This window comes from Pseudomonas sp. SDO524_S393, from assembly GCF_054071875.1.
On the sequence record NZ_JBSVVZ010000003.1, the window covers coordinates 1 to 57,220 of the forward strand.

The window sequence follows — 57,220 nt, forward strand, 5'->3', positions numbered from 1 at the left end:
TCTGTTACTGATCCACTGCTATCGCAGGCAAGCCAGCTCCCACAGGTTTAATCGGGTTTCGTCAGGATCATCCGGTCTTCCCCGACTTCTACCGCATACCGCGCCACGACCTTCTGGCACAGCGCCACAATCTCTTCCACCAACTCCACCCCTACACGCCATGACACCACCACCTGCAAGTTCGGCGGGCGTTGTGTCATCGGCAGCATCGTCAGTTCTCCGCGTGCCAGCTCCTCCATGACCAGCACCGGTGGCAGTGCGCCGATACCGAAGCCGTCGCGCAGCAAACGGGTGATCGCCGACACCGAGTTCACACAGTTCATGCGCGGCGCCGCCACGCCGTTGGCCTGCATCAGGCTGATCACGTCCTGGTGCGGATGGGAGTTTTTCGAGTAGGTGATGATGCGCTCCTGCGCCAGGTCGGCGAGGGTGGCGTAGTCGCGGTGGTAGATCGACTGGCTGGCGACGATCCAGGCCATGGGGTGGCTGGCCAGTTCCAGGCTGCGTACGGTTTCGAGGCGCAGCAGGTCGGTTTGCAGGATCAGGTCCAGAAAGCCTTTTTGCAGCTGATCGCTGAGGTTCAACGCGGTATCGGCGACCAATTCGATTTCCACCAACGGGAAATGATCCATCAGTTCCGCCACCAACGGACTGAGCCAAGTGTGGATCACCGTGTCCATGGCACCGATCCGGATCCGTCCGACCTTGCTGCTGGTGGTCTCCAGGGACTGCTTCAGGCCCTGCAGGGTCAGCATCATCTGCTCGGCGTAGTCGAGCACCTTCACGCCTTCCGGGGTCAGGCTCACGCCACGCGAGTCGCGCAGTAACAGCTTCACGCCCAATTCGCTTTCCAGCACCGCAATGCGGCTGGAAATCGAGGCCTGGGTGGTGAACAGCTTCTCGGCGGTCAGACGAAAACTCTTGAGCCTGGCCACCCAGACGAAGGTTTCGAGGAACTTCAGATTCATGGGATCAACTTTTCTTATGCATGGATCGGTTTTTATTAGTTGGACGCCGCGCCGGGCAAACGCCAAAAATCGAACCATTCCACGATAAGCGTCGTTGGGGTGTCAGGACAAGTTGCGAGTTCTGCGTAAAAAATCCCACACTGCAGAAAATAAAATGCCTACAGGAGCAATCACCGTGAGCCGTCTGCTTTTGAACTGCGACATTGGCGAGAGCTTTGGCAACTGGACCCTGGGTCTGGATGCCGAGGTCATGCCGTTCATTGATTGCGCCAACGTGGCTTGTGGCTTCCATGCCGGTGACCCGAGCATCATGCGCAAGACCGTCAGCCTGGCGCTCAAGCATGGCGTACAAGTGGGCGCGCATCCGGCGTACCAGGATCTGCAAGGTTTCGGCCGTCGCTCCATGGCCTACACGCCGCAGGAAATCCAGGACCTGCTGCATTACCAGATCGGCGCCCTTGACGGCATTTGCCGGGCGCAGGGCGCGCGCGTCAGCTACGTCAAACCCCACGGTGCGATGTACAACGACATGATGGCCAATCCTGCGCAGCTGCGTGCCGTGGTCCAGGCGGTGGCGGCCTACGGCGACCTGCCGCTGATGTTGCTGGCCACCCGCGACAACAGCGCCGCCCAGGCCCTGGGTGACGAATACGGTGTGACCCTGTGGTTCGAAGCCTTCGCCGACCGCGCCTACGACAGCAAGGGCCATCTGGTTTCACGCCAGTTGCCCGGTGCCGTGCACCACGATGCCGAGACTATCGTGCAGCAAGCCCTGACCCTTTCCCAAGGCAATGCCCTGACCGCCAGCGACGGCAGTGCCTTGCTCTTGCAGGCCAACACCCTGTGCGTGCATGGCGACAACGCCAGTTCGATCGCCGCCGTACAGCGTATCCGCGAGGCGTTGAAGCCAGCATGAAACCGCGGATAGAAGTGGTGGCCATCGATTGCCTGATGGTGCGTCTGTTTGATGTGATCGCCGAAGCCAACATGCCCTGGATGCTCGCCGCCACGCGGCGGCTGCGCGAAGGGTTTGGCGCGACGCTGGTGGACCTGGTGCCGTCCTATACCACCTTGATGGTGCATTACGACCTCACTGAACTGAGCCCGGCCCGGGCGCGTGAACTGATCGATCAGGCCCTGACCGATCTGCAACCCGAAGCCCAGGGCAGTGGCCAGTGCCATGTGTTGCCGGTGTGGTATGACCTCAGCGTCGGTCCCGAACTGACGCTGCTCAGCCAGCGCAGCGGCCTGAGTGTGGAAGAGGTGATCCGGCGCCACAGCGCCCATGAATATCAGGTGTTCGCCCTGGGTTTCGCTCCTGGTTTTGCCTTTATGGGCCTGGTGGATGAGCAGCTCGCCACGCCACGCCTGAACACCCCGCGCAAACGCGTGGCGGCCGGCAGTGTCGGCATCGCAGAGCGGCAAACCGCTGCTTACCCGGTGGTGTCGCCGGGTGGCTGGAACCTGATCGGTCGCACTCCCGCCCGGTTGTTCGACCGCGAGCGTGACGGCTACAGCCTGATGCAACCTGGCGACACCGTACGTTTCGAAGCGGTGAGCCACGCCGAATTCATCAACCTGGGTGGCGATGACACGCCGTTGGAGGCGCAGGCATGAGCCGCTTGATCATCGAGGCCAGCACGCCGCTGTGCCTGTTGCAGGACGCTGGTCGTTTTGGCGTGCGCCACCTGGGCGTCACCCAGGGCGGGGCGCTGGATTGGGTGTCGATGTCCTGGGCCAACTGGCTGCTGGGCAATGCGCTGGATGCGCCGGTGGTGGAAATCACCCTGGGCGGGTTCACCGTGCAGGCCGAGGCGTATTGCCTGCTGGCATTGGCCGGTGCCGACTTGGGTGCCTATATCGACGAGCGCGCCATCAGCCCCGGGCGCAGTTTCATCCTGCAAAAGGGCGAGCGGCTGCGTTTTACCCAGCCATTCAGCGGCGCACGGGCTTATCTGGCGGCGCCGGGCGGATTCGATGCACCGGCGGTGCTCGGCAGTTGCGCCACCGTCATCCGTGAAGAAATGGGCGGTGTGGACGGTTTTGGCAAGGCGTTGGCCGAGGGAGGGCGCCTGGCGTATTCCGGCGTGGGCGGTGCGATGAAGGTGCTCGATGCGCCGGGCTTGCCGGCCAAGGCGCCCCTGGAGGTGATCGTCGGCGCGCAGATCGGCCAGTTCAGTGGGCAAAGCCTGTTCGATGCGTTCAACACAGAATGGGCCCTGGACAGCCGCGCCGACCGCATGGGCATGCGTTTGCTGGGCAAGCCCTTGCAGTATCAGGGGGCGTCGCTGATTTCCGAAGGCATCCCGCTGGGAGCGATCCAGGTGCCGCCGGACGGGCAGCCGATCGTGTTGCTCAATGATCGGCAGACCATCGGCGGCTACCCGCGCTTGGGGGCGTTGACACCGTTGTCGCTGGCACGGCTGGCGCAGTGCCTGCCGGGGGAGAAGGTGCGGTTGGCGCCGGTGGTGCAGGAGACGGCGCACCGGCAGCACCTCGATTTGCTGCAGCGATTTTTGAACCGCTAAAAGCATCGCAGGCAAGCCAGCTCCCACAAGGGAGTGCATTTCAGCCTTGAAATACATTCCCTTGTGGGAGCTGGCTTGTCGGGTCGCCGCATCGCTGCGATAGCGTCAGTGAGCACACCGCCTATTTGGAAAGAAAGCGCATCCCTTCTTCCAGGCCCCGCAAGGTCAGCGGATACATCTGATCTTCAACCAACTCCCGCACAATCCCCGTCGACGCTGTGTAACCCCAGGTATCTTTCGGGTACGGGTTTATCCAGATCAGCTTCTTGTACTTGGCCATGAAGCGCTGCATCCACACATAGCCCGGCTCTTCGTTCCAGTGTTCGACGCTGCCGCCGGCCTGGGTGATTTCATAGGGCGCCATGGATGCATCGCCGATAAAGATCACTTTGTAGTCCGCGCCGTACTTGTGCAGCAGGTCCTGGGTCGAGGTGCGTTCCGAAGTGCGGCGCTGGTTGTTCTTCCACACCGACTCGTACACGAAGTTGTGGAAGTAGAAGTACTCCAGGTGCTTGAACTCGGTCTTGCACGCCGAGAACAGCTCTTCGCAGATCTTCACATGGGCGTCCATCGAACCGCCGATATCGAACAGCAGCAACAGCTTGATGGTATTGCGCCGCTCGGGGCGCATCTGGATATTCAGCAGGCCGGCATCGCGGGCGGTGTGGTCGATGGTACCGTCGATGTCCAGCTCGTCGGCCGCGCCCTGGCGCGCGAACTTGCGCAGGCGGCGCAGGGCGATCTTGATATTGCGCGTGCCCAGTTCGACTTGATCGTCGAGGTTCTTGTACTCGCGCTGGTCCCACACCTTCACGGCCTTGCCCTGACGCTTGCCGGCGTCACCCACGCGAATGCCTTCGGGGTTGTAGCCGCCGGACCCGAACGGGCTGGTGCCGCCAGTGCCGATCCACTTGTTGCCGCCGGCGTGGCGTTCCTTCTGTTCTTCCAGGCGTTTCTTGAATTCCTCGATCAGCTTGTCGAGGCCGCCGAGGGATTGTATTTGCGCGCGTTCTTCATCGGTCAACGAACGTTCGAACTCCTTGCGCAGCCAGTCTTCGGGGATCAGCGCCTGCAAGTGGTCGTCGAGCTTTTCCAGGCCATTGAAGTAGGCGCCGAATGCGCGGTCGAACTTGTCGAAATGCCGCTCGTCCTTGACCAGGATCGCGCGGGACAAGTAGTAAAACTCGTCCATGTCGGCGAAGGTCACCCGCTGTTTCAGGGCGTTGATCAGGTCGAGCAGCTCGCGCACCGACACCGGCACCTTGGCGGCGCGCATCTCGTTGAACAGGTTGAGCAGCATCAGCGATTACCGCGACGGCTCATGAACGCCAGACGCTCGAGCAACTGCACGTCCTGCTCGTTCTTTACCAGGGCGCCGGCCAGCGGCGGGATCGCCTTGGTCGGGTCGCGTTCGCGCAGCACGGCTTCGCCGATGTTGTCAGCCATCAGCAGCTTGAGCCAGTCGACCAATTCTGAAGTGGACGGTTTTTTCTTCAGGCCCGGCACCTTGCGTACGTCGAAGAACACGTCCAGCGCTTCGCTGACCAGGTCCTTCTTGATGTCGGGGTAGTGCACATCCACGATCTTTTGCAGGGTGCTGCGGTCGGGGAAGGCGATGTAGTGGAAGAAACAGCGGCGCAGGAACGCGTCCGGCAGCTCTTTTTCGTTGTTGGAGGTAATGATGATGATCGGGCGTTTCTTGGCCTTGATGGTCTCGTCGATTTCGTAGACGTAGAACTCCATCTTGTCGAGTTCTTGCAGCAGATCGTTGGGGAATTCGATGTCAGCCTTGTCGATTTCGTCGATCAGCAGGATCACCCGCTCTTCGGACTCGAACGCCTCCCAGAGCTTGCCCTTCTTCAGGTAATTGCGTACGTCGTGCACCTTGTCCACACCCAGTTGCGAGTCGCGCAGGCGGCTGACCGCGTCGTACTCGTACAGGCCCTGGTGGGCCTTGGTGGTGGATTTGATGTGCCAGGTGATCAGCTTGGCGCCGAAGGATTCGGCCAGTTGCTCGGCGAGCATGGTCTTGCCGGTGCCGGGCTCGCCCTTGACCAGCAGTGGCCGCTCCAGGGTGATGGCAGCATTGACGGCCAGTTTCAGGTCATCGGTAGCCACATAGGCCTGGGTGCCTTCGAACTTCATCGGTGTTTCCTCGCATTCGTCAATGCCCGGACTATACCGCGCGGCCCCGGCGACTGTGAACGCAGACGGGTTATTCAGTCTCTGAATGGCCGGTCACGCCACATCCCGGCGGTGCACTGTTTTATGAAACCTGACACACATCCAACTGTGGGAGCTGGCTTGCCTGCGAAGGCGGCGTGTCAGTCGATGCAAGGGCTGGCTGATCCACCGCTTTCGCAGGCAAGCCAGCTCCTGCATTTAATCCGTGCTCGGCTTGGGCTGTTCGTATCGTGCATTGAACGCCTGGATGAATCCGTTGCGCAAAATCGCCAAAAACGCAGAGAACGCGCTGACATCTTGCTGATGCACGCTGCCGCTCAGCTCCACGCGGGTGGCGAACTGGTTCTTGCGCTGGTTCTTCAGCACGTTCTCGCTGGCGCCAACCACAGCCTCCCAGATCGAGCGGAAGATGTTCTTGTCTTTGTTTTCCACGTCCTGCTGCCAGTCGAACACTTCCACGTCGCGCAGCAAAGGCTTGATATAACCCGTCAACTGGCCCTTTTCCGCCTGGGCTTCGATCACCACATCGCCGGTGCCGGCCTTGAAGTCGAATTTGCCGTAGGCCGAGGCGAAGTCGTTCATGCGCTGCAACTGCAAGTCCTTGGCGCGGAAGCGGAATTCGAAGTTTTCGAAATTGCTCAACGGATCGAAGGTGGCGGTGGCTTCCAGGGGCGCCTGACCTTGCAGCAGGGCCTTGCCCTCGAAGCGCGCGTCACGCTTGCCTTTGACATCGACCACGTTGGTCAGGTTGTAGAAGCTCGCGTTGACCTTTGTGGTGTTGATGTTCACCTGCGGTTTGGAGCTGAAATTGTGGAAGGCGATCTTGCCGTCTTCGATGCGCACCTCGTCGAGGGTGATCGGCAGCAGTTTGCCCAGCTGGGCGCGCCAGTCGGTGCCCTTACCGGTTTGGGACGCCTGTTTGTTGGCCCCGCCGTCGACGAAGTTCACTTCGGGGTTGATGAAACGCACCTGGGCCACCACCGCATGATCATTGATCAATGACTGCCAGCTCACCGCCAGGTCGATCAACGGCGCCTTGACGAAAGGGACCGGCACCTTGCCGTCGACCTTGACGATCTGCAGCCCGTTGATCTTGTACGCTCCGCGCCACAGGGCCAGGTCCACGTCGCTGATCTGGCCACGGTAGTCGCCCATGTCGGCCAGTTTGTCATTCAAGTAGTTACGCACCAGGTAGGGCAGGGCGAGGTCCAGGACGACCAGCACCACCACCAGCCCGGCGACCGTTAGAAGCGGCCAGCTGTAGCGACGTTTCATGACAAAGCTCTCCATACCGTTAGGCGATGGACCGCTGCGAGTCGCGCAACGTTCCTCTGACTGGACGCGTTGCAGCCTGAGGCATAACCTTGGGGCCTTCCTGAATACCGCCACCCTAGGACCCGTCATGAGCCGCATCTATGCAGACAACGCGCACTCCATCGGCAACACGCCGCTGGTGCAGATCAACCGCATCGCACCCCGTGGCGTGACCATCCTGGCCAAGATCGAAGGGCGCAACCCGGGCTATTCGGTGAAGTGCCGCATTGGCGCGAACATGGTCTGGGACGCCGAAAGCAGCGGCAAGCTCAAGCCGGGCATGACGATTGTCGAACCCACCTCCGGCAATACCGGTATCGGTCTGGCGTTCGTCGCCGCTGCCCGTGGCTACAAGTTGCTGCTGACCATGCCGGCGTCCATGAGCATCGAGCGGCGCAAGGTGCTCAAGGCCCTCGGCGCCGAGCTGGTACTGACCGAGCCGGCCAAAGGCATGAAAGGTGCCATCGAAAAGGCCGGCGAAATCGTCGCCAGCGACCCGGCCCGGTACTTCATGCCGGGCCAGTTCGAGAACCCGGCCAACCCGGCGATCCACGAGAAAACCACCGGTCCGGAAATCTGGAATGACACCGATGGCGCGGTGGATGTGCTGGTGGCCGGGGTGGGCACTGGGGGCACGATCACGGGGGTGTCGCGGTATATCAAGCATATTGCCGGCAAGCCGATCCTGTCGGTGGCCGTCGAGCCGGTTGCCTCGCCGGTGATCACCCAGGCCCTGGCCGGTGACGAGATCAAGCCCAGTCCGCACAAGATCCAGGGTATCGGCGCCGGTTTCGTGCCAAAGAACCTCGACCTGTCGGTGGTCGACCGCGTGGAGCTGGTGACCGACGACGAATCCAAGGCCATGGCCCTGCGCCTGATGCAGGAGGAAGGGATTCTGTGCGGTATTTCCTGCGGCGCCGCGATGGCCGTGGCGGTGCGCCTGGCGCAGAAGCCGGAAATGCAGGGCAAGACCATTGTGGTCGTGCTGCCGGACTCCGGTGAGCGCTACTTGTCGAGCATGCTGTTCAGCGATTTGTTTACCGAGCAGGAAAACCAGGCCTGATGCTCGAGAGGGTTGATGCAGGTCAGCCGGACAGCCTGGGCCTTCTGCATACTGGCCCAAGTGTTTATCATGGCCGGCTGCTACGTCTGCTGTTGGCCAGGCGCTTATTTTCAGGAGTTGCTGCATGACCTTTTCTTTGGCCGCCAAACTGTCAGTGCTGGCGTTGTTTATCGGCAGCACGCTGTATGTGCACCTGCGCGGCAAGGCGCGTTTGCCGGTGTTGCGCCAGTTCGTCAACCATTCGGCGCTGTTCGCCCCGTATAACGCCTTGATGTACCTGTTCTCGGCGGTGCCGTCCAAACCCTACCTGGACCGCAGCAAGTTCCCCGAGCTGGACGTGCTCAAGGATAACTGGGAAGTGATCCGCGAAGAGGCCATGCACCTGTTCGACGAGGGTTACATCCGCGCTGCCGAGAAGAACAACGACGCCGGTTTCGGTTCGTTCTTCAAGAAGGGCTGGAAGCGTTTCTACCTCAAGTGGTACGACAAACCGCTGCCGTCGGCCGAGGCCTTGTGCCCGAAAACCGTGGCGTTGGTGAGCAGCATCCCCAACGTCAAGGGCGCGATGTTCGCGCTGTTGCCCGGCGGCAGCCACCTGAACCCGCACCGCGATCCATTTGCCGGTTCGCTGCGCTACCACTTGGGCCTGTCCACGCCGAACTCCGACGATTGCCGGATTTTCGTCGACGGTCAGGTCTATGCCTGGCGTGACGGTGAAGACGTGATGTTCGACGAAACCTACGTGCACTGGGTGAAGAACGAAACCGAACAGACCCGCGTGATTCTGTTCTGTGACATTGAACGGCCGCTGAGCAACGGCCTGATGACCCGCGTCAATCGCTGGGTCAGCAAGCAGTTGGGCCGCGCCACGGCGCCGCAGAACCTGGACGATGAACGGGTGGGCGGCATCAACCAGGCCTATGCCTGGAGCAAGACCTTCAGCGACAAGTTCAGTGGCGTGGTCAAGCAGTGGAAGCGCAAGCATCCCAAGGCGTACCGCGTCGCGCGGCCGGTGTTGGCGGTGGTGGTGCTGGTGCTGCTGTGGAAGTGGTTGTTCTGACCGAAACGCGGTCAAAAATGTGGGAGCGGGCTTGCTCGCGAATGCGGTGAATCAGTCAACATTGACGCTGACTGACACTCCGTCTTCGCGGGCAAGCCCGCTCCCACATTTGCTTTGCGGCGTTGCTTAAGACGCGATCAGTTGGCGCAGCACATAGTGCAAAATGCCGCCCGATTTGAAGTATTCCACCTCATTGAGCGTGTCGATCCGGCACAGCACCTCGACTTTCTCCGTGCTGCCGTCCTCCCGGGTAATCACCAGCGTCAGGTTCATGCGCGGCACGATCTCAACGTCTGTCAGCCCAACAATATCGATCTTCTCCTTGCCGCTGAGTTTGAGCGTCTTGCGGTTCTGATCCAGCTTGAACTGCAACGGCAACACGCCCATGCCCACCAGGTTGGAGCGGTGGATACGCTCGAAGCTTTCGGCGATCACCGCCTTGACGCCCAGCAGGTTGGTGCCCTTGGCCGCCCAGTCACGGCTGGAGCCGGTGCCATATTCCTGGCCGGCAACCACCACCAGCGGCACGCCCGAGGCCTGGTATTTCATCGACGCATCGTAGATCGCCATCTTTTCGCCGGTGGGAATGTACAGCGTATTGCCGCCTTCCTCGCCGCCCAGCATTTCGTTGCGGATACGGATATTGGCAAAGGTGCCGCGCATCATCACTTCATGGTTGCCCCGGCGTGAGCCGTAGGAGTTGAAATCGCGCGGTTCCACGCCCTGTTCACGCAGGTAGCGGCCGGCGGGGCTGTCGGCCTTGATGTTGCCGGCGGGGGAAATATGGTCGGTGGTCACCGAATCACCCAGCAGTGCCAGCACATTGGCACCTTTCACGTCCTTGATCACCGGCAAGGGGCCGGCGATGTCGTCGAAGAACGGCGGATGCTGGATATAGGTGGAGTCGCTCTGCCACACGTAAGTCGCGGCCTGCGGCACTTCAATGGCTTGCCACTGCTCGTCGCCGGCAAACACCTCGGCGTATTCCTTGTGGAACATGCCCGTGCTGACCTGCGCCACCGCATCGGCAATCTCTTTGCTGCTCGGCCAGATGTCCTTGAGGTACACCGGCTTGCCGTCCTGGTCTTCACCCAGCGGCTCGCTGCTGATGTCGATGCGCACGGTCCCGGCCAGTGCGTAGGCCACCACCAGCGGTGGCGAGGCCAGCCAGTTGGTTTTTACCAGCGGGTGCACACGGCCTTCGAAGTTGCGGTTGCCGGAGAGCACCGAAGCGACGGTGAGGTCGGCTTTCTGGATGGCTTTTTCGATCGGCTCGGGCAAGGGGCCGGAGTTGCCGATACAGGTGGTGCACCCGTAACCGACGAGGTCGAAGCCGAGCTTGTCCAGGTATTGAGTGAGGCCCGCGGCCTTGTAGTAGTCGGTGACCACTTTGGAGCCGGGCGCCAGGGAGCTTTTGACCCAGGGTTTGCGCGTGAGGCCTTTTTCCACGGCTTTTTTTGCCACCAGGCCGGCGGCCATCATCACGCTGGGGTTGGAGGTGTTGGTGCAAGAGGTGATTGCAGCGATTACCACGGCGCCGTTTTTCAGGCGATACGTGTGGCCATCATCCTCGTAGTCGACCTCACCGACCAGATCGGCATTGCCCACCGCGACACCGCCACCGCCTTCGCTTTCCAGGCGGCCCTCTTCCTTGCTGGCGGGTTTGAATTGCAGGTCGAGAAAGTCGCTGAACGCTTGGCCCACGTTTGGCAGAGCCACGCGGTCCTGCGGGCGTTTCGGCCCGGCGAGGCTGGCTTCGACGCTGCCCATGTCCAGTGCCAGGCTGTCGGTGAACACCGGTTCCTGGCCAGCCTTGCGCCACAAACCCTGGGCCTTGGTGTAGGCCTCCACCAGCTTGACGGTTTCGGCAGGGCGGCCGGACAGGCACAGGTAGTCCAGCGTCACCTCATCCACCGGGAAAAAGCCGCATGTAGCGCCATACTCCGGGGCCATATTGGCAATGGTCGCGCGGTCTGCCAGGGGCAGGTCGGCCAGGCCGTCGCCGTAGAATTCGACGAATTTGCCCACCACGCCTTTCTTGCGCAGCATCTGGGTGACGGTCAGCACCAGGTCGGTGGCGGTGATGCCTTCTTTCAATTTGCCGGTGAGTTTGAAGCCGATCACTTCCGGAATCAGCATCGACACCGGTTGGCCGAGCATCGCCGCTTCCGCTTCGATCCCGCCCACGCCCCAACCGAGCACGCCGAGGCCGTTGATCATGGTGGTGTGGGAATCGGTGCCCACCAGGGTGTCGGGAAAGGCATAGGTGCGGCCGTCTTCGTCCTTGGTCCATACGGTGCGGCCCAGGTATTCGAGGTTGACCTGGTGGCAGATGCCGGTGCCCGGCGGTACCACGCTGAAGTTATCGAAGGCGCTCTGGCCCCAGCGCAGGAAGGCGTAGCGTTCGCCGTTGCGCTGCATCTCGATATCGACGTTCTGCTCGAAGGCGCTGGTGGTGCCGAACTTGTCGACCATCACTGAGTGGTCGATCACCAGGTCCACCGGTGACAGCGGGTTGATACGCTGCGGGTCGCCACCGGCCTTGGCCACGGCGGCGCGCATGGCGGCCAGGTCGACCACGGCGGGGACGCCGGTAAAATCCTGCATCAATACGCGGGCGGGGCGGTACTGGATCTCGCGGTCGGACCTGCGCTCCTTGAGCCAGGCAGCGATGGCCTTGAGGTCGGCGCCGGTGACAGTCTTGTCGTCTTCCCAGCGCAACAGGTTTTCCAGCAGCACTTTGAGCGACATCGGGAGTTTATCCAGGTCACCTAGGCTCCTGGCGGCCTCGGGCAAGCTGAAGTAGTGGTAGGTCTTGTTGTCTATTTCCAGCGTTTTAAGGGTTCTCAGGCTATCAAGCGATGACATGACACGACTCCTTATGGTCCGCACGGCTACGGACCCGACGGGACGAACAGAGCTTTAAAACTAGCCCTGTTTTCATTAGCAGGCTAATAACTGGACTCTATCGCTGAGTCCAAGGTTCCGAACTCGGCTATCATGCGCGCGTTTTCATGACAGACATTGCGATAGCGCAAGGCCGGTCGAGTCACCAGGAGATTGAATGAACACCCTCTTTATGCACTGCCGCCCCGGGTTTGAAGGCGAAGTCTGTTCCGAGATCGCGGAGCATGCCGCGCGCCTGAACGTGTCCGGCTACGCCAAGGCCAAGGCCGGCAGCGCCTGTGCCGAATTCGTCTGCACCGAGGAAGACGGCGCCGAGCGCCTGATGCGCGGCCAGCGGTTCGCCGAGCTGATCTTCCCCCGGCAGTGGGCGCGCGGGATGTTCATCGACCTGCCGGAAACCGACCGTATCAGCGTGATCCTCGCCCACCTGCAAGGCTTTCCGGTGTGCGGCAGCCTGTGGCTGGAGATGGTCGACACCAACGACGGCAAGGAACTCTCCAACTTCTGCAAGAAATTCGAAGTGCACCTGCGCAAAGCCCTGCTCAACGCCGGCAAGCTGGTGGACGATCCCGGCAAGCCACGGCTGTTGCTGACGTTCAAGAGCGGACGTGAGGTGTTCATGGGCCTGGCCGAATCGGACAATTCGGCGATGTGGCCCATGGGCATTCCGCGGCTCAAGTTCCCCCGCGAAGCGCCGAGCCGTTCGACCCTGAAGCTGGAAGAGGCCTGGCACCACTTTATCCCGCGCGACCAGTGGGACGAGCGCCTGCACAGCGACATGACCGGCGTCGACCTGGGCGCCGCTCCCGGTGGCTGGACCTGGCAGTTGGTCAACCGTGGCATGCTGGTCACTGCCATCGACAATGGCCCCATGGCTGAAAGCCTGATGGATACCGGTTTGGTGCAACACTTGATGGCCGACGGCTTCACCTTCGTGCCCAAGCAGCCGGTGGACTGGATGGTCTGCGATATCGTCGAGAAGCCCGCGCGCAATGCCGCACTGCTGGAAACCTGGATCGGCGAGGGGCATTGTCGCGAGGCCGTGGTAAACCTCAAACTGCCGATGAAGCAGCGTTACGCCGAGGTGAAGCGCCTGTTGGAGCGCATCGAAGAAGGTTTCAAGGCGCGGGGGATTCGTGTGGACATCGGCTGCAAGCAGCTGTACCACGACCGAGAGGAAGTGACCTGCCATTTGCGCCGTCTGGAAACTGCAAAGAAACCCAAGGCCCGCTGATCCGAGGCCGAGCACAGCTCAAAATGTGGGAGCTGGCTTGCCTGCGATAGCGGTATAACTGTCGATATCTATGTTGAATGTGCCCCGGTCATCGCGGGCAAGCCCGCTCCCACAGGAGAGCCAGGCCAGTTTCAGGAGTGAGAAATGAGTCAGACTCAGGATTTACCCGTTGATGGCATCTTGGATGCCACCGGCCTCAACTGCCCGGAGCCGGTGATGATGCTGCACCAGCACATCCGCGACCTGCCGCCCGGCGGCTTGCTCAAGGTGATCGCGACCGACCCGTCCACGCGCCGCGATATCCCCAAGTTCTGCGTGTTCCTTGACCACGAGCTGGTGGATCAGCAGGAGCAGGCCGGTACGTACCTGTACTGGATCCGCAAGAAGTCCGCTTAACCCTGTGCCTTGGCGGCACGAATGCGCCGGCGTGCGCTGCGCGCCAGGCGCACCAGCAACATGCCCGCCGCACAGCTCAGGCCGACGATCAGCCCTTGCCACAAGCCGCTGGGGCCGCTCGGCTCGCCCAACCAGTGGGTGAGACCCAGCGCATAGCCCACCGGCAGCCCCACGCCCCAGTAGGCGAACAACGTCAGCACCATGGTCACACGGGTGTCCTGATAGCCACGCAATGCGCCCGCTGCCGTGACCTGGATCGAATCGCTGAACTGAAACAGCGCCGAAAACACGATCAGTGTCGAGGCCAAATGAATCACCACCGGGTCCGGGGTGTAAATGCTCGCGATCGGCTCGCGAAACAGCAGCATCAGACTGCAGGACAGGCAGGCATAAGTCAGCGCTGTGCCCATGCCGACTCCCGCCGCGAAGCGTGCTTCACGCGGCTCGCCACGTCCCAGGGCCTGGCCGACGCGCACGGTGACGGCCATGCTCAGGGAGTAGGGGATCATGAACACCAGCGAGCTGACGTTCAGCGCGATCTGATGGCCCGAAACAACAGTGGCGCCCAGGCTGCCGATCAGCAGGGCGATCACCGCGAAGATGCTCGACTCGGCAAAGATCGCGATTCCGATTGGCAGGCCGATGCTCAGCACCCGTTTGATCACTGCCCATTGCGGCCAGTCGAACCGCTTGAACAGCTCACTGCTCTGGTACGCCGACCCGAAACGCGTCCAGCCGGCGAGGCCGAGCATCATCGCCCACATCGCAATGGCCGTGGCCCAGCCGCAGCCCACGCCGCCCATGGCCGGCACGCCCAGATGACCGTAGATGAAGATGTAGTTCAGCGGAATGTTCAATGCCAAGCCGAACAGGCCCATCACCATGCTGGGGCGTGTGCGACCCAGCCCGTCGCTGAAACAGCGCAGCACGTAGTACAGCGCAATCGCCGGCATACCGGCAGCGATGCCGTGCAGGTAGCCCATGGACGGTTCGATCAGGTCGGCCTCGACCTTCATCGCCTGCAGGATTGGCTCGGCACAGAGCAGTAACAGCGAACCGGTCATACCGACCACCACCGCCAGCCACAGCGACTGACGCACCAGCGGCCCGATCTCGCTGAATTGGCCGGCGCCATAACGTTGGGCGACCTTCGGCGTGGTGGCCAGCAGGGTGCCGGTCATCAGCAGGTACACCGGGATCCAGATCGAGTTGCCCAGGCCCACTGCCGCCAGGTCCTGGGGGCTGACCCGTCCGGCCATCACCGCGTCGACGAAGCTCATGGCGGTGGTTGCCAGTTGGCCGATCATGATGGGCAGCGCAAGCGCCAGCAGGCCGCGCACTTCCCGGCTGACGCGGGCGGGGCGGGTGAGGGGGGCGGTGGCAGTGTTCACGTACGGTGTCCAGTCAAAAAGGGAAATGCAAGGACGGCGGATTCTACGCCTTGACGTATCGGTCAGGAAAAAACCAGTGTTAGGGATTTGTAAGCGGCGGCCTTGATCGCTGTACACTGCGGGTCCGCCAAAGGAGCCTGCCATGTTGATTGTTGCCGACGAAAATATTCCGCTGCTCGATGCCTTCTTCGAAGGGTTCGGCGACATTCGCCGCGTGCCGGGACGCTCCATCGACCGCGCGACGGTCGAACAGGCCGACGTGCTGCTGGTGCGCTCGGTGACTAATGTTAACCGCGCCCTTCTGGAGGGCACCAAGGTGCGTTTCGTTGGTACCTGCACCATTGGCACCGATCATCTGGACCTGGATTATTTCGCGCAGGCCGGTATCCAGTGGTCCAGCGCGCCGGGTTGCAATGCGCGAGGGGTGGTGGATTACGTGCTGGGCAGCCTGCTGACCCTGGCTGAAATCGAAGGCGCCGACCTCAATCAGCGCACCTATGGCGTGGTGGGTGCCGGTGAAGTCGGTGGGCGACTGGTCAAGGTGCTGAAAGGTCTGGGCTGGAAGGTGCTGATGTGTGATCCGCCCCGCCAGATCGCGGAAGACGGTGATTACGTCAGCCTGGAGCAGATCATTGAGCAATGCGATGTGATCAGCCTGCACACGCCGCTGACTCAGTCCGGTAATGGCGCCACCTGGCACTTGCTCGACCGCCGGCGCCTGGAGCAACTCAAGCCCGGCACCTGGCTGATCAATGCCAGCCGTGGCCCGGTGGTGGATAACGCCGCCCTGCGCGAGGTCTTGCTGGTGCGTGAAGACCTGCAAGCGGTATTGGATGTGTGGGAGGGCGAACCGCAGGTGGACGTCGACCTGGCCGACCTGTGCGTATTGGCCACGGCCCATATCGCCGGCTACAGCCTGGACGGCAAGCAGCGCGGCACAGCGCAGATCTATCAGGCGTTCTGCGCGCACCTGGGCCTTGAACCGAGCATTGAGTTGAGCGACCTGTTGCCGCCGCCATGGCTGGCCGAGGTGCACCTGAACGCCTCCACCGACCCGGCCTGGGCCTTGGCGACCCTGTGCCGCAGCGTGTACGACCCGCGCCGGGACGATGCGGATTTCCGCCGTAGTCTGGTAGGAACGGTGGAAGAACAACGCAAGGCATTTGACCTGCTGCGCAAGCGCTACCCTGAGCGTCGTGAAGTTGATGGCTTGAAGGTGCGCATTATTAATGGCGAGTCCACGGCGCTCTTGGCGATTGTCTCCGCCCTCGGCGCCCAGTTGTGCTGATCCAGGCGTAGCACGATCTCTGTGGTGAGCGGGCTTGTCCCGCGCCGGGTTGCGCGGCAGCCCCATTCAGAACACCGCGTCTTTGCAGGCAGAAACACACTGGCTGGTTTCAGGGCCGTTTCGCGCCCCGGCGCAGGACAAGCCTGCTCACCACAAAAAAGCCTGTAAATGATCAGCGGGCCTGGTGAGGTAAATGAATCCATTGTGGTGAGCGGGCTTGTCCCGCGCCGGGCTGCGCGGCAGTCCCATTCAGAACACCGCGTGTTTTCAGACGGAAATGCACTGGCTGGTTTCAGGGCCGCTTCGCGCCCAGGCGCAGGACAAGCCTGCTCACCACAAAAAAGCCCGCTCACCACAGGAATGGGGTCGCCCTTTCAACTGTTCAGGCCGGGCTTGCAGGAATGTGCGCGCTTCAGCCTCGCGTGGCCGGTTTGACCAGTCGCTGTTCCAGTTCGCGGCAGGCTTGCTGGATCATCTCTTCGGTAATCTGCACTTCGCGGCCTTGGGCGTCGATCACGGAACACGGCAATTGCTGCGGCTGGCGGATCACTTCAATTTTGGCATCGCTGCTGTTTTGCAAGGTCATGGCCTGTCTCCTCATCAGGTTGTGTAGCGACTGTAGAACCCCCGCGTGACCGGGCTGTGACAGCGCCTTGCCGGGGCAGTGGGTCGAACGTCCAGTCCATCAGAAACCCCCGTGGATTTCCAGCCGGGCGTTAGACCGATCGCCTCTAGGGGTCAGTATCGACGGGCATAATTAACCTGACTCATTGTTATTTGCCAAAGTTCACCCAATGTTGGAGTGCAGGTTCCTGTCCTTCTTCATCAGGTGATGCCCTCCATGTTCTCGACCCGTCAACGCCGCGCCATTCGTTTGGCCAGCCGCTTCATTGCTCCCTATCGCTGGCAGGCACTGGGGGCCTTGCTGGCGCTGGTGATCACGGCCGGTATCACCTTGTCCATGGGGCAGGGCATCCGCCTGCTGGTGGACCAGGGGTTCATGACCCAGTCGCCGCACCTGCTCAATCAGTCCATCGGTCTGTTCATGGTCCTGGTGCTGGGCCTGGCAGTGGGTACCTTCGCGCGTTTCTATCTGGTGTCGTGGATCGGTGAACGTGTGGTGGCCGATATCCGTCGGCAGGTCTTCAATCACCTGATCTACCTGCACCCCGGTTTCTACGAGAGCAACCGCAGCTCGGAGATCCAGTCGCGGCTGACCACCGATACCACGTTGCTGCAATCGGTGATCGGCTCGTCGCTGTCGCTGTTCCTGCGTAATGCACTGATGGTACTCGGCGGTATCGTGCTGCTGTTTGTCACCAACCCCAAGCTCACCAGTATCGTGGTGGTGGCGCTGCCACTGGTGCTGGCGCCGATCCTGATTTTCGGTCGGCGGGTGCGCAGCCTGTCGCGCCTGAGTCAGGACCGCATTGCCGATGTGGGCAGTTACGTTTCTGAGACCCTTGGCCAGATCAAGACGGTGCAGGCCTACAACCACCAGGTGCAGGACGAACAGCGTTTCGCCGTGACCGTGGAAGAGGCTTTCACCACCGCACGCAAGCGCATCGCCCAGCGTGCCTGGTTGATCACCCTGGTGATCATGCTGGTGCTCGGCGCCGTTGGCGTGATGTTGTGGGTGGGCGGCATGGACGTTATCAGTGGGCGTATTTCCGGCGGCGAACTGGCGGCCTTCGTGTTCTACAGCCTGATCGTCGGCAGCGCGGTCGGTACCCTGAGCGAAGTGCTCGGCGAGCTGCAGCGCGCCGCCGGGGCTGCCGAACGCATCGGCGAATTGTTGCAGTCGAGCAATGAAATCCAGGCGCCAGCCAGCGGTTCCATACGGCTACCGGAACGGGTCAGTGGCCGCATGGAACTGCAAGACCTGCGCTTTTCCTACCCTTCACGGCCAGACAGCTACGCCATCGATGGCTTGAACCTGACGATCAACCCCGGTGAAACCTTGGCGCTGGTCGGTCCGTCCGGTGCAGGCAAGTCGACGATCTTCGACCTGTTGCTGCGTTTCTACGATCCCCAGCAAGGCCGCATCCTGCTCGAAGGCCAGCCGCTCACCGAGCTCGACCCTTTGGACTTGCGTCGCCACTTTGCCCTGGTGTCCCAGAACCCGGCGTTGTTTTTCGGCAGCGTTGAAGAAAACATCCGCTACGGCAACCCGTCCGCCACCCCGGAGCAGGTCGAAGCCGCCGCGCGTATTGCCCACGCCCACGATTTCATCCTGCAAATGCCCGACGGCTACCAGACGCACTTGGGGGATGGCGGCATGGGCCTGTCCGGCGGCCAGCGTCAGCGATTGGCCATTGCCCGTGCGTTGTTGGTGGATGCGCCGATCCTGTTGCTCGACGAAGCCACCAGCGCCCTCGATGCCCAGAGCGAGCACCTGATCCAGCAAGCCCTGCCGCAGTTGATGCAAGGCCGCACCACGCTGGTGATCGCGCACCGGCTGGCGACGGTCAAGCATGCCGACCGGATTGCCGTGATGGATCAGGGCAAACTGGTGGCGGTGGGCACGCATCAACAGTTGATCGCGAGCAACCCGCTGTATGCGCGGTTGGCGGCGTTGCAGTTCAGTGATAGCTCACCGTTGCCTGTGTAGTGAGCGGGCTTGCCCCGCGCTGGGCGGCGAAGCCGCCCCAAACGGTACGCCGCGGTGTTTCAGGGAGACCGAGGTGTCTGGTTTTAGGGCGGCTTCGCCACCCAGCGCGGGCAAGCCCGCTCACTACATGAAGTCAGTGTTATTGATCGTCGAAGTAGCGCTCATGCCAGTCCACCAGGGGTTGTGGCGAGTTGAGCTTCTGGCCGTAGATCACCGAATAAGACAGCACGTTCTGTACGTACTGGCGGGTTTCGTCGAACGGAATGCTTTCCACCCAGACATCGAAGCTCAAGTGGTCGGCACCCCGCAGCCACTGGCGTACACGACCCGGACCGGCGTTGTAGGCGGCAGAGGCAAGCACGCGGTTGCCGTTGAACTGGCTGTGCACCTGGCTCAGGTAGGCGGCGCCGAGCTGGATGTTTTTGTCGGGGTCCAGCACTTGGGCCGGGGAGGCCAGGGGGATGCTGAATTTGCGTGCGGTTTCCTTGGCGGTGCCGGGCATCAGTTGCATCAGGCCGCTGGCGCCGACGCCGGAACGGGCGTCGTCCATGAAGGCGCTTTCCTGGCGGGTAATGGCGAACACCCAGCTTGAATGCAGTCCGCGCACCTTGGCTTCACGCACCAGGGTGTCGCGGTGAGCCATCGGGAAGCGGATGTCCAGGTCGTCCCAGTACTGGGCCTGGCTGATGGTGCGGATGGCCGGGAAGTACCACTTCATGTCATAGGCCAGCCTGGCCTGGGCGACCATTTCATCGCGGTTGAAGTGACGGCTCACGTGGTACCACTCGCGACGGCCATCCACCACCTGGCCACGGGCGTAGAACTCCAGGGCGCGGCGTACGCCTGGGGTGTTGCGCACCTTGTTCATCAACGCCTGGCTCATGAGCAGCGGCTTGTTGGTCAACTGGTACGGCGATTTGGAGCGGTCGGCGGCGAGGAAACCGTAGAAGTCACGCTCCTTGGCTACGTTCTTGTACAACACCAGGGCCTGGGGGTTTTTCGGCTCGGCAAGTTCCAGGCTGCGGGCCTGCCAGTAGCGCCAGCGGTTAGTGGTGGCCAGATCTTGTGGGAGCTTGCGGGTCAACTGGTAGGCATCCTCCCAGCGCGCCAGGCGCAACAGCAGACGCAGACGCCATTCGGACACGGTGTTGTCGCGCAACTCCGGGTCATATTGGGTCATCACGTCCAGGGCGCGGGGGTCATAGCGACGGGCCAGGGTCAGGCCGATCTCCCGGGCGATCGACACTTTTTCGTCACGGGAGAAGTGCATGCTGCTGGCGTAACCATCGAGCAGCGCCATGGCCTTGTCCGGATCCTGGCGCGCCAGGCGGCGCAGGCCCAGGCCAACGGCGTCGGACATCGCCTCGGTGGCCGGCAGGAAGCGTGACGGGTCGCTGAGCATCTCGGGTTTTTGTGCCACATCCACCATCAAGCGGCCCTGAGCGCCCAGGGTGGGCAAGGTCTTGACCAGGCTGTTGGCCAATGCATAGTTGCGCGCTTCGGCGGCAAGCTTGGCACGGTCCCATATCTTCTGTTCGGTGAGCTGGCCGTCGGCGGCCCACAGGCCAAAGGTGGCATCACAGGCGGTCGGTTGGGATTTGCCGGTCATCCACAGCTTTTCGGTGGTCTTGTAGCCTTCGGCCTTCAAGTTGTGAGTGAGCTGGTACTGACCATGCAGGCAGTCCAGTTCGACGAAATTGAGCTTGGCGTCGTAGTACTTTTCAAAGGTCTGCCAGTCTCCCCGGTCGGCCAGCGAGCGCAGCCAGCGCAGTTTCATCCAGTTGGTCTGGGGCAGGTCGCCGTTCTGGGCAAGGAAGCGTTCGATTTCGTCGTTGCTCGCGGTCTTGAGGCGGGCAGTCAGTTCGTCATAGGCCAGGTACGGCGTCAGCGGGTAGTCGGCCAGGGCCTGGCTGTATTGCATGTACGGGCCGGCATCACCTCGGGCGAGGGCGCGTTTGGCTTCATCGTAATATTGGCGTTGTGTGGTGAGGTCCACGGCCTGGGCGGATTGAACGGCGGTGGCGGAAAGAAGCAGGCAAGATAAAAAGTTGAAAAGGCGACTGCGCATGAGACGTCCGTGCAGAGAAATCACGACTAGCGCCGGCACCGCCGACACTGATTGCCCTTAGCTTAGCCTTTTGCTCGGCGCCTGCGAAAGCTTTGCCGGCCGGTTCGTTCAGGTTGCTGGGAAATGTCCTACAGAACATGTCGGTAGCGAAAATGCCGACCGCATCCTGTGCGCAACTCAGGTAGAATACGCGCCCGGTTTTTGGAGAAGCTCATGACCCTGCTCAAATTCAGCGATGTGTCCCTTGCATTCGGCGCTATGCCGTTGTTGGACAAGGTGTCCTGGCAGATCGCCCGTGGTGAGCGGGTGTGCATCATCGGTCGCAACGGGACCGGCAAGTCCAGCATGATGAAGCTGGTGAAGGGCGATCAGAAGCCCGATGACGGCTCCGTGTGGCGCACTCCGGGTCTCAAGATCGGCGAACTGCCCCAGGAATTGCCGGTGGCCGACGGACGGACAGTGTTCGACGTGGTCGCCGAAGGCCTCGACGGGGTCGGTGCGTTGCTGGCCGAGTACCATCACCTGAGCCAGAACATCGTCACCGATGCCGACCTGGACAAACTGATGCACGTTCAGCACGACCTCGAAGCCCGTGACGGTTGGCGCTTGCAGCAATTGGTGGACAGCACCCTGAGCCGCCTGCAATTGCCGGCTGACAAGACCCTCGCCGAGTTGTCCGGCGGCTGGCGTCGTCGTGTGCTGCTGGCCCAGGCGCTGGTGTCGGAGCCGGACCTGCTGCTGCTCGACGAACCGACCAACCACCTGGATATCGGCGCCATCGCCTGGCTTGAAGAAGCCCTCAAGGATTTCCAGGGCGCCGTGCTGTTCATCACGCACGACCGTTCCTTTTTGCAAAACCTGGCAACGCGCATTCTTGAGCTGGACCGTGGCGGCCTGATCGACTGGAACGGCGACTACGCCAGCTTCCTGGTGCACAAAGAAGCTGCACTGGCCGCCGAAGAAACCGCCAACGCGCTGTTCGACAAGAAACTGGCCCAGGAAGAAGTCTGGATCCGCCAGGGCATCAAGGCGCGCCGTACCCGTAACGAAGGCCGTGTACGGGCGTTGAAAGCCCTGCGCGTCGAGCGCAGCGAGCGTCGCGAGCGCACCGGCAAGGCGAATATCCAGCTGGAAACGGCGGAGAAGTCCGGCAAGCAGGTGATGGTGCTGGAAAACGTCAGCTTCCATCACCCGGACGGTCCGTTCCTGATCAAGGACTTTTCCATGGTCTTGCAGCGCGGCGACCGTATCGGTCTGTTGGGTGCCAATGGCACGGGCAAGACTACGCTGCTCAAGCTGATGCTCAGTGGTCTGCAACCCACCAGCGGCAAGGTCGAGGAGGGCACCAAGATCGACGTGGCGTACTTCGACCAGTTGCGCCACCAGTTGGACCTGGAAAAGACCGTGATCGACAACGTGGCCGAAGGCCGCGATTTTATCGACATCGACGGCCAGAGCCGCCATGTGCTCAGCTACCTGGGCGACTTCCTGTTCAGCCCGCAGCGTGCCCGTACGCCGGTGAAAGCCTTGTCCGGTGGTGAGCGCGCGCGCCTGCTGCTGGCCAAGCTGTTCAGCAAGCCGGCCAACCTGCTGGTCCTCGACGAACCGACCAACGACCTCGATGTGGAAACCCTGGAGCTGCTGGAGGAGGTGTTGCTGACCTTCAATGGCACCGTGCTGATGGTCAGCCACGACCGGGCATTTCTCGACAACGTGGTCACCAGCACCCTGGTCTTCGAAGGCGAAGGCAAGGTGCGAGAGTACGTGGGTGGCTATCAGGACTGGATTCGCCAGGGCGGCTCGCCGCGCCTGCTGGGTGTGACCGAGAGCAAGTCCGGCAAGGCCGACCTGAACTCGGCAGTGGTTGCCCCGGTGAAGGCGGCGGCACCCGTACAGGAAGCGGCGCCGGTGGCGAAGAAGAAACTCAGCTACAAACTGCAGCGTGAGCTGGAAGCCCTGCCGGGTGATATCGACGCCAAGGAACAGCAGATTGCCGCGGTAGAAGCGGAAATGGCCGACGCGGGTTTCTACCAGCGTCCTGCGGCGGAAACGGCCAAGGTGATTGCCTCCCTTGAACAGTTGAATGCTGAGCTGGATGCCTTGGTGGAGCGCTGGGCCGAGCTGGATGCCTGAGTGATCCGTCATCAATAAAAAAGCCCGGCGTTCATTCGTTTGAACGTCGGGCTTTTTTACATGAAATGCGATTCAAACTGTGGGAGCTGGCTTGCCTGCGATAGCAGTGTACCAGCCACCCGATCTGTCGACGGACAGACTGCTATCGCAGGCAAGCCAGCTCCCACAGTTGACGCTCTGTATTCTTACGAGGCTTTTACCAGCTTCACGGCCAATACATCGCATGGCGCGCCGTGCAGCACGTCGTTGGCGGTGGAGCCCAGCAGCAATGCCAGGCCATGGCGACCGTGGCTGCCGACCACGATCAGGTCACAGTTCCGCTCCTTGGCCAGATGATGAATCTCCTGGCGCGGCTGGCCGTAAGTGAGGTGGGAATTTTCCTTGGTCACTTCCGGGTATTTGACGATGAGGCGTTCCAGGCGCTCCTTGGCCTGATCGAACTGTTGTTGCTGCAACTGGGACAGGTCCATGGGCACGTCGCCGCCGAAGGCCATGGCCATGGGTTCGACAATGTGCACCAGTGACAGTTTGGCGCCGCTGGCGATGGCGAACGCGCGGGCGCGCTTGATCACTGGATCGCACTCTTCGGTCAGGTCGACAGCGACCAGAATATGTTCGTAGGACATGGGGCGTTCCTCCAGGGGACTGCAATAAGTTCAGTATGGCTGCTTTCAAGCGGATGGGGTTGCGTCAGGTCAAATCCGCTCAACTGTAAATTCGGGAGTACACATATGACGGTCTGGATAGTGGTGTCAATCCTTGCAGTGGTTCTGAGCCCTCTGGCGTGGCTGCGTCCCTCGCGCCACCAGAGCGGGCGCATGGCCCTGCGCATGGAAGCGCGCCGTATCGGGCTGACCATGCAACTGGCGCCCCAGCAGTGGCCGCACTGGTTCCAGCAGGAGCCGCCGAGCCCTTGCGCACAGTATCTGCGGCCACGACGCGGCAGTGCGCCCGCCCTCTGGAGCTACTGGCAGCCGGAGCCGGGCGTCTGGGTCAATCAGTGGCGCGAGGTGTGCGTGGACGAGAAGTTGTTGCCATATTTTTCGACGCTGCCGGCCAATGTCTACAAGATCGAGGCGGACGCGCAAATGATCGCTGTGTACTGGGGCGAAAAAGGCGAGGCGAGCGTGCTCAACGACATCGATGCCTTGTTGAAGGCCCTGGCCTGACCCGTATTTCGTGCGGGCAATAAAAAGCCCGACATCATCATCGGGCTGGAGTTGGCCAGGCAGGCCGGTAAGTCGGTGTACCGCGCCGGGTATTCTGACTGGCGCATTCGGATAGCCGCTAGCCTAGCGGGATATCCCGATCTGTACAGCCTTTTCCCACACCTTTTCCATTATTGATTTCGTGAATATTTGAATATTGACGAGTCTCGGGCCTATGGTGGGGGTTCTGAAATGACTGGAAAGTCGCGTTTTTCCTGCCCTTTCGGGCGATTGACAATTGGCCGGAATTGGATGAAGGTGGCGTACCCAAATCAAACGGGCGTATGAATTGAGCGTTTGTCTGTCGGACGACTCATACAGAAACCCGACTATCGCGTTGGCGGGTGTGCCTGGCGGATTGGCGTGAACATTGAACAAATCATCAATGTCCAACCAGAGGCCAGCGTCCAATGTGTACTGTTCAGCTTCCATATCGTGGAGATCAGTTGATGATTTACGAAGGTAAAGCCATCACGGTTAAGGCTCTTGAAAGTGGCATCGTCGAACTGAAGTTCGATCTCAAGGGCGAGTCCGTCAACAAGTTCAACCGTCTAACCCTGAACGAACTGCGTCAGGCCGTAGACACCATCAAAGCAGATACTTCGGTCAAGGGCGTGATCGTCTCCAGCGGCAAGGACGTGTTTATCGTCGGCGCTGACATCACCGAATTCGTCGATAACTTCAAGCTGCCCGATGCCGAGCTGGTGGCTGGCAACCTCGAAGCCAACAAGATTTTCAGCGATTTCGAAGACCTCAACGTGCCGACCGTTGCCGTCATCAACGGCATCGCCCTGGGCGGCGGCCTGGAAATGTGCCTGGCCGCCGACTTCCGCGTGATGTCCGCGACCGCCAAGATCGGCCTGCCGGAAGTGAAGCTGGGCATCTACCCGGGCTTCGGCGGCACCGTACGTCTGCCGCGCCTGATCGGCGCCGACAACGCTATCGAGTGGATTGCCTCCGGCAAGGAAAACAAGGCTGAAGATGCGCTGAAAGTCGGCGCTGTAGACGCCGTGGTCGCGCCGGAAAAACTCGCTGATGCGGCACTGAACCTGATCAAGGGCGCCATCAGCGGCGAATTTGACTACAAGGCCAAGCGCCAACCGAAGCTTGAAAAACTCAAGCTCAACGCCATCGAGCAAATGATGTCGTTCGAAACCGCCAAAGGGTTCGTGGCAGGTCAGGCCGGCCCGAACTATCCGGCGCCGGTTGAAGCCATCAAGACCATCCAGAAGGCCGCGAACTTCGGTCGCGACAAAGCCCTGGAAGTGGAAGCGGCAGGCTTCGTGAAGCTGGCCAAGACGTCGGTCGCCGAAAGCCTGATCGGCCTGTTCCTGAACGATCAGGAGTTGAAGAAAAAGGCCAAGGCCTACGACGAAATCGCCAAGGACGTGAAACAGGCTGCCGTGCTCGGCGCCGGTATCATGGGCGGCGGTATCGCCTACCAGTCGGCTTCCAAAGGCACGCCGATCCTGATGAAGGACATCAACGAACACGGCATCGAGCAGGGTCTGGCGGAAGCCGCCAAACTGCTGGTGGGCCGCGTTGATAAAGGTCGCATGACCGCCGCGAAGATGGCTGAAGTGCTTAATGGTATTCGTCCTACGCTGTCCTACGGCGATTTCGGTCATGTCGACCTGGTGGTCGAAGCCGTTGTCGAGAACCCGAAGGTCAAGCAAGCGGTACTGGCTGAAGTCGAAGGCCAGGTTAAGGAAGGCACGATCCTGGCCTCCAACACCTCGACCATTTCCATCAGTTTGCTGGCCAAGGCCCTCAAGCACCCGGAAAACTTCGTCGGCATGCACTTCTTCAACCCGGTGCACATGATGCCGCTGGTGGAAGTGATTCGTGGCGAGAAGTCCAGCGAAGAAGCGGTGGCCACCACCGTTGCCTACGCCAAGAAGATGGGCAAGAACCCGATCGTGGTCAACGACTGCCCGGGCTTCCTGGTCAACCGCGTGCTGTTCCCGTACTTCGGCGGTTTCGCCAAGCTGGTCAGTGCCGGCGTGGACTTTGTGCGCATCGATAAAGTCATGGAGAAATTCGGCTGGCCCATGGGCCCGGCCTACCTGATGGACGTGGTCGGTATCGACACCGGTCACCACGGTCGTGACGTGATGGCTGAAGGCTTCCCGGACCGCATGAAAGACGACCGCCGCTCGGCGATCGACGCGCTGTACGAGGCCAAGCGCCTGGGTCAGAAGAACGGCAAGGGCTTCTATGCCTACGAGGCCGACAAGAAGGGCAAGCAGAAGAAGGTGGCCGATCCGTCGGTGCACGAAGTGCTCGCGCCGGTCATCTACGAGCAGCGTGAGGTGTCCGACGAGGACATCATCAACTGGATGATGATCGCCCTGTGCCTGGAAACCGTGCGTTGCCTGGAAGACGGCATCGTCGAAACCGCTGCCGAGGCCGATATGGGTCTGGTCTACGGCATTGGTTTCCCTCCGTTCCGTGGCGGTGCGCTGCGTTACATCGATTCCATCGGTGTCGCCGAATTCGTTGCCCTGGCTGATCAATACGCTGATCTGGGCCCGCTGTACCACCCGACTGCGAAGCTGCGCGAAATGGCCAAGAACGGCCAGCGCTTCTTTGGTTAAGTGCCCAGTCGACTAGAGCGAGAATAGTTATGAGCTTGAATCCAAGAGACGTCGTGATTGTCGACTTCGGTCGTACTCCGATGGGCCGCTCCAAGGGCGGCATGCACCGCAACACCCGCGCCGAGGACATGTCGGCGCACCTGATCAGCAAGTTGCTGGAGCGCAACACCAAGGTCGACCCGAACGAAGTCGAAGACGTGATCTGGGGTTGCGTCAACCAGACCCTGGAGCAGGGCTGGAACATCGCGCGCATGGCGTCGTTGATGACCCAGATCCCGCACACCTCGGCCGGTCAGACCGTGAGCCGCCTGTGCGGTTCGTCGATGAGCGCGCTGCACACGGCTGCCCAGGCAATCATGACCGGTAACGGTGACGTGTTTGTGGTCGGCGGTGTGGAGCATATGGGCCACGTCAGCATGATGCACGGCGTCGACCCTAACCCACACATGTCGCTGTACGCGGCAAAAGCCTCGGGCATGATGGGCCTGACCGCGGAAATGCTTGGCAAGATGCACGGCATCACCCGCGAAGCCCAGGACGCGTTCGGCCTGCGCTCTCACCAGCTCGCCCACAAGGCGACCGTCGAAGGCAAGTTCAAGGATGAAATCATCCCGATGAACGGCTATGACGAAAACGGTTTCCTCAAGCTGTTCGACTACGACGAAACCATTCGTCCGGACACCACCCTGGAAAGCCTGGCGGCCCTGAAGCCTGCCTTCAATCCAAAGGGCGGCACCGTGACTGCCGGTACGTCGTCGCAGATCACCGACGGTGCCTCGTGCATGATCGTGATGTCGGCGCAGCGTGCCCAGGACCTGGGTATCCAGCCGCTGGCCGTGATCCGTTCGATGGCGGTGGCGGGTGTGGACCCCGCAATCATGGGCTATGGTCCAGTACCGGCTACACAAAAAGCCTTGAAGCGCGCGGGCTTGACCATCAACGACATCGACTTCTTCGAGCTCAACGAAGCTTTCGCCGCACAGGCCCTGCCGGTGCTGAAAGATTTGAAAGTACTCGACAAGATGAACGAGAAGGTTAACCTGCACGGCGGTGCGATTGCCCTGGGACATCCATTCGGTTGCTCCGGTGCTCGTATCTCCGGCACTTTGCTTAACGTGATGAAGCAAAATGGCGGCAACCTTGGGGTTGCCACCATGTGCATTGGCCTCGGCCAAGGCATTTCCACCGTCTTCGAACGCGTTTAAGCGTTGGGCTGACGGAAGCCGGGGCCCAGTGCCCCGGTTTTTGTTTTTTGGCGATTTTGTATTTTTTTTTTAACAAATTTTGTAAGAGGGCCAGAGCATGAAAGTCGAACCCGGGCTCTATCAGCATTACAAGGGGCCGCAGTACCGCGTTTTCAATGTGGCGCGGCACTCCGAGACCGAAGAAGAAGTGGTGTTTTATCAAGCGCTGTATGGCGATTACGGCTTTTGGGTACGTCCGTTGAAGATGTTCCTGGAGACCGTCGAAGTTGACGGCAAGCGGGTCCCGCGCTTTGCTTTGGTGCAGGTTGAACCCAGTCTTTTTTCAGGGCAATAACGGCAGGCCGCGCAGAATGCTGCGCTTGACCTCACCCGGTTGCCACTATATATAGCGTTGCCGCGACAGGCGCCAACTGCCTTTCACTTCTCGAATTCAGGAATTTTCCGATCCATGGGCAAATCGCTGGTCATTGTGGAATCCCCGGCCAAGGCCAAGACCATCAACAAGTACTTGGGTAACGAGTACGTGGTGAAGTCGAGTATCGGCCATATCCGCGACTTGCCCACCAGTGGTTCGGCCAGTGCCGCCAAAGAGCCCGCTGCCAAGCGCGGCAAGGCGGCTGCAGGCGAAGCCCCGGCCCTTTCACCCAAAGAGAAAGCGCGCAAGCAGCTGGTCTCGCGCATGGGGGTGGACCCGGACCATGGCTGGAAGGCCAAATACGAGATCCTTCCCGGCAAGGAAAAGGTCATCGAAGAGCTGCGCCGGCTCGCCAAGGATGCCGACACCATCTATCTCGCAACGGACTTGGACCGCGAAGGGGAAGCCATTGCCTGGCACCTGCGGGAAGCCATCGGCGGTGATGACAGCCGCTACAAGCGCGTGGTGTTCAACGAAATCACCAAGAAAGCCATTCAGGAAGCCTTCTCTACGCCCGGCGAGCTGGATATCGACCGCGTCAACGCCCAGCAGGCCCGGCGTTTCCTCGACCGTGTCGTGGGCTACATGGTCTCGCCGCTGTTGTGGGCGAAGATCGCCCGTGGTTTGTCCGCTGGTCGTGTGCAATCGGTAGCGGTCAAGCTGGTGGTGGAGCGTGAGCGCGAGATCCGCGCGTTCAACCCGGAAGAATACTGGGAAGTGCACGCCGACCTCGGCACCGCCAAGGGCGCGAATGTGCGTTTCGAAGTGGCCCGCGAGGAAGGCGAGGCGTTCAAGCCGCTGAATGAAGCCCAGGCCATGGCTGCGCTGGAAAAACTCAAGGCGTCCAGCTACAGCATCATCAAGCGTGAAGACAAACCGACCAGCAGCAAGCCGTCGGCGCCGTTCATCACCTCCACCCTGCAGCAGGCGGCGAGCAACCGCCTGGGCTTCGGTGTGAAGAAAACCATGATGATGGCCCAGCGTCTGTATGAAGCCGGCTACATCACCTACATGCGTACCGACTCCACCAACCTGTCGTTGGACGCGGTGGCGATGGCGCGTACTTATATTGAAAGCGAGTTCGGCAAGAAATACCTGCCGGAAAAGCCAAACGTCTACAGCAGTAAAGAGGGCGCCCAGGAGGCCCACGAAGCGATTCGTCCTTCCGACGCCAACACCACGCCGGCCAAGCTCAGTGGCATGGAGCGCGATGCGGAGCGCCTCTACGAGCTGATCTGGCGCCAGTTCCTGGCGTGCCAGATGCTGCCGGCGCAGTACCTGTCCACTACCGTCAGCGTGGGTGCAGGCGACTTCGAGCTGCGTGCCAAGGGCCGTATCCTCAAGTTCGACGGTTACACCCGTGTGCTGCCGCAAATCACCAAGCCTGGCGATGACGACGTGCTGCCGGACATGGCTCAGGGCGACAACCTGAAACTGATCAAGCTCGACCCGTCCCAGCATTTCACCAAGCCGCCGGCCCGTTATTCGGAAGCCAGCCTGGTGAAAGAGATGGAGAAGCGCGGTATTGGTCGTCCTTCGACCTACGCGGCGATCATTTCCACCATCCAGGACCGTGGTTACGTCGCGTTGCACAACCGTCGTTTCTATTCCGAAAAAATGGGCGACATCGTGACCGAGCGCCTGTCCGAGAGTTTCTCCAACCTGATGGACTACGGCTTCACCGCCGGCATGGAAGAGAACCTCGATGACGTGGCCCAGGGCGAACGCGACTGGAAGAACGTGCTCGATGAGTTCTACGGCGACTTCAAGAAGAAACTTGAAGTGGCTGAAAGCCCTGACAGCGGCATGCGCGCCAACCAGCCGGTGATGACCGACATCCCGTGCCAGACCTGCGGTCGCCCCATGCAGATCCGTACGGCGTCCACTGGCGTGTTCCTCGGTTGTTCGGGTTATAGCCTGCCGCCGAAAGAGCGCTGCAAGGCCACCGTCAACCTGGTGCCTGGTGATGAAATCGCTGCCGATGACGAGGGTGAGTCCGAGTCGTTGGTGCTGCGTGGCAAGCACCGGTGCCCGATCTGCAGCACGGCGATGGACGCCTATCTGCTGGACGAAAAGCACAAGCTGCATATCTGCGGTAACAACCCGGATTGCAACGGCTACGAGATCGAAGAGGGCACCTACCGCATCAAGGGCTACGAAGGCCCGAGCCTGGAGTGCGATAAATGCGGCAGCGAGATGCAGCTCAAGACCGGTCGTTTCGGCAAGTTCTTCGGCTGTACCAACCCGACCTGCAAGAACACCCGCAAGCTGCTGAAAAGCGGTGATGCGGCGCCGCCGAAGATGGATCCGGTGAAGATGCCGGAACTCAAGTGCGAGAAGGTCGACGACACCTACATCCTGCGTGACGGCGCTTCGGGCCTGTTCCTGGCGGCCAGCCAGTTCCCGAAAAACCGCGAGACGCGCGCGCCGTTGGTGCTGGAAATTGTGCCGCACAAAGATGAGATCGATCCGAAATACCACTTCCTGTGCGAAGCGCCGAAGAAAGACCCTGATGGTCGTCCGGCCGTGATCCGCTACAGCCGCAAGACCAAGGAGCAGTACGTGCAATCCGAAGTCGATGGTAAGCCTACCGGCTGGAAAGCGTTCTACGAGGGTGGCAAGTGGAAGGTGGAGGACAAGCGCCAGGGCGCTTGATCGACTAATCTGCCAAATAGGAAGGCCGCCTGAATAGGCGGCCTTTTTTTGCGCTTGCGGTGTGCTCGGCTGATCCGTGACACTGTTGAGCCAGTATCTCGCTTTTTCGTTGTGGAGACTGCCGTCATGGCCAACGAACTCTATACCCGTACCAATCAGAAAATTTACTTTGCGGGTTTGTCCCTGGAAGCTCTTGGCCGTGCTGAAGAAGGGAAGGAGATGAATGCCATCGCGTTGGTTCAGGCGGGGCGTGAGGCGGCGTTATTCCACCTATACGGCGCCTTGCTGGGCCTTTGCCATGAAATCGCCGGGTTCTACCGCTTGCCTCAGGCGGGGTCGCCCCGGGCGGAAATGATCATGACCCGTGAAGTGCTGGAGACCATGGCCATTCCCGAGCTGGCCGAGCTGGTGGAAATGGCCCAGAGCCCGGATAGCTGGGTTGCGCGCCTGCTCAAGGCGCACGCGGACATGTTCCAGCCGCCACGCATTCCTCATGTGCCCAAGGGCGATGTGACGCAACCGTTGATCGTGGCCGTGGCTCTGGAAGAAGATGAACCGAAACCCTTGAGCCGCGAAGAGCTCGAGAGCTGGCGCCAGGAGCTGAAAAAGATGGCGCTGCGTTTCCGTGAAGGTCTGAACGAGTGCTGAGGGCGTAGGCGTCGGTTTGCCGACGAATAAACAGGCACCGTTCATCAAGCCGTAAAGAAACCTCTTCAGATCCTCTGCGGGGCCGGGTGTATGACTGATATAATCCCGGCCTTTCGTGGAGAACAGACTTTTATGCCGACGTCCTTTCTTGAAATTGTTGAGTTGCCTGACGGCCGAATCGAGCTGCGTCGGGCTGAGGACGAAGGTTCTCTGGTCATTCTGGATTTTTCCGAGGACGCCAAGGCATTCCTGCAAGGCCAGCACGTGGAAGTGGCAAAAGCCATGTTGAGCGTGGGCGTTCAGATGGCTGGCCGCCTGGCGGAAGGTGAGCCGGAGAAGGAAGACGGCCCGCGGGTGCTTCACTGAGTTCAGTGAAGTAGTCCAAGAAAGCCCGGACACCACGGGTAATTTCTGTGTTTTCAGCCCAGTCGAATATTCAAACTCTGTGCATCACCTGTGCGAGCGGCGCTGATCAACTGCTGTTTGGCGCTGGCATTCAGCGGGTTCAGCCAGCTCACCACCGTATGGCTGCGGCCCAGACGCAGGGCTTCGCAGGTCAGTTGCTGGGCGCTTTGGGTGCCGCGGGGATGTAGCAGAAGGATGCGTTCTCGGTTGAGGCCGGCGTCCCGCAACCAGGCCTGGGTGAGGCTGGCGGGCGGGGCGATCAGCGTCAGCCAGCGAGCATCCTGTTCCTCACTCAGCTCTCGAAGCACTGGCGCCAGCAGGCTCAGGCAGCTCACGGCCGTACCGCGCAACGACAATTCACTGAATGCCTCAGGTTCGGCACTCCAGGGCGCCTCGACCGTTTCCTTGAGGATAGGCGCAAGTGGTTGGGCCAAAAAGGCCTCGAACAGCGACAGTTGTGTGTGTTGCGGGGTGTGCACGAGCTGCATGATGCCTCCGTTAGCGGCGAATGACGCCGACGCTCAAGCCTTCGATCACCAGGTCCTGATCTTTCAGGTTCACTTCGATCGGGGCGAACTCAGGGTTCTCGGCCAGCAGCCAGACCTTGCTGCCTTCGCGCTTGAAGCGCTTGACGGTGACTTCATCACCGATCCGGGCGACGACGATCTGGCCATTACGGGCTTCGCGGGTGGTATGGACGGCCAGCAGGTCGCCATCGAAGATGCCTACGTCCTTCATGCTCATGCCGTGTACCCGCAGCAGGTAGTCGGCGCGAGGGTGGAAGAAGGTCGGGTTGATGTTGCAGGACTCCTCGACGTGCTGCTGCGCCAGGATCGGCGCACCGGCGGCTACGCGGCCGATGATCGGCAGGGTCGATTCATCCGCCTTGGCTTCAAAGCCTGGGATGCGAATGCCGCGTGAAGCACCGGGGGTCATCTCGATCGCACCTTTGCGCGCGAGGGCCTTGAGGTGTTCTTCAGCGGCATTTGGGGATTTGAACCCCAGTTCCAGCGCAATTTCAGCTCGTGTGGGCGGATAGCCGTTGTCATCGAGGCAGCGCTTGATAAAAGCCAGAATCTCAGCTTGGCGTGGCGTCAGTTTTAGCATGTTGATCGCTCTGTCTTTTTATACAGTGACTGGGATTATATACAGTGAACTGCACTTGGCAATCCTCCTTTTCAGGCACTCCGCTGGACGGTCATCCGTCAGCCTTCCGACAAGCCATGGATAGCGCTGCCTACAGACCTTGCGGGATGTGATTAAATACGCATGAAATAGATGACTGCCTGGCCGGAAAACGGCCTCGCAGGCTTGACAAGACACACCCTGAAACGTATGTTTCAAACAAGTGTTTGTCAGGCGGAGTAGCCATGGCCCAGTCGGAAACCGTTGAACGCATTCTCGATGCTGCCGAGCAATTGTTCGCGGAAAAAGGATTTGCTGAAACTTCATTGCGCCTGATCACCAGCAAGGCCGGGGTGAACCTGGCGGCGGTGAACTATCATTTCGGTTCGAAAAAAGCCCTGATCCAGGCAGTGTTCTCGCGCTTCCTGGGGCCATTCTGCGCGAGTCTCGACCGTGAGCTCGAGCGCCGTCAGACCAAGCCTGAGCACAAGCCGAGCCTGGAAGAACTGCTGGAAATCCTGGTCGAGCAGGCGCTGGTGGTTCAACCGCGCAGTGGCAACGACCTGTCGATCTTCATGCGCCTGCTGGGCCTGGCCTTCAGCCAGAGCCAGGGCCACCTGCGGCGTTATCTGGAAGACATGTACGGCAAGGTATTCCGCCGCTATATGTTGCTGGTCAACGACGCTGCGCCACGCATCCCGCCCATCGAACTGTTCTGGCGCGTGCACTTCATGCTCGGCGCCGCGGCGTTCAGCATGTCCGGTATCAAGGCGTTGCGTGCCATCGCCGAGACTGACTTCGGCGTCAACACCTCGATTGAGCAGGTCATGCGCCTGATGGTGCCCTTCCTGGCTGCCGGTATGCGTGCCGACACGGGGGTTACCGACCCTGCCATGATCGCGGCCCAATTGCGTCCGCGCAGCAAGTCCTCGGTGTCTCCCTCCAAGGTTTGACCGCTCGGGTGGGCGCAGCCTTTTGCTTGCGCTAAGCTAGCCGCCATGCCGATTTCAGCCATTGATTCATGACCCAGTGTGCTCACCGCGTGTACCGCGTCGTGAGCATACTGGGTTGTGTGCGTTATTTAAGGAAGGTTTATGAGTGCTGCCCTGCAAGGTTCTTTGATGGTCGACGTTGCCGGCACCTGGCTGACGGCTGAAGATCGCCACCTGTTGCGCCAACCTGAAGTGGGCGGCCTGATCATTTTTGCGCGCAATATCGAGCATCCACGCCAGGTTCGTGAGTTGAGCGCGGCCATCCGTGCGGTGCGTCCGGATCTGCTGCTGGCGGTCGACCAGGAAGGCGGTCGCGTACAGCGTCTGCGTCAGGGGTTTGTGCGCTTGCCGGCCATGCGTGCGCTGGCGGACAACCCCAATGCCGAGTACCTGGCCGAGCAATGCGGCTGGATCATGGCCACCGAGGTTCTGGCGGTTGGCCTCGACCTGAGTTTTGCCCCGGTACTGGACCTGGACTATCAACGCAGCGCCGTGGTCGGCACCCGTTCCTTCGAAGGCGACCCCGAGCGCGCAGCGCTGCTGGCCGGTGCTTTTATCCGCGGGATGAACAGCGCGGGCATGGCCGCCACGGGTAAACACTTCCCCGGCCACGGTTGGGCCGAGGCCGATTCCCATGTGGCGATCCCCAACGACGAGCGCAGCCTGGAGCAGATTCGCGCCCATGACCTGGTGCCGTTCGCCCGTCTGAGCCGGCAGTTGGCGGCCGTGATGCCGGCCCATGTCATCTACCCGCAGGTCGATGCCCAGCCGGCCGGCTTCTCGCGCCGCTGGTTGCAGGACATTCTGCGCGGTGAGTTGCAGTTCGATGGGGTGATTTTCAGCGATGACCTGTCCATGGCCGGAGCGCATGTGGTGGGTGATGCCGCCAGCCGCATCGAAGCGGCACTGACGGCAGGTTGCGACATGGGGCTGGTGTGCAATGATCGTGCGGCGGCTGAACTGGCGCTGAGTGCGGCCCAGCGGCTGGGGGTCAAGCCTTCGGCACGTATTGCGCGCATGCGCGGCCAGGCGATTGCGTCGACGGACTACAAGCAGGATCCGCGCTGGCTGGCGGCGCTGACTGCATTGCGGGATGCTCAGTTGATTGACTGAAGACTGCGTTGCGCCCGAATGCGGTGTAACGGTCAGCGCTTCTCTTGTTTGTTGGGCAGCGGCGCAAACAGCGCTTCGATATCCTCGTTGCCCAGCTGCCAATCTCCCGTTGTGCGCCCATCCAGCACACCCGCCGCCAGATCGGATTTTTCCTTCTGTAGGTGCTGGATTTTCTCTTCCACCGTGCCCCGGGCAATCATCTTGTAGACGAACACCGGCTTCTCTTGACCGATGCGGTAGGCGCGGTCGGTAGCCTGGTTTTCCGTGGCCGGGTTCCACCATGGATCGTAGTGGATCACGGTGTCGGCTTCGGTGAGGTTCAATCCGACGCCGCCGGCTTTCAGGCTGATCAGAAAAATCTGCAGCTTGCCGCTCTGGAAGTCTTTCACGGGTGTACGCCGGTCGCGGGTCTGGCCGGTGAGCAGCGCGTAGGCCACATTGCGTTTTTTCAGCTCGATCTCGATCAGGCCGAGCATCGAGGTGAACTGGGAAAACAGCAGAATGCGTCGGCCTTCGGCGAACAGTTCTTCGAGCATCTCCATCAGGCTGTCGAGCTTGCCCGAACTGCTGCCACGGGCGGGCAGGGTGGCTTCGTTGACCAGGCGCAAGTCGCAGCACACCTGACGCAACTTGAGCAGTGCCTCGAGGATGATGATCTGGCTGCGCGCCACGCCTTTGCGGGTGATCTCGTCGCGCACTTTTTTATCCATGGCCAGGCGCATGGTTTCGTACACGTCACGCTGGGCCTCATTGAGGTCGACCCAGTGGATGATCTCGGTCTTGGGCGGCAGCTCGGTCGCCACTTGTTCTTTGGTGCGGCGCAGCAGGAAGGGTTTGATCCGACCGTTCAGGTGCTGCAATCGCACATCACTGGCGCGCTTTTCGATGGGCACCCGGTAGTCGCGATTGAAGCTTTTCACGTCGCCGAGCCAGCCCGGCAACAGGAAGTGGAACAGCGACCACAGCTCGCCCAAGTGATTCTCCAGTGGTGTGCCGCTCAGGCACAGGCGCTGTCGCGCATTCAGCTCGCGGGCCGCCTGGGCCGCCTTGCTGGTGGGGTTCTTGATGTACTGGGCTTCGTCGAGGATCAGCACATGCAAGGGCAGTTTGGCCAGGTGTTCGATGTCCTTGGGCAGCAGAGCGTAGGTGGTCAGCAGCAGGTCGTAGTCCGAAAGCCCCAGGCCTTTGGAGGACGTGAAGTGCTTCTTGCGCCCCGCGCCGTACAGGGCCAGGACCTTGAGTTGCGGGGTGAAGTGCGCAGCTTCGTCCAGCCAGTTGGGGATCAGGCTGGTGGGCATCACCACCATGCACGGTCGGTCCAGACGTCCGGCAATTTTTTCGCTGAGAATGTGCGCCAGGGTCTGCAAGGTTTTACCCAGGCCCATGTCATCCGCGAGAATCCCGCCCACCTCGAGTTGGCGCAGCGACTGCATCCAGCTCAAACCTTCCAGCTGGTACGGGCGCAAGGTGGCGTTCAAGCCTTCGGGCGCTACGCAGGTGAAGTCGCGGATATCACGCAAGCGCTGGGCAAAGTTGCGGATTTTTTCGCCACCTTCCCATTGCAGTGGCATGTCTTCCAGCGGGTTCAGCCGAATCGCGTCGGCCTTGGCCAGGCGCAGTGCGGTGGTGCCGGTGTCCTGCAGGTAAAACTCGCCGAGGGTCGCCAGCACCGGTTTCAAGCGGCCGTAGGGCAACGCGACTTGTATCGGGCCGTGGCCATTGGGCAGGCCGGGGATATTCACTAGGATCAACTCGTCATCGCGGCGCCGCGCGAGTTTCTCCGGGTTGAGGATCTCGGTGTGCGAGCGCATCAGGTTCAGCAGGATCGGCAGCAGGCTCAGCCGCTGACCATTGACGATGATCCCCAGCTCCAGGTCGAACCAGTCACGCTCGGGGCCTTCGTCGACCGTGGCGTACCAGTCGTCGACGGCGCTCAGGTCGAAGCCGAAATCATCATCGATCAACAGTTCCCAGCCCTCGGCCCGCAAGGTCGGTGTGGCATTGAGGGTGAAGGTCAGCCAGGCGCTGTCGTTGACCATCTCGAACAGCTCGCCGGCGCTCTCCGGCAGGGCTTTGCTCTGGCGCGTGGCGACCTTGAACCCCAGCAGGCGCAATTGTTCGCGGTAGCGCTGTTCCTGTTCGGGGTGGCGCTTGATGCGCAGGGTCTGGGTTTCCTGGCGCACGATGATGTCCGCGTTTTTCTGCCCGCTGACGTAATGGTCCAGGTAGTTGAATGCCAGCGCCGCGCGGTGCTGGATATAGCGTTGCATCTTGCCGTTGCGCGGCTCGAACGCACTGAACTCGACGCTGGCCATCCACAGGCGCGGCACGGGCTGCACGTCTTCCATTACCACCTGTGGCAACACCACGCGGTTATCCAGCACCGCCTGGAGTTTTTCCAGTAGCTCGGCATCCTGGGCGGCGGCGGGGTAGGCCAGGGTTTCCTGGACCTTGAGCAAGACCGCCGCGATATGTTTGCAATTGGTGTGCACCGGGCAGGTACAACGGCTGTCCACCAGGATCAGCGTGCCCTTGGCCGATTCGCGCAGGGCAATGGTCTGTCGGTAGACGTTGCCGCCCGAGCCTTCGCAACTGGCGACGATAGTGCTGTCGCCGGACTCCACGATCCGTACGCGGTTCTCCAGGGCATAACGCCGCCCACGCTCCAGGCTTTGCTCCTTGAAACGGTTGGCCCACGATGGGGCCAGGGGTTTGGTCAACGACGGCGTCACGGACATGGCGCGGGATCAGTCCTGAATATCGGGCGGTGGTGCGCTGGGGGGCTTGGCGGTCAGCGAGGTGATTTTGATCAGCAGCGCCAGGTGGCCGCCATCCAGGTAGTTGAGTTGGTTGTTCTTGGTGCGCACATCTTTCTGCGCCAAGTGTTCACTGGCGACCACGCTGCCGTTGCCGTCGAACTGGTTGATCCAGAAGTCCGCGTCGATATCGGTGAAGCGACCCAGTTGCAGATTGAGCACGCCTTCGATGGGGAACTGGCCGAACTGCTCCTGGCCGTCGGTGATCGCGATCTTGACCGGTTGTTCGCCGAGGTTCTGCTCCCAGGCTTTGTGCGCGAGCACGGTGTAGCTGTTGTCGGCCTTGAGCTTGTCGACGATGTTGTTCAGGCGTGGCGGGCTCAGTGTGTCGCTGCCCAGGCGCGTGGCGCCGGCATCCCAGTTTTCCGGCGCGGCGCGGCTGTTGATCACTGGCTCCGCGTTCTGGCGCACCAGGATCATTTCCACCTGGTAAGGGCTGTCGGCGAACGCCGCAGGTGCCACTACCACCATCAACAGGCTCAGCATGCGGAACAGGCGCATTGGGGGCGTCCTTCAAGCAGATTTCGGGATGAGGCGCTCGAACAGCGCCTCCAATGTATTAAAGCGTTCTTCGGCGCGTTCCATCGGCACCATGAACTTGAACAGCGTAGCCCCTTCGAACTTGTAGCGATTGGGCTGGCCCTGAATCAGCTTGATCAGCACCAACGGGTCCACCGGCGTCTGCGCTTCGAACTCGATACGCCCACCTTGCGGGCCGGCGTCGACTTTCTTGATGCCCAGTTGTTCGGCCTGCAATTTGAGCAGGGTCAGGCGCACCAGGTTCTTGGTCGGCTCGGGCAGCAGGCCGAAACGGTCGATCATCTCGACTTGCAGGTCCTTGAGGCCTTCCTCGTCGGTGGCCGACGCGATGCGCTTGTAGAGGATCAGCCGTGCATGGACGTCCGGCAGATAGTCCTCGGGGATCAGCGCCGGCAGGCGCAAGTTGATTTCCGGGCCGCCCCCCAGGGGCTGGTCAAGGTTGGGTTGCTCGCCCTTGCGAATGGCTTTTACCGCGCGTTCGAGCATCTCCATGTACAGGGTGAAACCCACGGCCTGGATCTGCCCGCTCTGGCCATCGCCCAGCAGTTCGCCGGCGCCACGGATTTCCAGGTCGTTGGTGGCCAGCACAAAACCGGCGCCCAGGTCCTGGGTGTTGGCGATGGCCTCCAGGCGCTTCTCGGCATCGCCAGTGACTTGCTGGCGCGGCGGCGTCAGCAGGTAGGCATAGGCCTGGTGGTGGCTGCGCCCGACGCGCCCGCGCAACTGGTGCAGTTGCGCCAGGCCGAACTTGTCGGCGCGCTCGATGATGATGGTGTTGGCGCTCGGCACGTCGATGCCGGTTTCGATGATGGTCGAGGCGATCAGCACGTTGAAGCGCTTGTGGTAGAAGTCACTCATGACCTGTTCGAGTTCGCGCTCGCGCATCTGCCCGTGGCCGATGCCGATGCGCGCTTCGGGCACCAGTTCGGCGAGGTCGGCGGCGCATTTCTCGATGGTCTTCACGTCGTTGTGCAGGTAATACACCTGGCCACCGCGCAGCAATTCACGCAGCAGTGCTTCCTTGACCGTGCTTTTGTTCTGCTCCATGACGAAGGTGCGCACCGACAACCGGCGCGCCGGCGGCGTGGCGATGATCGACAGGTCGCGCATGCCCGACACCGCCATGTTCAGCGTGCGCGGAATCGGCGTGGCGGTGAGGGTGAGAATGTCGACTTCACTGCGCAGGGCCTTGAGCTGTTCCTTCTGGCGCACGCCAAAACGGTGCTCTTCGTCGATGATCACCAGGCCCAGGTTCTTGATCTTCACATCGTCCGACAGCAGCTTGTGGGTGCCGATCACAATGTCGATCTTGCCTTCGGCGAGGTCGGCCACGGCCGCGTTCACTTCCTTGGCCGATTTGAAGCGGCTCATCACTTCCACGGTCACCGGCCAGTCGGCAAAACGATCGCGGAAGCTGTTGTAGTGCTGCTGGGCGAGCAGGGTGGTCGGCACCAGGATCGCCACTTGGCGGCCACCGTGCACGGCAATGAAGGCCGCGCGCATGGCCACCTCGGTTTTGCCGAAGCCCACGTCGCCGCACACCAGGCGGTCCATCGGCTTGGGCGCGAGCATGTCGGCGCGCACTGCATCGATGGCGGTTTGCTGGTCCGGGGTTTCCTCGAATGCGAAGCCTGCGCTGAACGTGGCGTAGTCGGCTTTCGGGTCGGTGAACGCGTAACCCTCGCGGGCGGCGCGGCGGGCGTAGATGTCGAGCAATTCGGCGGCCACGTCGCGCACCTGCTCGGCGGCCTTGCGCTTGGCTTTTTGCCAGGTCTCGGAACCCAGGCGATGCAAAGGCGCCAGCGCGTCGTCACTGCCGGTATAGCGGGCGATCAGGTGCAGGTTGGCTACCGGCACGTAGAGCTTGGCGCCTTCGGCATATTCCAGGGTGAGGAATTCGGCGGCCTGGTTTTCGATTTCCAGCGTCTGCAGGCCCAGGTAGCGCCCCACGCCATGGTCGATGTGCACCACCGGTGCGCCTTCGCGCAGTTCGGTGAGGTTTTTGATGACCGCGTCATTGTTGGCGTCGGCGCGTTTTTCGCGCCGCCGGCGTTGCATCACGCGTTGGCCGAACAACGGGCTCTCCGCGACCAGCGCCAGTGCCGGGTCATCCAGTTGCAGGCCTTCGTCGAGCGGTGCGATGGTGATCGCCAGACGGTCCTTGCTCGCGACGAAATCAGGCCAGCTGTCCACGGTTTTCGGGCGCAGCTTGAGACGTTCCAGCAATTCCAGCAGCACTTCGCGACGCCCTGCGGACTCGGCGGTGAACAGCACGCGACCGGGGAAATCCGCGAGGAAGTTCGACAGCGCCTCCAGCGGCTGGCTGGCCTTGGCTTCAATCGCCAGGTTCGGCAGCGCCTGTGCCGGGAAGCGCGAGCGGCCGGCGCCGGTGTCCACGTCCTGTTGGCTGGCGACGATACGTGGCCAGTCTTTCAGGCGGGCAAAGCAGTCTTCCACCGGCAGGAACAGCTCCGCCGGCGGCAACAACGGCCGGGACGGGTCGATGCGGCGTTCTTCGTAACGGTTGCGCACATCGTTCCAGAAGTTTTCCGCGGCCTGTTCGATACCCGGCAGCGAAAACACCTGGGTGTCCTGGGGCAGGTAATCGAACAGCGTCGAGGTTTCGTCGAAGAACAGGGGCAGGTAGTACTCGATACCGGCGGGGGTGATTCCGCTGCTCAAGTCCTGAAAGATCGGGCAGCGGCGGAAGTCCACGTCGAAACGCTCGCGAAAACGTGCCTTGAAGCGGGTGACGGCGTCTTTTTGCAGCGGGAATTCCTTGGCCGGCAGCAGCTTGACCGACTCGACTTTGTCGATGGAGCGCTGGTTTTCCGGGTCGAAGGTACGCAGGGTTTCGATTTCGTCATCGAACAGGTCGATGCGATACGGCAGTTTGCTGCCCATCGGGAACAGGTCGAGCAGGGCGCCGCGGACGGCGAATTCGCCATGCTCGTACACCGTATCGACGCAGCGATAGCCGCTCGCTTCCAGGCGCGTGCGCATCTGGTCCACGTCCAGCTTCTGGCCGACATCCAGCACCAGGCTGCTGCCCAGCAGGAACTTGGTCGGGGCCAGGCGGTGCAGCGCCGTGGTGATCGGCACCACCAGCACGCCGTGGTCCAGTTCCGGCAGGCGGTACAGGCTGGCGATGCGCTGGGAAACGATGTCCTGGTGCGGCGAGAACAGGTCGTAGGGCAGGGTTTCCCAGTCAGGGAAATGCAACACCGGCAAATCGGGGGCGAAGAAGCTCAGCTCCTGCTCCAGCCGCTCGGCGCTTTGGCTGTCGGCGGTGAGCAGCAGGGTAAAGCGCTTGGCTGCGCTGGCAGCCTCGGCAATGGCCAGGCTCAGGGCGGCACCGGGCAGATTGCCCCAGTGCTGTTTACCTGCCGCGGCAGGGAGTAGCGGTAGACGCAGAACGGGCACGGAAGGTTGAGCTCCAAGCGTTGCGACAAAGTCGGTAATTGTAACGGCCTGAGGTGCCGCCTGTCAGTTTCTCACTGAGCCTATTACGGATCCGGGGAAATGTAGTGGCTATGACAAAAAATGCTGTCTTTCGACTCATTATGTAGTGCGAAAGTTGACGTATATTTCGGAGGGTTACGGACAAGTCGGCCCGTTCGTTATTTTGAGGTTGGCCTGAAACCCGCGTATTTACAGGGCTCTAGCGGGGTGATCGGTTTTTTGCAAGGGCTTTAGTTGCGGCTCGCGCATTGCTCAGGGCTTGTGTGGGCGGCATAATGTAGCCCCTTTTTTAAGCCCCTACATGTGGAAGGTTCCCGTGACTCAGAAGCCCGACCAGTGTCTTGGTGAATGGATTGATCGTGAAGCCCTCGCGGAAGCGATGATTCCGCTGATCGGTCAGCTGTACCGCAATAACAATGTGGTGAGCTCGATCCATGGCCGCAGCCTGATCAACCAATCGGTCATCGCGATTCTCAAGGCGCACCGTTTTGCGCGTCACCGTTCCCTTGACGAAAGCGAACTCTCCGTCCACGAAACATTCCCACTGCTCAAGGCCATGAGCGAGCTCAAGCTCGGCGCGGCCTCGGTGGACCTGGGCAAGCTGGCGAACAAATTCAAGGCCGAAGGCAATGGCCGCACCGCCGATCAGTTCGTACGCGAAGAACTGGCCGACGTGGTCGGTCAGCAAAACGCTGCGGCCCGCAAAGGCACAGACGTGGTCCTGTACGGTTTCGGTCGTATCGGCCGCCTGCTGGCGCGCATCCTGATCGAAAAAACCGGCGGCGGCGACGGCCTGCGCCTGCGTGCGATCGTCGTGCGCAAAGGCGCCGAGAACGACCTGACCAAGCGCGCAAGCCTGCTGCGTCGCGACTCGGTACACGGTCCGTTCAACGGCACCATCGTCATCGACGAAGAAAACAACACCATCACCGCCAACGGTAACCTGATCCAGGTGATCTACGCGAAGAGCCCGACCGAGGTGGATTACACCCAGTACGGCATCCAGAACGCGCTGCTGGTGGACAACACCGGTGTATGGCGTGACGCCGACGGCCTGGGCCAGCACCTGGCCTGCCCGGGTGTCGACCGCGTTGTGTTGACCGCGCCTGGCAAGGGCAAGCTGAAGAACATCGTTCACGGCATCAACCACGCTGAAATCACCGCTGACGACAAGATCGTCTCCGCCGCTTCGTGCACCACCAACGCCATCGTGCCGGTGCTCAAGGCTGTGAATGACAAGTTCGGCATCGTCAACGGCCACGTCGAAACCGTTCACTCGTACACCAACGACCAGAACCTGATCGACAACTTCCACAAGGGCGATCGCCGTGGTCGCAGCGCCGCGCTGAACATGGTGATCACCGAGACCGGTGCCGCCACCGCTGCCGCAAAGGCCTTGCCTGAGCTGGCCGGCAAGCTGACCGGCAACGCAATCCGCGTTCCGACGCCAAACGTGTCGATGGCCATTCTCAACCTGAACCTCGAGAAAGCCGCTACCCGTGAAGAGATGAACGAGTACCTGCGCTACATGGCGCTGCACTCCGAGCTGCACAAGCAGATCGACTTCGTCAATTCGCAGGAAGTGGTGTCCACCGACTTCGTGGGCTCGCGCCACGCCGGTGTGGTAGACGCCGAAGCGACTATCACCCAGGACAACCGTGTCGTGCTGTACGTGTGGTACGACAACGAGTTCGGCTACAGCTGCCAGGTGGTTCGCGTGATGGAAGACATGGCCGGGGTCAACCCGCCAGCGTTCCCGCGCTAAGCCTGTGCCATAAATGAAAACGCCCTGACTTGTCGGGGCGTTTTTGTATCCGCCCGGGGTGACTCTGGCGGTTATTTGCAGCAGGATGTCCTGTAGTGCAGGCAATACTGGCCTACGACGCGACCAAGGGTTAATGTGCGCGGCGTTGAGCCTTATATAGACTGTGCCCCGGTTCACACACTTGAGCCAAATTGTCCTTCATGACCGCTGGCCGCGGCATGATTTAGCCCGGCGTCCAACCGTACGCCTGGCCTGTTCTGAGGAGTACGCATGGCTGTCTACAACTACGACGTGGTGGTACTGGGTTCCGGCCCGGCTGGAGAAGGTGCGGCGATGAATGCCGCCAAAGCTGGGCGCAAGGTGGCGATGGTCGATAGCCGTCGCCAGGTCGGCGGTAACTGCACCCACCTGGGTACCATCCCGTCCAAGGCTTTGCGTCACTCGGTACGTCAGATCATGCAGTTCAACACCAACCCGATGTTCCGGGCCATTGGTGAGCCGCGCTGGTTTTCGTTCCCGGACGTGCTCAAGAGCGCCGAGAAAGTCATCTCCAAACAAGTCGCCTCGCGCACCGGTTACTACGCGCGCAACCGTGTCGACCTGTTCTTCGGCACCGGCAGCTTCGCCGACGAGCAAACCGTCGAAGTGGTCTGCCCCAACGGTGTCGTCGAAAAGCTGGTGGCCAAGCACATCATCATCGCCACCGGTTCGCGCCCGTATCGCCCGGCCGATATCGATTTCCACCACCCGCGTATCTACGATAGCGACACCATCCTGAGCCTGGGCCACACCCCGCGCAAACTGATCATCTACGGTGCTGGTGTGATCGGCTGTGAATATGCCTCGATCTTCAGTGGCCTGGGTGTGCTGGTGGAGTTGGTGGACAACCGTGACCAGTTGCTGAGCTTCCTCGACTCGGAAATCTCCCAGGCGTTGAGCTACCACTTCAGCAACAACAACATCACCGTGCGCCACAACGAAGAGTACGAGCGGGTCGAAGGCCTGGACAACGGGGTGATCCTGCACCTCAAGTCCGGCAAGAAGATCAAGGCCGACGCCTTGCTGTGGTGCAACGGCCGTACCGGCAACACCGACAAGCTGGGCATGGAAAACATCGGGGTCAAGGTCAACAGCCGTGGCCAGATCGAGGTGGACGAGAACTACCGCACCTGTGTGCCGAACATCTATGGCGCCGGTGACGTGATCGGCTGGCCAAGCCTGGCCAGTGCCGCCCACGACCAGGGCCGTTCGGCCGCCGGCAGCATCGTCGACAATGGCAGCTGGCGTTATGTGAACGACGTGCCGACGGGGATCTACACCATTCCCGAGATCAGCTCGATCGGCAAGAACGAGAGTGAGCTGACCAAGGCCAAGGTGCCTTACGAAGTGGGCAAGGCGTTCTTCAAGAGCATGGCGCGAGCGCAGATCGCCGGCGAGCCGCAAGGCATGCTGAAAATCCTGTTCCACCGTGAAACCCTGGAAGTCCTGGGCGTGCACTGCTTCGGCTATCAGGCCTCGGAGATCGTGCACATCGGCCAGGCGATCATGAACCAGCCGGGTGAACTGAATACGCTCAAGTATTTCGTCAACACCACGTTCAACTACCCGACCATGGCCGAAGCCTATCGGGTAGCGGCCTACGACGGCCTCAACCGGCTTTTTTGAGCGGCTCCGGCCGGTGGCCTGAGCCGGCCGGGGAGACCGATTTCAGTAATTCCCGAGGGTGGCAGTGGCCAAACCGGGAAAGTCTGTAATCAGGCTATCTACGCCGAAGTCGGCGAGCCTGCGCATCAGCGCGGGTTCGTTGACTGTCCATACGGACACGTGCAAACCCTGGCGCTGGGCTTTTTCCAGGCGTTCAGGGGTGCACAGCGTCCAGTTCAACGCCAGAATCTCGCAGCCGTAGTTCTGCGCCACCTTCAGCGGATCGAGCCAGGCGTATTCGGCCACCAGGCCGCGTGACAGGTCGGGGGTGAGTTCAACTGCGGCTTTCAACACTTCCCGCGAGCTCGAGGTCACAGTGACCTTGTCCATGATGCCGAAGCGTACGGCCATTTCACGGATCGCCAGCACGGTGGTCGCCGCGCGAGTGCGCGAAGCGCTTTTGACTTCCAGTTGCCAGTGATCGAAGTCGCATTGCTCGAACAGTTCTTCCAGGCGCGGGATCGGACACGGCTTGACCCAGCCCGGGCCGCCTTTGCGCGCGTCCATCTTCACCAGGTCCGCCGCCGAATACTCGACGACCTTGCCGCGCCGGTCGGTGGTGCGCTTGAGGGTCGGATCGTGGATGATCATCAGTTCGCCGTCCATGGACAGGTGCAAGTCCAGCTCGCAGCGGCGTACGCCGTGCTTGAGGCATTCCTGAAAGCTGGTCAGGGTGTTTTCCGGTGCTTCGCCTTTGGCGCCGCGATGGCCGTAAATCAGGGTCACAGTTGCTCCTTTACGCCAGGTGTACCGGCGGGATGAATACGTATTCAGGTGTCTTGGGCGTCGCTCTGTTCCCGCGCCAGGCGTCGTTCCTGGGCTTGTTTCTGCAGGATATAGCGCGCCAGCAGTTGGCGTTGGGCATCGGTCATGGACTCGAATTCCGTGCCTACGTCAAAGCCTGTGCCCTTGGGGTCGCAATGGGTGACGCGGGCGCGCAGCAGCAGGCCCAGTGCCTGGGGCATCAGCACCAGCTTGACCGCCAGGTGCGCGCCGGTCGGCAGGGGAGTGGGGTGTTGGAAGTCGAGGCCGCCTTCGGAAATGATCACCGGTTGGGGGGCGCCGACCTCATCCAGCAGGCCGCGCGCCATGATCTGGCTGAGCAGGTCCAGGCGTTTGTTCTGCACGCGCAGGAAGGCGGCGAGGGTGCGATCCTTTTCGCTGAGCTGGCGTAACAAGTGTTGGGATTCGAATTCGCTCAGGTGCAATTCGCTGAGCAGATTGAACAGTGGTGAATCATCCAGCAACACTTCCTTGCTCGCTGCTTCGGGGGCCGACAAGCTTTTGATTTGAAGTGCGATCATGTCGTCGATACGGTAGTATTCGCGGCGTTCTTCTTCATCTAATGTCGACATGGCGAACCCCAGGTAACGGTAATGGTCAGAGTGTAAAGCTGCTTACCAGACCCCGCCACCGGGACGTCTTCTTTTCCTCCGAACAAGCCCCGACATGTTCAGACCTCTCTTCGTATTTATCGGCACGCGTTATACCCGTGCAAAGCGTCGCAATCATTTTGTGTCGTTCATTTCCTTGACCTCGATGATCGGGCTCGCTTTGGGCGTGATCGTGATGATCGTGGTGCTCTCGGTGATGAACGGCTTCGATCATGAGATGCGCACCCGCGTGCTGGGCATGGTGCCCCACGCGACCATCGAGGGCGATGCGCCCATCGGTGACTGGCAAAGCCTGGCTGACAAGGTCAAGCAGAACCCCAAGGTGTTGGCTGTTGCGCCGTTCACCCAGATGCAGGGGCTGCTGACCAATGACGGCAAGGTGCAGAAGATCCTCCTCAACGGTATCGACCCGGCCCAGGAGCGCAACGTCTCGATCATCGACAAGTTCATGTTGTCGGGCAAACTCGATGACCTGGCGCCCGGCGAGTTCGGTATCGTGATCGGCGACAAGGCGGCGGCCAAGCTCGGCGTGGGCCTGGGCGACAAGCTGACCTTCGTCGCGCCGGAAGTCACCGTAACCCCGGCGGGCATGTTTCCGCGCATGAAGCGCTTCACCGTGGTCGGTACCTTCCATGTGGGCGCCGGCGAAATCGACGGCTACATCGGCCTGACCAACCTCACCGACCTGGCACGCCTGCACCGCTGGCAGCCAGACCAGGTGCAGGGCCTGCGCCTGAAGTTCAACGACCTGTTCGACGCGCCGCGTACCTCGTGGGAGATCGCCCAGCACCTGGGTGACAGCCAGTATTACGCCCGCGACTGGACCCGTACCCACGGCAACCTCTACCAGGCCATCCGCATGGAGAAAGCCATGATCGGCCTGCTGTTGCTGCTGATCGTCGCCGTGGCAGCCTTCAACATCATTTCCACGCTGGTGATGGTGGTGAACGACAAGAAGGGCGATATCGCGATTCTGCGCACCCTGGGCGCCACGCCGGGGCAGATCATGGCGATCTTCATGGTGCAGGGAACCGTGATCGGCGTGGTCGGCACCTTGATCGGTACCGCCGTCGGCATTCTGGCCGCGCTGAATGTGAGTGCCGCCATTGCAGGCCTCGAAACCCTGATCGGCCACAAGTTTCTCAACGCCGACGTCTACTTCATCGACTACTTGCCGTCCCAGGTGCAGGCCCCGGACGTGTTGATGGTGGGCGGCGCTGCGTTGGTCCTGAGCTTCCTTGCCACCCTGTATCCAGCCTGGCGCGCGGCTCGTACCCAGCCCGCACAGGCCTTACGTTATGAGTGAATCGGGCATGAGTGAAAAAGCAATCCTGAGCTGCCGCAACCTGGGCAAATCCTACGAGGAAGGCCCGGAGTCGGTGGTCGTGCTGTCGAACCTGCAACTTGAACTGCACCCTGGCGAGCGCGTGGCGATCGTCGGCAGTTCCGGCTCCGGCAAAAGTACCTTGCTGAACCTGTTGGGCGGCCTCGATACGCCGTCCCAGGGCAGCGTATGGCTGGCCGGTGAAGAGCTATCGGCATTGGGTGAAAAGGCCCGTGGCCAACTGCGTAACCGTTCTCTTGGGTTCGTGTATCAGTTCCACCACCTGCTGCCGGAATTCACTGCCCTGGAAAACGTGTGCATGCCGCTGTTGATCGGCAAGACCGCGATCCCTGAAGCGCGCCAGCGTGCCAAGGCGCTGCTGGAGCGCGTCGGCCTGGGCCATCGGCTGGAACACAAGCCGGCGGAACTGTCCGGTGGCGAGCGTCAGCGTGTGGCGATTGCCCGTGCGCTGGTGAACAACCCGGGCCTGGTGATGCTCGACGAGCCTACCGGCAACCTCGACTCCCACACTGCCCAAGGCATCAAGGACTTGATGCTGGAACTGAGTACCCAGATGCGCACGGCGTTCCTGGTGGTGACCCATGACATGGGCATGGCCCATCAGATGGACCGGGTGCTGCACCTGCAGGAAGGTCATCTGGTCGCCATCTGACCTGTTTCAAGCCCGGTGCATGACACCGGGTTTTCTATTTTTCCAACGGTGCCCGCGAATGTTCAGACCGTTATCGATTTTCATCGGCACGCGCTATACCCGCGCCAAGCGCCGCAACCGTTTTGTTTCGTTCATCTCCATGACCTCGATGATCGGCCTCGCCCTGGGCGTGCTGGCGATGATCGTGGTGCTTTCGGTGATGAACGGCTTCCAGCGCGAAATGAGCTCGCGCATCCTCGGCATGGTGCCCCACGCGACCATCGTCGGCGTGAACCCGATCGACAACTGGCAGCCGGTGGCGGAGGCTGCGCTGAAGAATCCGGAGGTGACCGCCGCGGTGCCTTTCACGCAAATGGACGGCATGTTTTCCTATAAAGGCGCCATGCAGCCGATCGAGATCAGCGGCGTCGACCCGGCCCAGGAGGGCAAGGTTTCCATCGTGGCGCAGCATATCGTGCGGGGCAAACTGGAAGACCTGAAACCCGGTGAGTTCGGCGTGGTAGTCGGCGATATCACCGCGCGGCGTTTTCGCTTGAACGTCGGGGACAAACTGACCCTGATCGTGCCGGAAGTCAGCAGTGCCCCCGGCGGCATCACTCCGCGGATGCAGCGCCTGAACGTGGTGGGTATCTTCAAGGTCGGTGCCGAGCTGGATGGTTCCATGGCCCTGATCCACATGGCCGATGCCGCAGAAATCCAGCATTGGCAGCCCAACCAGGTACAAAGCGTGCGCCTGGCGGTGAAAGACTTGTACGCAGCGCCCAAGGTCTCGTCGGACATCGCCGGTGGCCTGGGCGCATCCTACAAACCGGATGACTGGACCCACACCCAGGGCAGTCTGTTCAGCGCGATGAAGATGGAAAAGACCATGATCGGCCTGCTGTTGCTGATGATCGTCGCCGTGGCCGCATTCAACATCATCGCTACGCTGATCATGGTGGTGAACGACAAGGGGGCGGACATTGCGATCTTGCGCACCATCGGCGCCACGCCGCGGCAGATCATGGCGATCTTCATGGTGCAGGGCACGGTGATCGGTATCGTCGGCACCTTGATTGGCGGCGTGTTGGGCGTGATTGCGGCGTTGAACGTGAGCGAGCTGGTGGGCTGGGTGGAGCGTGTGACCGGGCAGCATATCTTCAGTTCGGACGTGTATTTCGTCAGCAACCTGCCTTCTGAACTGCAGGGTGGTGACGTGTTGCTGATTTGCACGGCGGGGTTCGTATTGAGCTTTTTGGCGACGCTGTATCCGGCGTATCGGGCGGCGAAGATCGAGCCGGCGCACGCCCTCAGATATTCGTAAGCCTTCAGGCCGCCATCGCAGGCAAGCCAGCTCCCACATTTGAATGTATTCACAGCTCAAAATGTGGGAGCTGGCAACTCAATCACAAACCTGGTCCAACCCTTGCCCGCTTCACAGTAAATCCTCCCCCCATGCGCTCGCACAATCGATTGGGTAATCGCCAACCCCAGCCCCGCATGCTCGCTGCTGCCCTCGTGGCGCGCCGGGTCCGCGCGGTAGAACCGATCGAACAATCTCGGCAGCAGCTCTGCTGGAACACCTTCCCCGGTGTTTTCCACCGATAGCCTCACCCCGGTTTCCATGTGCACACGCACTTCGCCACCGGGCGGGGTAAACCGTAGCGCGTTATCCAGCAGATTCGACAATGCCCGGCGCAACATGCCGCGATCCCCCGTCGTGTGCGCAGTGCCCTCGCGCACCAGGCTGACCTGCGCGTCCTCCGCCAGCAGTGCGAAGAACTCCAGCAAGGCGTCCACTTCATCGGCCAAGGCCAGAGGTTCGCGCCTGGGCACCAGCAAACCGTGATCTGCCTTGGCCAGGTACAACATGTCGTTGACCAGTTGCGCCATCCATTGCAGTTCTTCCAGATTGCTATGCAGCGCCTCGCGATAATCCTCCAGTGGGCGCGGCTGGGTGAGGATGACCTGGGTCTGGGTCAGCAGGTTCGACAACGGCGTGCGCAGTTCATGGGCGATATCGGCGGAGAACGCCGAAAGGCGCTGAAAGGCGTCATCCAGGCGCCCCAGCATGGCGTTGAACGTTTGGGCGAGTTCCGCCAGTTCCGCTGGCATGTGCTGGTGGGGCAGGCGTTGGGTGAGGGAGTGGGCCGAGACGTTGGCAGCCACTTCCCCCATGCGCCGCAGCGGACGCAGGCCGCTGCGCGCTGCCCAGGCGCCAAGCAGCGCGGTGGCCAGGGCCGAGAGGCCGACGGTGAACCAGATCAAGCGTTGCATGCGTTGCAGAAAGTGTTGGTGATGGGTGATGTCGAGCATCAGCGTCAGTTGGGGGGTGTTCGGCTGGTTCGGCAGCAAAGGGGCGTTATACACCCGGTAATCCGTGCCGGCGTTTTGCAGGCGGTGCAGGCCGCTCGCCTCGGGCAAGGTGACACCAGGGGCGGTGTCATACCAGCGCTGGCCATCGGCGCTGATGCGCAACGCAAGGTCGGGCTGGCGATTGAGTTCGGCCTGCAGTTGCGCCTCCCGCTGGGCGAACGACTGGAGCGTGTCGACGCCTTGCAGCGTGATGCGCAGCGCCGCGAGCTTGCTATCGAGCAACTGTTGGTCCAGCTCGACGAAGTGCGCCTCGCTGGCCCGGTTGAACAGCACCCCCGCCAGTAAGGACACCACGGCAGTGCAGGCGGCAAACAGCAGCGCCAGGCGGCTGGCCAGGGACAGGCGCTTGATCAATCGCACCGCTCCTCCAGGACATACCCCATGCCGCGTACGGTGTGGATCAGTTTGTCGGGGAAACCATCGTCGACTTTGATGCGCAGACGGCGGACCGCCACTTCGATGATGTTGGTGTCGCTGTCGAAGTTCATGTCCCAGACCTGGGAGGCGATCAGCGACTTAGGCAGCACCTCGCCCTGACGGCGCAACAGCAGCTCCAGCAAAGAGAACTCCTTGGCGGTGAGGTCGATGCGTTGGCCGCTTCGTTCGACGCGGCGGCGAATCAGGTCCAGGCGCAGGTCGGCCAGTTGCAGGGCGGTTTCCTGGGGGGCGCTACTGCCACGGCGCAACAGGCTGCGCACGCGAGCCAGCAATTCGGAAAACGCGAAAGGTTTGACCAGGTAATCGTCGGCACCCAACTCCAGGCCGTGCACGCGGTCTTCGACGGCGTCCCGTGCGGTGAGGAACAACACCGGAATTTCCAGACCGGCGCCACGCACGGCCTGAAGAATCTGCCAGCCGTCGCGGCCCGGCAGCATGACGTCGAGGATCAGCAGGTCATAGTCACCGGTCAACGCCAGGTGCTGGCCACTGGTGCCATCGGCCACCAGTTCGGTGGTAAAACCCGCCTCGGCCAAGCCCTGGCGCAGGTAATGGCCGGTTTTGGGTTGGTCTTCGACGATCAGCAGTTTCATGGGCAACTCTTGGCAACAGGTAACGACAGGCTTTATACCGTGGGCATCGGGACGGAAGTGCAACCTGACAAAGTTGTAATCTAGCAGTCAGCTCGCTGGCAGCCGGGCAATCTTAGAGTGCTGCCCAGGCGAATCCCACATTTCTGGAGAAAGAACGATGGCGTTGCGTACACCCGGGTTGCTGGCTGCTTGCCTGCTGGCGCTGAGTTTCGATGCGGTCGCCGATGCGACTCACACCTTCGCGTTCGGCCAGCCGGCGCCGGCGAGCCAGGCCACGCGCACGGTGGAAGTGACGCTGCAGGACATTGCCTTCTCGCCCAAGTCCCTGGAGGTCAAGGCCGGCGAGACGGTGCGTTTTGTGCTGGTGAATAAAGGGCAGTTGCTTCACGAATTCAATCTGGGTGATGCGGCCATGCATGCCGAACACCAGAAAGAAATGCTGAAAATGCAGGCCAGCGGCATGCTTACCGCTACCGGCATGGGCAAGATGGACCACAGCGCCATGGGGCACGGCGATATGGGCGGCATGAAACACGACGATCCCAACAGTGTGCTGGTGGAACCCGGCAAAACCGCCGAGCTGACCTGGACGTTCGCCAAGGCCACAGGCCTGGAGTTTGCCTGCAACCTTCCCGGGCATTATCAGGCGGGGATGGTCGGCAAGCTCAGCGTCGATTGATCCAGTGGCGTTTAGGCGCGGGGGCAAAGGCTGGTAGACTGCCGGGGTTTATTTAGCCAGGTTTCCGCCATGCATCCCGCAGCCGAACATTCGCCGCTGGGCAAGTCCAGTGAATACATCTCCACGTACACCCCGTCGTTGCTATTCCCGATCCCTCGCGCGGCCAAGTGGGCCGAACTGGGCCTGAGCGCCGAGACGCTGCCATACAAGGGCGTGGATTTCTGGAACTGCTTCGAGTTGTCCTGGCTGTTGCCTTCGGGTAAACCGGTGGTGGCCATTGGCGAATTCAGCATCCCGGCAGATTCGCCGAATATCATCGAATCCAAGTCCTTCAAGCTGTACCTCAACTCGTTGAACCAGACTGCGTTTGCCGATACGGCCAGCCTGGAAACGACCCTGCGTACAGACCTCAGTGCCGCCGCCGGCAAGGCCGTGACCGTGCGTATTCGTACATTGGCCGAGATCGAGGCTGAGGGCGTGATGGCTTTGCCGGGCGTATGCATCGATGGCCTGGATATCAACGTCAGTAGTTATGAGCATCCGCGCCCGGAACTGCTGCGTTGTGATCAGTCGCGTGTTGTGGAGGAGAGCGTGCACAGCCACCTGCTCAAATCCAACTGCCCGGTGACCAGCCAGCCGGATTGGGGCAGCGTGGTGGTGGAGTACCGTGGCCCTGCGCTGGATCACGCCAGCCTGCTCGAATACATCGTGAGCTTTCGCCAGCACTCGGATTTCCATGAGCAGTGCGTGGAGCGGATCTTTCTCGACCTGCAGCGGTTGCTCAAGCCCGAAAAGCTGACGGTGTATGCGCGGTATGTGCGCCGGGGCGGGCTGGACATCAACCCGTACCGCAGCACTGAGGATGTGGCGTTCCAGAATGTGCGCCTGGCTCGCCAGTAACTATCACACAAATCAAATGTGGGAGCTGGCTTGCCTGCGATGTCGGTGTGTCAGTCATCAAATGGGTGACTGAATGATCGCTATCGCAGGCAAGCCAACTCCCACATTGGGTCGTGCATTTGGTCTGGGATTTAGATCAGATCCCGATGTTGCCCAAGGTGATCAGAATGTTGCGCAATGTCCCGGAAATCACCGGGTGGTCAGTGTCGAACTCGATGGCGGCTTGATTCACATCATCGGAAATACTCGGTGTTTGAGTAGCCGGCTCAAGTTCAAGCTGCAATTCAAATTTGGCAATCAAGGCTTCCAGTGCTTTACGTTTTTCTTCTGGCAGCGGCGGTTCCTGTTCCAACTGCCCGCGCAGGATCTCGACCTGTTCTTCCAACTTTTTGCGATCAGGCATGGCGTATTTCCTTTTATCGATAGGCACTGGCATAGACCACGGCGCGCCGTGAAAGGTCTACGGGCTGACCTGTAGATTAATCCACCGGCGCCGACTGTGCATGACCTCGATCAGGGCTTCTCGCCTTTGAGCCGGCGCAGACTGATGTCAGCCAGGCAGGTGTCGAGCTCGCCGAGGTGGTCGATCACCGAGTGCACGCCCAACCCATAGAGCGCCACGGTGGCTTTCGCGCGTTTGTGCTCGCGTTGCTGCTCGGTGAGTGCCTGCCAGGCTTCGGGCGCCATGCCGCACAACGAACCGCAGGACGCGAGCCCGATGGTCCACAGCCCGGCGTTGAGTCCGGATTGCAGCAAGCGCGGCTCTCCACTGATCAGCACGCAGCCTTCCAGGCGTTCGATGTTGAGTTCCATCAAGGCCTGCCAACATGCATGGGGCGCCGGCCAGCGGATCGGGGAGGGTTGTGTGGCGTTCACCCAGGTCGGCAGGGCGGCGGACAAAGGCGTGGTGACGGCGGGGGGCAGCTCATCCAGCCAGGCGCAGGGCACGCCGCGCTCCTTGAGGCTGCGCAGAATCTTCAGCGCGCCCGGCGTGGCCAGGGAACTGGAAGCGGGCGTGTCGCTACGGGCCTGGGAACCGAAATCCACGAGGCAGCCACTCAGGCCAAACAACACGGCAGTCAAGGCGGGGGGGCTGGCGATGGCAATCTCGGCGTGAGGCATTAGGACATCCCTGAAATAGCTGTGACGCTATCGATGTGGGATGACAAGCGGATGACATTGCTGATCAAATTGTAGGAATTTTGTGCATTTGGCGTGTGACGTTTCCTGCTTGCTGCCTAAATGGACACTTCCGTCATATACTGACGGCCTTATTCAGGGCATAGCGCCCATGACAGATTATTCAAGGAGCCAAAGCTATGCGCTGGAGCCAATATTTCGCTCAGCTGTCGGTGTGCGCCACTATCCTCATGGCGCCGTTCGCCGCTCAGGCTGCGTCGGAAGATGACCCGTGGGAAAGCGTCAACCGGCCGATCTTCACCTTCAACGACACCGTTGATACCTACGCGCTCAAGCCGCTGGCCCAGGGTTATCAGTTCGTGACCCCGCAGTTCATGCAGGATGGCGTGCATAACTTCTTCCGCAATATCGGTGACGTAGGCAACCTGGCCAACGACCTGCTGCAACTCAAGCCGCACGCGGCGGGCGTCGATACCGCGCGCTTGCTGATGAACACCACCTTCGGTGTGTTGGGTTTCATTGATGTCGGCACCAAAATGGGGCTGGTGCGCAACGACGAAGATTTCGGCCAGACCCTCGGCTACTGGGGCGTAGGCAGTGGCCCTTACGTGATGCTGCCGCTGCTGGGCCCAAGCACCCTGCGTGACGCGCCGTCCAAGTACGTGGACAGCTACACCCAGCCCTACCGTTACATGAACGATATCGGCTGGCGCAACAGTACGTTCGGGCTGAACATCGTTGATACCCGTGCCAGCCTGCTCGACAGCGAGAAGCTGATCACTGGCGACAAATACACCTTCATCCGCAACGCTTACCTGCAGAATCGCGAGTTCAAGGTCAAGGACGGCAAGGTGGTCGACGACTTTTAAGTCGTGATGTTTTGAAATGAAAAAAGGCGATCCGATTGTGACCGCCTTTTTTATGCGTGGTTTTCAACGCATTTTCAGTATCTTGAGGCCCAGGTGCTGGTCATCCCCAACGGTTTTGGTCCACACCACTTCAGTGTCGGCCTCCAGACCCTTGAGCGCCGCGTGTTCCGAATCGATGCGCACGACCAGACGGTCGCCGACGTTGAACTGGCGAGGCGCCTGCACCTGCATGCCGGAGCTGGAAAGGTCCAGGCACACCCCGGCAATCTCTTGCCCGGCATGGATCAAGGACACATCGGCATCCACGCGCATGCGGATGAAATCGCGTTTTTCAGCGTAGTCGCGCTCACGTTCGCTCACAGGTTCCATCCTTACTTTGTGTTGTGGTGGTGGTTGTTCTTATAACTCTCGGTGATTTGCGGTGTAAAGACGCTCGGCGACCATCGGCATGAGCTTGAAACCCCTGGCGGATGGGAGTACCGTCTGCGCCTTAGAAGGGCACCTCTGCTTTACGGTTGTGCATGGGTAAGATCCCAATGCTTTGTAGGACAGAGAGGCTAGAAAGCGAATCCAGTAGTGCGAGCCCGGCCATTGTCGAGCTGCCTACGCCAACCTAATTCTGGCGCCGTTTGCCCACATGCAAAAAACCAGTGCCACGCTGCTGATAATCGATGACGACGAAGTAGTGCGCGCGAGCCTCGCGGCCTATTTGGAAGACAGTGGCTTCAGCGTCCTGCAGGCCAGTAATGGCCAGTTGGGTCTCCAAGTGTTCGAGCGCGACCAGCCCGATCTCGTGATCTGCGATCTGCGCATGCCCCAGATGGGCGGCCTTGAGCTGATTCGCCAGGTGACCGATCTTGCCCCGCAGACGCCGGTGATTGTTGTCTCCGGTGCCGGGGTGATGAACGATGCGGTCGAGGCCCTGCGCCTGGGCGCCGCCGATTACCTGATCAAACCCCTGGAAGACCTGGCAGTGCTGGAGCACTCGGTGCGCCGAGCGTTGGACCGTGCGCGCCTGCTGGTGGAGAACCAGCGCTACCGCGAAAAGCTCGAAACCGCC

General features: G+C 61.1%; 49 protein-coding genes (1 of these 49 cut by a window edge). 28 read left to right on the top strand and 21 right to left on the bottom strand.

Annotation, left to right across the window (positions count from 1 at the left end):
- Positions 1-47 precede the first annotated feature (47 nt).
- Positions 48-968, bottom strand: coding sequence for a LysR family transcriptional regulator (locus tag ACW9IB_RS02375; RefSeq protein WP_457412115.1), 921 nt, complete (start codon positions 966-968; stop codon positions 48-50).
- A 175-nt stretch (positions 969-1,143) separates the two neighbouring features.
- Here ACW9IB_RS02375 and ACW9IB_RS02380 point away from each other — a divergent pair, with 175 nt between their 5' ends.
- The 3 genes from ACW9IB_RS02380 to ACW9IB_RS02390 are packed head-to-tail and all read left to right on the top strand — an operon-like array spanning position 1,144 to position 3,496.
- A complete protein-coding gene (locus ACW9IB_RS02380; RefSeq protein WP_457364625.1) occupies positions 1,144-1,884 on the top strand; it encodes a 5-oxoprolinase subunit PxpA in 741 nt (246 codons plus the stop codon).
- Positions 1,881-2,585, top strand: a complete 705-nt coding sequence (pxpB, locus tag ACW9IB_RS02385) for a 5-oxoprolinase subunit PxpB (protein WP_457412116.1) — start codon at positions 1,881-1,883, stop codon at positions 2,583-2,585. The genes ACW9IB_RS02380 and pxpB overlap by 4 nt, the downstream gene beginning before the upstream one ends.
- The gene (locus tag ACW9IB_RS02390) at positions 2,582-3,496 is read left to right on the top strand and encodes a 5-oxoprolinase subunit C family protein (RefSeq protein WP_457412118.1); all 915 of its coding nucleotides are present in this window, start codon (positions 2,582-2,584) and stop codon (positions 3,494-3,496) included. The genes pxpB and ACW9IB_RS02390 overlap by 4 nt, the downstream gene beginning before the upstream one ends.
- Before the next feature lie 121 nt (positions 3,497-3,617).
- Here ACW9IB_RS02390 and ACW9IB_RS02395 read toward each other — a convergent pair whose 3' ends face one another.
- The 3 genes from ACW9IB_RS02395 to ACW9IB_RS02405 form a co-directional block, all read right to left on the bottom strand.
- Entirely contained in the window at positions 3,618-4,796 is a 1,179-nt protein-coding gene (locus ACW9IB_RS02395; protein ID WP_457412120.1) for a vWA domain-containing protein, read from the bottom strand.
- On the bottom strand, positions 4,796-5,641 hold the full coding sequence (locus ACW9IB_RS02400; RefSeq protein WP_058411046.1) for an AAA family ATPase: 846 nt from the start codon (positions 5,639-5,641) through the stop codon (positions 4,796-4,798). Before ACW9IB_RS02400 ends, ACW9IB_RS02395 begins: the two co-directional genes overlap by 1 nt.
- Before the next feature lie 237 nt (positions 5,642-5,878).
- A complete protein-coding gene (locus ACW9IB_RS02405) occupies positions 5,879-6,955 on the bottom strand; it encodes a DUF748 domain-containing protein (protein ID WP_457364621.1) in 1,077 nt (358 codons plus the stop codon).
- Positions 6,956-7,082: 127 nt separating this feature from the next.
- On the opposite strand from ACW9IB_RS02405, the gene cysK reads away from it, so the two are divergent.
- Positions 7,083-8,057, top strand: coding sequence for a cysteine synthase A (cysK, locus tag ACW9IB_RS02410; RefSeq protein WP_457364620.1), 975 nt, complete (start codon positions 7,083-7,085; stop codon positions 8,055-8,057).
- Positions 8,058-8,181: 124 nt separating this feature from the next.
- Entirely contained in the window at positions 8,182-9,117 is a 936-nt protein-coding gene (locus ACW9IB_RS02415) for an aspartyl/asparaginyl beta-hydroxylase domain-containing protein (protein WP_457412121.1), read from the top strand.
- Positions 9,118-9,243: 126 nt separating this feature from the next.
- Here ACW9IB_RS02415 and acnA read toward each other — a convergent pair whose 3' ends face one another.
- Entirely contained in the window at positions 9,244-11,985 is a 2,742-nt protein-coding gene (acnA, locus tag ACW9IB_RS02420) for an aconitate hydratase AcnA (protein ID WP_457412122.1), read from the bottom strand.
- Positions 11,986-12,181: 196 nt separating this feature from the next.
- Here acnA and rlmM point away from each other — a divergent pair, with 196 nt between their 5' ends.
- Together rlmM and tusA are read left to right on the top strand one after the other, a co-directional pair.
- The gene (gene rlmM / locus ACW9IB_RS02425; RefSeq protein WP_457412123.1) at positions 12,182-13,258 is read left to right on the top strand and encodes a 23S rRNA (cytidine(2498)-2'-O)-methyltransferase RlmM; all 1,077 of its coding nucleotides are present in this window, start codon (positions 12,182-12,184) and stop codon (positions 13,256-13,258) included.
- A gap of 144 nt (positions 13,259-13,402) precedes the next feature.
- Positions 13,403-13,654 carry a sulfurtransferase TusA gene (gene tusA / locus ACW9IB_RS02430; protein ID WP_457364616.1) on the top strand — a complete coding sequence of 84 codons (252 nt, stop codon included), beginning with the start codon at positions 13,403-13,405 and terminating at the stop codon, positions 13,652-13,654.
- Here the strand turns inward: tusA and ACW9IB_RS02435 are convergent.
- Positions 13,651-15,045 (bottom strand): MATE family efflux transporter, encoded by a 1,395-nt coding sequence (locus tag ACW9IB_RS02435; RefSeq protein ID WP_457412125.1) that lies wholly within the window; start codon positions 15,043-15,045, stop codon positions 13,651-13,653. The genes tusA and ACW9IB_RS02435 overlap by 4 nt on opposite strands.
- A 142-nt stretch (positions 15,046-15,187) precedes the next feature.
- On the opposite strand from ACW9IB_RS02435, the gene pdxB reads away from it, so the two are divergent.
- A complete protein-coding gene (gene pdxB / locus ACW9IB_RS02440; protein ID WP_457412126.1) occupies positions 15,188-16,333 on the top strand; it encodes a 4-phosphoerythronate dehydrogenase PdxB in 1,146 nt (381 codons plus the stop codon).
- Between the two features lie 412 nt (positions 16,334-16,745).
- Here pdxB and ACW9IB_RS02445 read toward each other — a convergent pair whose 3' ends face one another.
- Positions 16,746-16,919, bottom strand: a complete 174-nt coding sequence (locus ACW9IB_RS02445; protein ID WP_457412128.1) for a PA1571 family protein — start codon at positions 16,917-16,919, stop codon at positions 16,746-16,748.
- Between the two features lie 246 nt (positions 16,920-17,165).
- Between ACW9IB_RS02445 and ACW9IB_RS02450 the strand changes: the two genes are divergently transcribed.
- Positions 17,166-18,944 carry an ABC transporter transmembrane domain-containing protein gene (locus tag ACW9IB_RS02450; protein ID WP_457412130.1) on the top strand — a complete coding sequence of 593 codons (1,779 nt, stop codon included), beginning with the start codon at positions 17,166-17,168 and terminating at the stop codon, positions 18,942-18,944.
- Positions 18,945-19,083: 139 nt separating this feature from the next.
- Here the strand turns inward: ACW9IB_RS02450 and ACW9IB_RS02455 are convergent, their stop codons facing one another.
- A complete protein-coding gene (locus ACW9IB_RS02455) occupies positions 19,084-21,012 on the bottom strand; it encodes a transglycosylase SLT domain-containing protein (protein ID WP_457412131.1) in 1,929 nt (642 codons plus the stop codon).
- A 213-nt stretch (positions 21,013-21,225) separates the two neighbouring features.
- On the opposite strand from ACW9IB_RS02455, the gene ACW9IB_RS02460 reads away from it, so the two are divergent.
- Entirely contained in the window at positions 21,226-23,145 is a 1,920-nt protein-coding gene (locus ACW9IB_RS02460; RefSeq protein ID WP_457364610.1) for an ATP-binding cassette domain-containing protein, read from the top strand.
- Positions 23,146-23,330: 185 nt separating this feature from the next.
- Here ACW9IB_RS02460 and ACW9IB_RS02465 read toward each other — a convergent pair whose 3' ends face one another.
- On the bottom strand, positions 23,331-23,771 hold the full coding sequence (locus ACW9IB_RS02465) for a universal stress protein (RefSeq protein WP_457412134.1): 441 nt from the start codon (positions 23,769-23,771) through the stop codon (positions 23,331-23,333).
- Between the two features lie 105 nt (positions 23,772-23,876).
- Between ACW9IB_RS02465 and ACW9IB_RS02470 the strand changes: the two genes are divergently transcribed.
- The 7 genes from ACW9IB_RS02470 to ACW9IB_RS02500 all read left to right on the top strand — a co-directional run bounded on the left by ACW9IB_RS02470 (position 23,877) and on the right by ACW9IB_RS02500 (position 32,239).
- On the top strand, positions 23,877-24,314 hold the full coding sequence (locus tag ACW9IB_RS02470; protein ID WP_457412137.1) for a hypothetical protein: 438 nt from the start codon (positions 23,877-23,879) through the stop codon (positions 24,312-24,314).
- 488 nt (positions 24,315-24,802) lie between these two features.
- A complete protein-coding gene (fadB, locus tag ACW9IB_RS02475; protein ID WP_457364607.1) occupies positions 24,803-26,950 on the top strand; it encodes a fatty acid oxidation complex subunit alpha FadB in 2,148 nt (715 codons plus the stop codon).
- Positions 26,951-26,979: 29 nt separating this feature from the next.
- Entirely contained in the window at positions 26,980-28,155 is a 1,176-nt protein-coding gene (gene fadA, locus ACW9IB_RS02480) for an acetyl-CoA C-acyltransferase FadA (protein ID WP_457364606.1), read from the top strand.
- A 97-nt stretch (positions 28,156-28,252) separates the two neighbouring features.
- The gene (locus tag ACW9IB_RS02485) at positions 28,253-28,489 is read left to right on the top strand and encodes a DUF1653 domain-containing protein (protein WP_457364605.1); all 237 of its coding nucleotides are present in this window, start codon (positions 28,253-28,255) and stop codon (positions 28,487-28,489) included.
- 114 nt (positions 28,490-28,603) lie between these two features.
- Positions 28,604-31,225 (top strand): type I DNA topoisomerase, encoded by a 2,622-nt coding sequence (gene topA, locus ACW9IB_RS02490; protein ID WP_457412139.1) that lies wholly within the window; start codon positions 28,604-28,606, stop codon positions 31,223-31,225.
- A gap of 126 nt (positions 31,226-31,351) precedes the next feature.
- The gene (locus tag ACW9IB_RS02495; protein WP_457364603.1) at positions 31,352-31,873 is read left to right on the top strand and encodes a DUF6586 family protein; all 522 of its coding nucleotides are present in this window, start codon (positions 31,352-31,354) and stop codon (positions 31,871-31,873) included.
- A 132-nt stretch (positions 31,874-32,005) separates the two neighbouring features.
- Positions 32,006-32,239, top strand: coding sequence for a hypothetical protein (locus ACW9IB_RS02500; protein WP_017254451.1), 234 nt, complete (start codon positions 32,006-32,008; stop codon positions 32,237-32,239).
- Positions 32,240-32,292: 53 nt separating this feature from the next.
- On the opposite strand, the gene sulA is transcribed toward ACW9IB_RS02500, so the two are convergent.
- Together sulA and lexA are read right to left on the bottom strand one after the other, a co-directional pair.
- Positions 32,293-32,766 carry an SOS-induced cell division inhibitor SulA gene (gene sulA / locus ACW9IB_RS02505; protein WP_457412141.1) on the bottom strand — a complete coding sequence of 158 codons (474 nt, stop codon included), beginning with the start codon at positions 32,764-32,766 and terminating at the stop codon, positions 32,293-32,295.
- Positions 32,767-32,776: 10 nt separating this feature from the next.
- The gene (gene lexA, locus ACW9IB_RS02510; RefSeq protein WP_003172575.1) at positions 32,777-33,385 is read right to left on the bottom strand and encodes a transcriptional repressor LexA; all 609 of its coding nucleotides are present in this window, start codon (positions 33,383-33,385) and stop codon (positions 32,777-32,779) included.
- Positions 33,386-33,648: 263 nt separating this feature from the next.
- Here lexA and psrA point away from each other — a divergent pair, with 263 nt between their 5' ends.
- Both psrA and nagZ read left to right on the top strand, forming a co-directional pair.
- On the top strand, positions 33,649-34,356 hold the full coding sequence (psrA, locus tag ACW9IB_RS02515) for a transcriptional regulator PsrA (RefSeq protein WP_457412143.1): 708 nt from the start codon (positions 33,649-33,651) through the stop codon (positions 34,354-34,356).
- Positions 34,357-34,497: 141 nt separating this feature from the next.
- The gene (nagZ, locus tag ACW9IB_RS02520; protein ID WP_457364600.1) at positions 34,498-35,508 is read left to right on the top strand and encodes a beta-N-acetylhexosaminidase; all 1,011 of its coding nucleotides are present in this window, start codon (positions 34,498-34,500) and stop codon (positions 35,506-35,508) included.
- 32 nt (positions 35,509-35,540) lie between these two features.
- Here the strand turns inward: nagZ and ACW9IB_RS02525 are convergent, their stop codons facing one another.
- From ACW9IB_RS02525 to mfd, 3 genes are read right to left on the bottom strand one after another with little or no spacing between them, the layout of a single operon-like run.
- Positions 35,541-38,246, bottom strand: coding sequence for a DEAD/DEAH box helicase (locus ACW9IB_RS02525; RefSeq protein ID WP_457364599.1), 2,706 nt, complete (start codon positions 38,244-38,246; stop codon positions 35,541-35,543).
- A gap of 9 nt (positions 38,247-38,255) precedes the next feature.
- A complete protein-coding gene (locus tag ACW9IB_RS02530) occupies positions 38,256-38,825 on the bottom strand; it encodes a CsiV family protein (protein ID WP_457412145.1) in 570 nt (189 codons plus the stop codon).
- A 12-nt stretch (positions 38,826-38,837) separates the two neighbouring features.
- Positions 38,838-42,287: a transcription-repair coupling factor gene (mfd, locus tag ACW9IB_RS02535; RefSeq protein ID WP_457412148.1), complete on the bottom strand. Its 3,450-nt coding sequence runs from the start codon at positions 42,285-42,287 to the stop codon at positions 38,838-38,840.
- Positions 42,288-42,627: 340 nt separating this feature from the next.
- On the opposite strand from mfd, the gene ACW9IB_RS02540 reads away from it, so the two are divergent.
- Together ACW9IB_RS02540 and sthA are read left to right on the top strand one after the other, a co-directional pair.
- Positions 42,628-44,091: a glyceraldehyde-3-phosphate dehydrogenase gene (locus ACW9IB_RS02540; RefSeq protein ID WP_457364596.1), complete on the top strand. Its 1,464-nt coding sequence runs from the start codon at positions 42,628-42,630 to the stop codon at positions 44,089-44,091.
- Positions 44,092-44,361: 270 nt separating this feature from the next.
- Complete coding sequence (gene sthA / locus ACW9IB_RS02545; protein ID WP_457364595.1) at positions 44,362-45,756, top strand: Si-specific NAD(P)(+) transhydrogenase; 1,395 nt, start codon at positions 44,362-44,364, stop codon at positions 45,754-45,756.
- A 42-nt stretch (positions 45,757-45,798) separates the two neighbouring features.
- Here the strand turns inward: sthA and ACW9IB_RS02550 are convergent, their stop codons facing one another.
- Complete coding sequence (locus ACW9IB_RS02550) at positions 45,799-46,521, bottom strand: glycerophosphodiester phosphodiesterase (protein ID WP_457412149.1); 723 nt, start codon at positions 46,519-46,521, stop codon at positions 45,799-45,801.
- Between the two features lie 44 nt (positions 46,522-46,565).
- Positions 46,566-47,150, bottom strand: a complete 585-nt coding sequence (locus ACW9IB_RS02555; protein WP_457364593.1) for a PilZ domain-containing protein — start codon at positions 47,148-47,150, stop codon at positions 46,566-46,568.
- Between the two features lie 94 nt (positions 47,151-47,244).
- Between ACW9IB_RS02555 and ACW9IB_RS02560 the strand changes: the two genes are divergently transcribed.
- The 3 genes from ACW9IB_RS02560 to ACW9IB_RS02570 are packed head-to-tail and all read left to right on the top strand — an operon-like array spanning position 47,245 to position 50,489.
- Positions 47,245-48,495, top strand: coding sequence for a lipoprotein-releasing ABC transporter permease subunit (locus ACW9IB_RS02560; protein ID WP_457364592.1), 1,251 nt, complete (start codon positions 47,245-47,247; stop codon positions 48,493-48,495).
- Between the two features lie 7 nt (positions 48,496-48,502).
- Entirely contained in the window at positions 48,503-49,186 is a 684-nt protein-coding gene (gene lolD, locus ACW9IB_RS02565) for a lipoprotein-releasing ABC transporter ATP-binding protein LolD (protein ID WP_457364591.1), read from the top strand.
- Between the two features lie 58 nt (positions 49,187-49,244).
- Positions 49,245-50,489, top strand: coding sequence for a lipoprotein-releasing ABC transporter permease subunit (locus ACW9IB_RS02570; RefSeq protein WP_457364590.1), 1,245 nt, complete (start codon positions 49,245-49,247; stop codon positions 50,487-50,489).
- A 56-nt stretch (positions 50,490-50,545) separates the two neighbouring features.
- Here the strand turns inward: ACW9IB_RS02570 and ACW9IB_RS02575 are convergent, their stop codons facing one another.
- Together ACW9IB_RS02575 and ACW9IB_RS02580 are read right to left on the bottom strand one after the other, a co-directional pair.
- The gene (locus tag ACW9IB_RS02575; protein ID WP_457412152.1) at positions 50,546-51,895 is read right to left on the bottom strand and encodes a heavy metal sensor histidine kinase; all 1,350 of its coding nucleotides are present in this window, start codon (positions 51,893-51,895) and stop codon (positions 50,546-50,548) included.
- Positions 51,892-52,572, bottom strand: a complete 681-nt coding sequence (locus ACW9IB_RS02580) for a heavy metal response regulator transcription factor (protein ID WP_457364588.1) — start codon at positions 52,570-52,572, stop codon at positions 51,892-51,894. Before ACW9IB_RS02580 ends, ACW9IB_RS02575 begins: the two co-directional genes overlap by 4 nt.
- 157 nt (positions 52,573-52,729) lie before the next feature.
- Here ACW9IB_RS02580 and copI point away from each other — a divergent pair, with 157 nt between their 5' ends.
- Positions 52,730-53,251 (top strand): copper-resistant cuproprotein CopI, encoded by a 522-nt coding sequence (gene copI / locus ACW9IB_RS02585; RefSeq protein WP_457364587.1) that lies wholly within the window; start codon positions 52,730-52,732, stop codon positions 53,249-53,251.
- Positions 53,252-53,320: 69 nt separating this feature from the next.
- Positions 53,321-54,151, top strand: coding sequence for an NADPH-dependent 7-cyano-7-deazaguanine reductase QueF (gene queF / locus ACW9IB_RS02590; RefSeq protein ID WP_457412155.1), 831 nt, complete (start codon positions 53,321-53,323; stop codon positions 54,149-54,151).
- A gap of 136 nt (positions 54,152-54,287) precedes the next feature.
- Here the strand turns inward: queF and ACW9IB_RS02595 are convergent, their stop codons facing one another.
- Both ACW9IB_RS02595 and ACW9IB_RS02600 read right to left on the bottom strand, forming a co-directional pair.
- Positions 54,288-54,554, bottom strand: coding sequence for a DUF4404 family protein (locus ACW9IB_RS02595; protein ID WP_457412156.1), 267 nt, complete (start codon positions 54,552-54,554; stop codon positions 54,288-54,290).
- A 110-nt stretch (positions 54,555-54,664) separates the two neighbouring features.
- Positions 54,665-55,273: an HAD family phosphatase gene (locus tag ACW9IB_RS02600; protein WP_457412158.1), complete on the bottom strand. Its 609-nt coding sequence runs from the start codon at positions 55,271-55,273 to the stop codon at positions 54,665-54,667.
- A 248-nt stretch (positions 55,274-55,521) separates the two neighbouring features.
- On the opposite strand from ACW9IB_RS02600, the gene ACW9IB_RS02605 reads away from it, so the two are divergent.
- Complete coding sequence (locus ACW9IB_RS02605) at positions 55,522-56,160, top strand: MlaA family lipoprotein (RefSeq protein WP_457364746.1); 639 nt, start codon at positions 55,522-55,524, stop codon at positions 56,158-56,160.
- A 63-nt stretch (positions 56,161-56,223) separates the two neighbouring features.
- On the opposite strand, the gene ACW9IB_RS02610 is transcribed toward ACW9IB_RS02605, so the two are convergent.
- Complete coding sequence (locus ACW9IB_RS02610; protein ID WP_457412160.1) at positions 56,224-56,520, bottom strand: PilZ domain-containing protein; 297 nt, start codon at positions 56,518-56,520, stop codon at positions 56,224-56,226.
- A 277-nt stretch (positions 56,521-56,797) separates the two neighbouring features.
- On the opposite strand from ACW9IB_RS02610, the gene rssB reads away from it, so the two are divergent.
- Positions 56,798-57,220, top strand: the start of a protein-coding gene (gene rssB / locus ACW9IB_RS02615) for a two-component system response regulator RssB (protein WP_457364582.1). Its footprint extends 759 nt past the window's final position; only the first 423 of its 1,182 coding nucleotides appear in the window; its start codon is at positions 56,798-56,800; the stop codon falls past the right edge of the window.

Excerpts from the sequence above, each read along its gene's own strand:
- ACW9IB_RS02375 (WP_457412115.1), bottom strand. The coding sequence starts at position 968 with ATGAATCTGAAGTTCCTCGAAACCTTCGTCTGGGTGGCCAGGCTCAAG.
- pxpB (WP_457412116.1), top strand. The coding sequence starts at position 1,881 with ATGAAACCGCGGATAGAAGTGGTGGCCATCGATTGCCTGATGGTGCGT.
- ACW9IB_RS02390 (WP_457412118.1), top strand. The coding sequence starts at position 2,582 with ATGAGCCGCTTGATCATCGAGGCCAGCACGCCGCTGTGCCTGTTGCAG.
- ACW9IB_RS02395 (WP_457412120.1), bottom strand. The coding sequence starts at position 4,796 with ATGCTGCTCAACCTGTTCAACGAGATGCGCGCCGCCAAGGTGCCGGTG.
- ACW9IB_RS02400 (WP_058411046.1), bottom strand. The coding sequence starts at position 5,641 with ATGAAGTTCGAAGGCACCCAGGCCTATGTGGCTACCGATGACCTGAAA.
- ACW9IB_RS02405 (WP_457364621.1), bottom strand. The coding sequence starts at position 6,955 with ATGAAACGTCGCTACAGCTGGCCGCTTCTAACGGTCGCCGGGCTGGTG.
- cysK (WP_457364620.1), top strand. The coding sequence starts at position 7,083 with ATGAGCCGCATCTATGCAGACAACGCGCACTCCATCGGCAACACGCCG.
- ACW9IB_RS02415 (WP_457412121.1), top strand. The coding sequence starts at position 8,182 with ATGACCTTTTCTTTGGCCGCCAAACTGTCAGTGCTGGCGTTGTTTATC.
- acnA (WP_457412122.1), bottom strand. The coding sequence starts at position 11,985 with ATGTCATCGCTTGATAGCCTGAGAACCCTTAAAACGCTGGAAATAGAC.
- rlmM (WP_457412123.1), top strand. The coding sequence starts at position 12,182 with ATGAACACCCTCTTTATGCACTGCCGCCCCGGGTTTGAAGGCGAAGTC.
- tusA (WP_457364616.1), top strand. The coding sequence starts at position 13,403 with ATGAGTCAGACTCAGGATTTACCCGTTGATGGCATCTTGGATGCCACC.
- pdxB (WP_457412126.1), top strand. The coding sequence starts at position 15,188 with ATGTTGATTGTTGCCGACGAAAATATTCCGCTGCTCGATGCCTTCTTC.
- ACW9IB_RS02445 (WP_457412128.1), bottom strand. The coding sequence starts at position 16,919 with ATGACCTTGCAAAACAGCAGCGATGCCAAAATTGAAGTGATCCGCCAG.
- ACW9IB_RS02450 (WP_457412130.1), top strand. The coding sequence starts at position 17,166 with ATGCCCTCCATGTTCTCGACCCGTCAACGCCGCGCCATTCGTTTGGCC.
- ACW9IB_RS02455 (WP_457412131.1), bottom strand. The coding sequence starts at position 21,012 with ATGCGCAGTCGCCTTTTCAACTTTTTATCTTGCCTGCTTCTTTCCGCC.
- ACW9IB_RS02460 (WP_457364610.1), top strand. The coding sequence starts at position 21,226 with ATGACCCTGCTCAAATTCAGCGATGTGTCCCTTGCATTCGGCGCTATG.
- ACW9IB_RS02465 (WP_457412134.1), bottom strand. The coding sequence starts at position 23,771 with ATGTCCTACGAACATATTCTGGTCGCTGTCGACCTGACCGAAGAGTGC.
- ACW9IB_RS02470 (WP_457412137.1), top strand. The coding sequence starts at position 23,877 with ATGACGGTCTGGATAGTGGTGTCAATCCTTGCAGTGGTTCTGAGCCCT.
- fadB (WP_457364607.1), top strand. The coding sequence starts at position 24,803 with ATGATTTACGAAGGTAAAGCCATCACGGTTAAGGCTCTTGAAAGTGGC.
- fadA (WP_457364606.1), top strand. The coding sequence starts at position 26,980 with ATGAGCTTGAATCCAAGAGACGTCGTGATTGTCGACTTCGGTCGTACT.
- ACW9IB_RS02485 (WP_457364605.1), top strand. The coding sequence starts at position 28,253 with ATGAAAGTCGAACCCGGGCTCTATCAGCATTACAAGGGGCCGCAGTAC.
- topA (WP_457412139.1), top strand. The coding sequence starts at position 28,604 with ATGGGCAAATCGCTGGTCATTGTGGAATCCCCGGCCAAGGCCAAGACC.
- ACW9IB_RS02495 (WP_457364603.1), top strand. The coding sequence starts at position 31,352 with ATGGCCAACGAACTCTATACCCGTACCAATCAGAAAATTTACTTTGCG.
- ACW9IB_RS02500 (WP_017254451.1), top strand. The coding sequence starts at position 32,006 with ATGCCGACGTCCTTTCTTGAAATTGTTGAGTTGCCTGACGGCCGAATC.
- sulA (WP_457412141.1), bottom strand. The coding sequence starts at position 32,766 with ATGCAGCTCGTGCACACCCCGCAACACACACAACTGTCGCTGTTCGAG.
- lexA (WP_003172575.1), bottom strand. The coding sequence starts at position 33,385 with ATGCTAAAACTGACGCCACGCCAAGCTGAGATTCTGGCTTTTATCAAG.
- psrA (WP_457412143.1), top strand. The coding sequence starts at position 33,649 with ATGGCCCAGTCGGAAACCGTTGAACGCATTCTCGATGCTGCCGAGCAA.
- nagZ (WP_457364600.1), top strand. The coding sequence starts at position 34,498 with ATGAGTGCTGCCCTGCAAGGTTCTTTGATGGTCGACGTTGCCGGCACC.
- ACW9IB_RS02525 (WP_457364599.1), bottom strand. The coding sequence starts at position 38,246 with ATGTCCGTGACGCCGTCGTTGACCAAACCCCTGGCCCCATCGTGGGCC.
- ACW9IB_RS02530 (WP_457412145.1), bottom strand. The coding sequence starts at position 38,825 with ATGCGCCTGTTCCGCATGCTGAGCCTGTTGATGGTGGTAGTGGCACCT.
- ACW9IB_RS02540 (WP_457364596.1), top strand. The coding sequence starts at position 42,628 with ATGTGGAAGGTTCCCGTGACTCAGAAGCCCGACCAGTGTCTTGGTGAA.
- sthA (WP_457364595.1), top strand. The coding sequence starts at position 44,362 with ATGGCTGTCTACAACTACGACGTGGTGGTACTGGGTTCCGGCCCGGCT.
- ACW9IB_RS02555 (WP_457364593.1), bottom strand. The coding sequence starts at position 47,150 with ATGTCGACATTAGATGAAGAAGAACGCCGCGAATACTACCGTATCGAC.
- ACW9IB_RS02560 (WP_457364592.1), top strand. The coding sequence starts at position 47,245 with ATGTTCAGACCTCTCTTCGTATTTATCGGCACGCGTTATACCCGTGCA.
- lolD (WP_457364591.1), top strand. The coding sequence starts at position 48,503 with ATGAGTGAAAAAGCAATCCTGAGCTGCCGCAACCTGGGCAAATCCTAC.
- ACW9IB_RS02570 (WP_457364590.1), top strand. The coding sequence starts at position 49,245 with ATGTTCAGACCGTTATCGATTTTCATCGGCACGCGCTATACCCGCGCC.
- ACW9IB_RS02580 (WP_457364588.1), bottom strand. The coding sequence starts at position 52,572 with ATGAAACTGCTGATCGTCGAAGACCAACCCAAAACCGGCCATTACCTG.
- copI (WP_457364587.1), top strand. The coding sequence starts at position 52,730 with ATGGCGTTGCGTACACCCGGGTTGCTGGCTGCTTGCCTGCTGGCGCTG.
- queF (WP_457412155.1), top strand. The coding sequence starts at position 53,321 with ATGCATCCCGCAGCCGAACATTCGCCGCTGGGCAAGTCCAGTGAATAC.
- ACW9IB_RS02595 (WP_457412156.1), bottom strand. The coding sequence starts at position 54,554 with ATGCCTGATCGCAAAAAGTTGGAAGAACAGGTCGAGATCCTGCGCGGG.
- ACW9IB_RS02600 (WP_457412158.1), bottom strand. The coding sequence starts at position 55,273 with ATGCCTCACGCCGAGATTGCCATCGCCAGCCCCCCCGCCTTGACTGCC.
- ACW9IB_RS02605 (WP_457364746.1), top strand. The coding sequence starts at position 55,522 with ATGGCGCCGTTCGCCGCTCAGGCTGCGTCGGAAGATGACCCGTGGGAA.